At 72.9% G+C, this 57,671-nt stretch carries 41 protein-coding genes (1 of these 41 cut by a window edge); 22 read left to right on the top strand and 19 right to left on the bottom strand.

Features of this window, described 5'->3' with window-relative positions; all coding sequences use genetic code 11:
* The first annotated feature begins 57 nt into the window (after window positions 1-57).
* From WME76_RS11205 to WME76_RS11190, 4 genes are all read left to right on the top strand, one after another.
* Window positions 58-1,857 carry a hypothetical protein gene (locus WME76_RS11205; protein ID WP_437960128.1) on the top strand — a complete coding sequence of 600 codons (1,800 nt, stop codon included), beginning with the start codon at window positions 58-60 and terminating at the stop codon, window positions 1,855-1,857.
* 94 nt (window positions 1,858-1,951) lie between these two features.
* The gene (locus WME76_RS11200; RefSeq protein ID WP_437960127.1) at window positions 1,952-3,568 is read left to right on the top strand and encodes an aldehyde dehydrogenase family protein; all 1,617 of its coding nucleotides are present in this window, start codon (window positions 1,952-1,954) and stop codon (window positions 3,566-3,568) included.
* Between the two features lie 24 nt (window positions 3,569-3,592).
* Entirely contained in the window at window positions 3,593-4,369 is a 777-nt protein-coding gene (gene surE / locus WME76_RS11195) for a 5'/3'-nucleotidase SurE (protein WP_437960126.1), read from the top strand.
* Window positions 4,370-4,434: 65 nt separating this feature from the next.
* A complete protein-coding gene (locus tag WME76_RS11190) occupies window positions 4,435-5,013 on the top strand; it encodes an adenine phosphoribosyltransferase (protein ID WP_437960125.1) in 579 nt (192 codons plus the stop codon).
* A 4-nt stretch (window positions 5,014-5,017) separates the two neighbouring features.
* Here WME76_RS11190 and WME76_RS11185 read toward each other — a convergent pair whose 3' ends face one another.
* Complete coding sequence (locus WME76_RS11185; protein ID WP_437960124.1) at window positions 5,018-6,217, bottom strand: hypothetical protein; 1,200 nt, start codon at window positions 6,215-6,217, stop codon at window positions 5,018-5,020.
* A gap of 142 nt (window positions 6,218-6,359) precedes the next feature.
* Between WME76_RS11185 and WME76_RS11180 the strand changes: the two genes are divergently transcribed.
* The gene (locus WME76_RS11180; RefSeq protein ID WP_437960123.1) at window positions 6,360-7,622 is read left to right on the top strand and encodes an esterase/lipase family protein; all 1,263 of its coding nucleotides are present in this window, start codon (window positions 6,360-6,362) and stop codon (window positions 7,620-7,622) included.
* Window positions 7,619-8,380 carry a uracil-DNA glycosylase gene (locus WME76_RS11175; RefSeq protein WP_437960122.1) on the top strand — a complete coding sequence of 254 codons (762 nt, stop codon included), beginning with the start codon at window positions 7,619-7,621 and terminating at the stop codon, window positions 8,378-8,380. Before WME76_RS11180 ends, WME76_RS11175 begins: the two co-directional genes overlap by 4 nt.
* A gap of 76 nt (window positions 8,381-8,456) precedes the next feature.
* On the opposite strand, the gene grxD is transcribed toward WME76_RS11175, so the two are convergent.
* Complete coding sequence (gene grxD, locus WME76_RS11170) at window positions 8,457-8,771, bottom strand: Grx4 family monothiol glutaredoxin (RefSeq protein ID WP_437960121.1); 315 nt, start codon at window positions 8,769-8,771, stop codon at window positions 8,457-8,459.
* A 712-nt stretch (window positions 8,772-9,483) separates the two neighbouring features.
* Between grxD and WME76_RS11165 the strand changes: the two genes are divergently transcribed.
* Together WME76_RS11165 and WME76_RS11160 are read left to right on the top strand one after the other, a co-directional pair.
* Entirely contained in the window at window positions 9,484-10,164 is a 681-nt protein-coding gene (locus WME76_RS11165) for a hypothetical protein (RefSeq protein WP_437960120.1), read from the top strand.
* A gap of 373 nt (window positions 10,165-10,537) precedes the next feature.
* On the top strand, window positions 10,538-12,043 hold the full coding sequence (locus tag WME76_RS11160) for a hypothetical protein (protein WP_437960119.1): 1,506 nt from the start codon (window positions 10,538-10,540) through the stop codon (window positions 12,041-12,043).
* A 21-nt stretch (window positions 12,044-12,064) separates the two neighbouring features.
* Here WME76_RS11160 and WME76_RS11155 read toward each other — a convergent pair whose 3' ends face one another.
* The 5 genes from WME76_RS11155 to WME76_RS11135 all read right to left on the bottom strand — a co-directional run bounded on the left by WME76_RS11155 (window position 12,065) and on the right by WME76_RS11135 (window position 21,231).
* A complete protein-coding gene (locus WME76_RS11155) occupies window positions 12,065-15,145 on the bottom strand; it encodes a hypothetical protein (protein WP_437960118.1) in 3,081 nt (1,026 codons plus the stop codon).
* Between the two features lie 159 nt (window positions 15,146-15,304).
* Window positions 15,305-16,645, bottom strand: a complete 1,341-nt coding sequence (locus WME76_RS11150) for a zinc-ribbon domain-containing protein (RefSeq protein WP_437960117.1) — start codon at window positions 16,643-16,645, stop codon at window positions 15,305-15,307.
* A gap of 309 nt (window positions 16,646-16,954) precedes the next feature.
* Window positions 16,955-18,703, bottom strand: a complete 1,749-nt coding sequence (locus tag WME76_RS11145) for a sigma-54-dependent transcriptional regulator (RefSeq protein WP_437960116.1) — start codon at window positions 18,701-18,703, stop codon at window positions 16,955-16,957.
* Between the two features lie 297 nt (window positions 18,704-19,000).
* Window positions 19,001-20,647 (bottom strand): GMC family oxidoreductase, encoded by a 1,647-nt coding sequence (locus WME76_RS11140; RefSeq protein ID WP_437960115.1) that lies wholly within the window; start codon window positions 20,645-20,647, stop codon window positions 19,001-19,003.
* Window positions 20,644-21,231: a gluconate 2-dehydrogenase subunit 3 family protein gene (locus tag WME76_RS11135; protein WP_437960114.1), complete on the bottom strand. Its 588-nt coding sequence runs from the start codon at window positions 21,229-21,231 to the stop codon at window positions 20,644-20,646. Before WME76_RS11135 ends, WME76_RS11140 begins: the two co-directional genes overlap by 4 nt.
* Before the next feature lie 328 nt (window positions 21,232-21,559).
* Between WME76_RS11135 and WME76_RS11130 the strand changes: the two genes are divergently transcribed.
* Window positions 21,560-23,206 (top strand): hypothetical protein, encoded by a 1,647-nt coding sequence (locus WME76_RS11130; RefSeq protein ID WP_437960113.1) that lies wholly within the window; start codon window positions 21,560-21,562, stop codon window positions 23,204-23,206.
* A gap of 62 nt (window positions 23,207-23,268) precedes the next feature.
* On the opposite strand, the gene WME76_RS11125 is transcribed toward WME76_RS11130, so the two are convergent.
* From WME76_RS11125 to WME76_RS11110, 4 genes are all read right to left on the bottom strand, one after another.
* On the bottom strand, window positions 23,269-25,365 hold the full coding sequence (locus tag WME76_RS11125) for an ATP-dependent DNA helicase (RefSeq protein ID WP_437960112.1): 2,097 nt from the start codon (window positions 25,363-25,365) through the stop codon (window positions 23,269-23,271).
* Window positions 25,366-25,375: 10 nt separating this feature from the next.
* A complete protein-coding gene (locus tag WME76_RS11120) occupies window positions 25,376-25,801 on the bottom strand; it encodes a hypothetical protein (protein ID WP_437960111.1) in 426 nt (141 codons plus the stop codon).
* 128 nt (window positions 25,802-25,929) lie between these two features.
* Window positions 25,930-26,268, bottom strand: coding sequence for a PilZ domain-containing protein (locus WME76_RS11115; protein WP_437290773.1), 339 nt, complete (start codon window positions 26,266-26,268; stop codon window positions 25,930-25,932).
* An 87-nt stretch (window positions 26,269-26,355) separates the two neighbouring features.
* On the bottom strand, window positions 26,356-26,865 hold the full coding sequence (locus tag WME76_RS11110; protein ID WP_061614945.1) for a hypothetical protein: 510 nt from the start codon (window positions 26,863-26,865) through the stop codon (window positions 26,356-26,358).
* Window positions 26,866-26,992: 127 nt separating this feature from the next.
* Here WME76_RS11110 and WME76_RS11105 point away from each other — a divergent pair, with 127 nt between their 5' ends.
* From WME76_RS11105 to WME76_RS11085, 5 genes are all read left to right on the top strand, one after another.
* Complete coding sequence (locus tag WME76_RS11105) at window positions 26,993-28,804, top strand: peptidylprolyl isomerase (protein ID WP_437960110.1); 1,812 nt, start codon at window positions 26,993-26,995, stop codon at window positions 28,802-28,804.
* On the top strand, window positions 28,801-30,096 hold the full coding sequence (locus tag WME76_RS11100) for a M16 family metallopeptidase (RefSeq protein ID WP_437960109.1): 1,296 nt from the start codon (window positions 28,801-28,803) through the stop codon (window positions 30,094-30,096). The genes WME76_RS11105 and WME76_RS11100 overlap by 4 nt, the downstream gene beginning before the upstream one ends.
* A gap of 375 nt (window positions 30,097-30,471) precedes the next feature.
* A complete protein-coding gene (locus WME76_RS11095) occupies window positions 30,472-31,590 on the top strand; it encodes an ArsR/SmtB family transcription factor (protein WP_437960108.1) in 1,119 nt (372 codons plus the stop codon).
* A gap of 15 nt (window positions 31,591-31,605) precedes the next feature.
* On the top strand, window positions 31,606-32,922 hold the full coding sequence (ahcY, locus tag WME76_RS11090) for an adenosylhomocysteinase (RefSeq protein WP_437960107.1): 1,317 nt from the start codon (window positions 31,606-31,608) through the stop codon (window positions 32,920-32,922).
* A gap of 46 nt (window positions 32,923-32,968) precedes the next feature.
* Entirely contained in the window at window positions 32,969-35,041 is a 2,073-nt protein-coding gene (locus WME76_RS11085) for a bifunctional aldolase/short-chain dehydrogenase (RefSeq protein WP_437960106.1), read from the top strand.
* Window positions 35,042-35,051: 10 nt separating this feature from the next.
* Here the strand turns inward: WME76_RS11085 and WME76_RS11080 are convergent, their stop codons facing one another.
* Window positions 35,052-36,566, bottom strand: coding sequence for an MATE family efflux transporter (locus tag WME76_RS11080; RefSeq protein WP_437960105.1), 1,515 nt, complete (start codon window positions 36,564-36,566; stop codon window positions 35,052-35,054).
* 66 nt (window positions 36,567-36,632) lie between these two features.
* Entirely contained in the window at window positions 36,633-39,512 is a 2,880-nt protein-coding gene (locus tag WME76_RS11075) for a serine/threonine-protein kinase (protein ID WP_437960104.1), read from the bottom strand.
* 400 nt (window positions 39,513-39,912) lie between these two features.
* On the opposite strand from WME76_RS11075, the gene WME76_RS11070 reads away from it, so the two are divergent.
* The gene (locus WME76_RS11070; RefSeq protein ID WP_433936109.1) at window positions 39,913-40,296 is read left to right on the top strand and encodes a hypothetical protein; all 384 of its coding nucleotides are present in this window, start codon (window positions 39,913-39,915) and stop codon (window positions 40,294-40,296) included.
* 413 nt (window positions 40,297-40,709) lie between these two features.
* Window positions 40,710-42,755 (top strand): DsbA family protein, encoded by a 2,046-nt coding sequence (locus WME76_RS11065; protein ID WP_437960103.1) that lies wholly within the window; start codon window positions 40,710-40,712, stop codon window positions 42,753-42,755.
* 202 nt (window positions 42,756-42,957) lie between these two features.
* Here the strand turns inward: WME76_RS11065 and WME76_RS11060 are convergent, their stop codons facing one another.
* Both WME76_RS11060 and WME76_RS11055 read right to left on the bottom strand, forming a co-directional pair.
* Window positions 42,958-47,058, bottom strand: a complete 4,101-nt coding sequence (locus WME76_RS11060; RefSeq protein ID WP_437960102.1) for a hypothetical protein — start codon at window positions 47,056-47,058, stop codon at window positions 42,958-42,960.
* A 209-nt stretch (window positions 47,059-47,267) separates the two neighbouring features.
* Window positions 47,268-48,083 (bottom strand): sensor histidine kinase, encoded by an 816-nt coding sequence (locus WME76_RS11055; RefSeq protein WP_437960101.1) that lies wholly within the window; start codon window positions 48,081-48,083, stop codon window positions 47,268-47,270.
* Between the two features lie 271 nt (window positions 48,084-48,354).
* On the opposite strand from WME76_RS11055, the gene WME76_RS11050 reads away from it, so the two are divergent.
* The 3 genes from WME76_RS11050 (at window position 48,355) to WME76_RS11040 (ending at window position 50,786) form a co-directional block, all read left to right on the top strand.
* Window positions 48,355-48,828 (top strand): response regulator, encoded by a 474-nt coding sequence (locus WME76_RS11050; RefSeq protein ID WP_437960100.1) that lies wholly within the window; start codon window positions 48,355-48,357, stop codon window positions 48,826-48,828.
* A gap of 211 nt (window positions 48,829-49,039) precedes the next feature.
* On the top strand, window positions 49,040-49,483 hold the full coding sequence (locus WME76_RS11045; protein ID WP_433936104.1) for a response regulator: 444 nt from the start codon (window positions 49,040-49,042) through the stop codon (window positions 49,481-49,483).
* A 499-nt stretch (window positions 49,484-49,982) separates the two neighbouring features.
* On the top strand, window positions 49,983-50,786 hold the full coding sequence (locus WME76_RS11040; protein ID WP_437960099.1) for a sensor histidine kinase: 804 nt from the start codon (window positions 49,983-49,985) through the stop codon (window positions 50,784-50,786).
* A gap of 51 nt (window positions 50,787-50,837) precedes the next feature.
* Here the strand turns inward: WME76_RS11040 and dapE are convergent, their stop codons facing one another.
* From dapE to ndk, 4 genes are read right to left on the bottom strand one after another with little or no spacing between them, the layout of a single operon-like run.
* Window positions 50,838-51,941: a succinyl-diaminopimelate desuccinylase gene (dapE, locus tag WME76_RS11035; protein ID WP_437960098.1), complete on the bottom strand. Its 1,104-nt coding sequence runs from the start codon at window positions 51,939-51,941 to the stop codon at window positions 50,838-50,840.
* A complete protein-coding gene (locus WME76_RS11030) occupies window positions 51,938-52,813 on the bottom strand; it encodes a 2,3,4,5-tetrahydropyridine-2,6-dicarboxylate N-succinyltransferase (RefSeq protein ID WP_437960097.1) in 876 nt (291 codons plus the stop codon). Before WME76_RS11030 ends, dapE begins: the two co-directional genes overlap by 4 nt.
* Window positions 52,814-52,854: 41 nt before the next feature.
* Window positions 52,855-53,721 (bottom strand): hypothetical protein, encoded by an 867-nt coding sequence (locus WME76_RS11025; RefSeq protein WP_437960096.1) that lies wholly within the window; start codon window positions 53,719-53,721, stop codon window positions 52,855-52,857.
* Window positions 53,721-54,155: a nucleoside-diphosphate kinase gene (gene ndk / locus WME76_RS11020; RefSeq protein WP_061611865.1), complete on the bottom strand. Its 435-nt coding sequence runs from the start codon at window positions 54,153-54,155 to the stop codon at window positions 53,721-53,723. The genes WME76_RS11025 and ndk overlap by 1 nt, the downstream gene beginning before the upstream one ends.
* Before the next feature lie 304 nt (window positions 54,156-54,459).
* On the opposite strand from ndk, the gene WME76_RS11015 reads away from it, so the two are divergent.
* The 3 genes from WME76_RS11015 to pstS form a co-directional block, all read left to right on the top strand.
* Window positions 54,460-55,155 (top strand): response regulator, encoded by a 696-nt coding sequence (locus tag WME76_RS11015; protein WP_437960095.1) that lies wholly within the window; start codon window positions 54,460-54,462, stop codon window positions 55,153-55,155.
* 8 nt (window positions 55,156-55,163) lie between these two features.
* Entirely contained in the window at window positions 55,164-56,660 is a 1,497-nt protein-coding gene (locus WME76_RS11010) for a HAMP domain-containing sensor histidine kinase (RefSeq protein WP_437960094.1), read from the top strand.
* A gap of 94 nt (window positions 56,661-56,754) precedes the next feature.
* Window positions 56,755-57,671, top strand: partial view of a phosphate ABC transporter substrate-binding protein PstS gene (gene pstS / locus WME76_RS11005; RefSeq protein WP_437960093.1) — the 5' portion only. It continues 193 nt past the right edge of the window; only the first 917 of its 1,110 coding nucleotides appear in the window; its start codon is at window positions 56,755-56,757; its stop codon lies beyond the right edge, outside the window.

Raw genomic sequence — 57,671 nt, 5'->3', positions numbered from 1 at the left:
GCCGCCAGAGCACCGCAGGAGGCTCAGCCGGCAGCGAAGACCCCGCAGCAGCCTCCGGTGAAGACGCCCGCAGCGGGCGCGGCCAGGACGTCGGCCGCCAAGCCGGCCGCCGCGGCGCCGGCGCGCGCCTCGGCGCCGTCCCTCGGCTCACCCGAGAAGCCGGCGGCGGGGCGGCCCGCAGCCTCGCTCGACCTGCCGCGGGCCGATGCCCGCGACGGCGGCCCGATCGCCGGCGGCCAGGAGACCTACCGTCCCCCCGCGGAGCCCGCCGAGCCGAAGCCGAGAGATGCGGCCAGACCTGCCGCGTCCAGGGTCACGGCGCCCGTCGCCGCCAGGTCGGCCGGGCAGCTCTCGGGCGGCGCGGCCGTGCCGCCGGCTCGCGGCTCCAGCCCGCGGGCCGAAGGGAAGCCGTTCTTCCCGCACGAGGACGTCGCCGCGAAGGGAAAGCCGGTCGAGAGCGACAGCGAGCTCTCGTTCGCGGGGCTCCTCCCCGACGAGCCGACCGCCGCGCCGAAGCCCGCCGCGGGGCTGAAGCTCCCCGCCGAGCGCAGGCCGGAGCCCGCGGCGGCCGAGGCGCGCAGGTCGCTGGCCGACCGCGCCGAGGCCCCCGTCGCGGCGCGCGCCGCGACCACGCCGGTCGGGAAGGAGGGCGCCTCCGCGCTGGAGGCGGCCGCCGAGCGCGGTGCGTCCGTCAGCGAACCGGTCACGCCGAAGGCCGCGCCAGCGGAGGCGCTCGCCGCCACTGCGCGGCGCGCGATGGGCGAGCCGGCCGTCGAGCGCGAGCTCAGTCGCGATATGGTCGACGATGAGCCGACCGTGATCCGCGGCATGCTCGAGGACGAGCCCACGGTCATCCGCTCGCGCCCCGAGGGCCTCGAAGACGAGGAGACGGCCGTCCGCTCCGCGCGGTCCGAGGCCCAGGCGATCGCGCGCTCGGTCCAGGATCAAGAGACGGTCGACGCCGCGCCCGGGGTGCTGCCCAGGGAGGCCGTCGACGAAGGGGAACGCAAGTCCAGGCCGAAGCCGCTCGACCGCGACCTGCTCCCGAAGGTCATCACCAAGGATCCTCCCATCGTCCCGGCGGACAGGGCGCCGAAGCAGTCCGATGTCGCCACGACGCGGCCGCCTGCGGACACCAGCGTCAGCGTCACCGAGCGCCCGGCGGCGCCTCGCTCGCGCGTGGGTCTCATCCTCGCGGCGGCGGCGCTCCTCGTGGCCGGCGCAGCCGTCGCGCACCGCCTCGGGTTGTTCGGCTCCGAGCCCGCGCCCCCGGCGAACGTCGGTCCTGACACGAACGCGGGCGCAGCGCAGGATGTCACGGCGCAGCCCCCGGCCACGCAGCCGACGCCGGCCGCCACGCCCGCAGAGACTGCGCCCGCGGCGCCGTCGGCGGTGGAGACCGCGACGCCCGCCGCGACGGCTGAGCCGACCACGACCGCCGCGCCGGCCGAGACCGCCGCGCCGGCCGCGGGCAGCTCGGAAAATCTGCCGTCGAACCGTGGCCACCTGCTGGTCAACTCGCCCGAGCAGGCGTCGGTCTACGTGAACGGCTCGCTCGCCGGAAGCACGGGAGAGACGCTCGAGGTTCCCTGCGGGACGCGCTACGTGCGGCTCGGCAAGCTGACCACGGAGAAGACGTCGACCCCCACGTGGCTCTCCTCCGGCCAGGCGGTCATCGTGGGCTGCCGCAAGCAGACGGTCCTGTCGATCAACCCCACCCCGGCGAGCCCGGCGCCCGAGCGGCCGGCGAAGCGCAAAGGCAGCCCGGCCGCCACCCCTGCCCCCGACCAGGAGGGCGCTGCTCCGGCGCCCGCCGGGGGAGACGCGCCCGCGCCGGCGGGCGAGCCCGCTCCGTAAAAACACCCTGCGCTGGTTCGATGGCAGGCCGCCCTCCGGGGGCGGCCTCCGCTCCTGCGGGTACGCAGGAGCGCGGTGCTAGGCTGCGCCCCTCATGGAATCCAAGACGACCGCCTTCCCCCACGCGGCAGGCGCTGTGGCCGACGAAGCGGCGGCCCTGCGGGCGCCCGGCGCGGCGGCGAGCGCTGGCCCCTTTCCTGTGAGCGGCCCGGCGGGGGGAGAGCCCCTCGACGACGTCGCGGAGACAGCGCCCACCGCTGTCGGGGAGATCGTCGTCCGGGCGCGGGCGGCGCAGCGCGTCTGGGCCGAGGTCCCGATCGGGGAGCGCGCGGAGCTCATCGGGAAGGTCAAGCGGCGCCTGCTCGCGCGGGCCGAGGAGGTCGCGGCGCTCCTGCACCGCGAGTGCGGCAAGCCGATCGAGGAAGCCGCGCTGGCCGAGGTGCTGCCGAACGCCGATCTCATCGACTACTGGACCGTGTCGATCGAGGAGCTGCTCGACGAGCCGGCTGTCGATCTCGACCCGCTCGCCTACCCGGGCAAGGCCGGGCGCATCCGGAGGGAGCCGCGCGGCGTCGTCGCACTCATCACGCCGTGGAACTACCCCGTCGCGATCCCGCTGCGCACGATCGTGCCGGCGCTGCTCGCGGGCAACGCCGTGGTCTTCAAGCCGAGCGAGGTCACACCGCGCTCCGGCGCCCTCGTGGCCTCGCTGTTCGACGGGCTGCTCCCCGACGGCGTCCTCGCCGTCGCGCAGGGCGGCGGCGACGTCGGCGCCGCGCTCATCGACGCCGGCGTCGATCTCGTCGTCTTCACCGGCAGCGTCGCCACCGGCAAGAAGGTCGCGGTCGCGTGCGCCGAGCGCCTCGTCCCGACGTCGCTGGAGCTCGGCGGGAAGGACAGCGCCATCGTGCTCGGCGACTGCGATCTGGAGCGCGCCGCGCGCGGGGTCGTCTGGGGTGCCTTCACGAACGCCGGACAGAACTGCGCCTCGATCGAGCGCGTCTACGTCGAGCAGGCGATCGCGGACCGCTTCATCGAGCGCGTCGTCGCGCTCACCGGGCAGCTCCGGGCGGGGATCGACGTCGGGCTGATGACGACCGCGCGGCAGGCCGAGATCGTCCGGCGTCAGCTCGACGCGGCCGTCGCCGACGGGGCCGAGCTGCTCGCCGGCGGCGCGCCGGAGCCTGGCTCTCTCGCGTTCCCGCCGACGGTCCTCAGGGTCGAGCGCGAGGACACGCCGCTCCTCCGGGAAGAGACCTTCGGCCCCGTCCTCCCTGTCCTCGTGGTCAACAACGCCGAGGAGGCGATCGCCCGCACCAACGCGTCGCGCTTCGCGCTCACGACCAGCCTCTGGACCCGCGGGTACGAGCGGGCCCACGCCCTCGGGCGCCGGCTGAGATCGGGCGTGGTGACGATCAACAACCACGGCTTCACGGGCGCGCTCCCGGCCGCCCCGTGGACGGGGACGGGCGACAGCGGCTTCGGCGTGACGAGCAGCCCTCACGCGCTCGCGGAGCTGACGCGGCCGCGCTTCTACCTCGAAGATCGCAGCAGAGCGAAGAGCGAGCTGTGGTGGTACCCTTATACTCCAGCGCTCCGGACCATCGCCTTCGCGATGGCGCGGGTGCGAGGCGGAGCCGGATGGTTCGGCCGCATCAGCGCCCTTGTCGAGCTCGTCGCCGCGTTCGCCAGGCGCATGCTCGGCCGCTGATCCGGAGGCCCGTCGAGGCAACGCATGCGCCCCCTGATCCTCCTGTCCAACGACGACGGCTACTCGGCCCCGGGTCTGATCGCAGTGCGGGACGAGCTCATCCAGCACGCCGACGTCGTGGTGTGCGCCCCCGCGGTCAACCAGAGCGCCACGAGCCACTCGCTGAGCCTGCACCGCGTCCTCCGGCTGCTGGAAGCCGCGCCCGGCGTGTTCGCGGTCGACGGCACGCCCGCCGACTGCATCTACGTGGCCCTTCACGCCGGCGCGCGCGTGCTGCCGCGCCGCCCCGACCTCGTCGTTTCGGGGATGAACCACGGGCTCAACCTTGGCTCCGACATCTTCTACTCGGGGACCGTGGCCGCAGCGCGCGAAGGAGCGCTGCGCGGCATCCCCTCGATCGCGCTCTCCGCCGACGCCGGCGCCTCGCGCGGCGCCGCGGCGGCGCTCGGCGTGAAGCTCGCCCTCGCCCTCCACCGCGCCGCCGGGCAGGCAGGGCGCCGGCCGGCGCCGCTGCTCAACGTCAACATCCCCGCGGGCAGCAGCTGGCCCGTGCGCGCCACGCGCATCGGCGCGCGCCTGTACACCGAGGAGGTGATCTTCCGCCAGGATCCGCGCGGGCACGAGTACCTCTGGATCGGCGGCGCAGGCGTGCGCCACGACCTCGTCCCCGGCTCGGACACCGAGGCGTACGACGAGGGGGCCGTCAGCGTCACCCCGCTGACCCTCGACCTGTTCGCAGCGCAGCACGAGGGCGTCGCGAGCGGCATCGCCGCGGAGCTCAACGATGGCCGGACGCCCTGAAGCCGCGCGCCGCGGCGCCCTGCTGCGCTTTCCGGCTCGGGGGCGCTCGCCTAGGCTCCGGCGCCATGTTCAACCACGACGACCTGCCCTCCGAGCACGCGCTCCGCTACCTCAAGGCCCACCTCCGCAACGTCCCGGATTTTCCGAAGCCGGGCATCCTCTTCAAGGACATCACGCCGCTCCTCGCCGACCCGCGGGCGCTCCACATCACGCTGGATCTGCTGGCCCAGCGTTACATCGGTGAGCACGTCGACGCCGTGGTCGGCGTCGAGTCGCGTGGCTTCATCTTCGGCGGCGCGCTTTCGGCCCGGCTCAACGCGAGCTTCGTGCCCGTGCGCAAGCCCGGCAAGCTCCCGGCCGCGGCCGATCGCGTGGCGTACGAGCTCGAGTACGGCACGGCCGAGCTCGAGATGCACAAGGGCTCGATCAGGCCCGGAGCCAGGGTCCTCGTGGTGGACGATCTGCTCGCGACCGGCGGCACCGCCTCGGCGGCCGCGGAGCTCGCGCGCAAGCAGGGCGGCGAGGTCGTCGGCTTCGCCTTCGTCGTCGAGCTCGACTTCCTCGGCGGGCGGGCGCTCCTCGCGCAGCACGCCGGCGACGCGGCCCGCGTCTACTCGATCGTGCACTTCGCCGCGGGCGAGTGAGCGGTCAGTCCTGCCCCACGCCGACCTGCAGCTTGCGCGCGACGATGCGGCTCGCGCTGGTCGCCCGGGTCGGCCCGCCGACGGGGAACGTGATGACGACGGCGCCCGCCCCGCCCCTGGTGATGCCGCCGCCGTGCGCCCCCACGAGCTTGCCCAGGCTCGCTCCATCGAGCGAGGCGCCGGCGCTGCGCAGGGCGTCGATCTGCCCCGCTCCCTTCAGCGCGGCCAGCGCCCCGCGATCGACAGCCGGCAGCTCGGCGAAAAGGCCGGAGGCATGGACGAGCGCCGCCGCCGCCGCAGCCGGATCCGATCCGCGGAACCAGGCGCCCGCGTCGTGGTAGGGCAGGTGCGCGCAGCGCGCATACAGGGCGCCGAGCTCGGCGGATGCCCCGTCGGCCATGCGGTCGGCGAGCGCGACGAAGCGCGCCCGGAGCGCGGGATCGAAGTACGCCCGCGCATAGCCGCCGGAGAAGCGCGCCGTGATCGCGCGCCACGACGGCGAGCGCCCCGCCTCCTCCCCGTCGAACCCCGGGACGATCTCCACGAGCCCGTCGGTCACCGCCGCGAGCTCGGCGTCGGCGCTCGCCGTCAATTTGCCCTCGGAGATGAGCCCGCCCAGCCCCACCGCCTCCGCGCTCGTGGCCTCTTGCCCGGCGGCGGCCTGCGTTGAGCCGCGCGGCGTCGCCAGCCAGAGCTCGGCCACCCAGCCCGCGAGCTCGAACGGCCCCATGGATGCGCCGGAGTAGATCCGCTTGCGCGCCGCCTCGCAGGTGCGCGCGTTCCTCGCCGCGTCTTCGGCCGCGGTCGTCTCCGGCGCGACCGGCGAGGCCACCGGGTCCTCCCGCGATCGCAGCGCGCGCGCCGCGACGAGCGCGCCGACGAGCGCGACCGCGACCGCGACGACGGGGATCACGACGTACCGCGCCGGCCGCCCCGGCGCCCTCGCGCCCGGCGGCGCCATCGAGGTCACCGCGCGCTGCGCCTGCGCGAGCCGCCGCGCCAGGTCGGACGCCTTGCGCGCGCGCAGGTCCTGGGGCAGGAGCGGCCACTGCTCGACGAGCTGCTCCAGATCGATGGCGACCGGCGCCCCGCGCCCGCGCAGCGCGATCTGCCGGCCCTGGACGCTCACCGATCCCGATGTTCCGAACAGGCCCAGGGCCTCCTGTACAGCCGCCTCGATCTCCCGCGCGCTGAGGTCGTCCACGATCGCAGAGTAACCGGATTTGAGGTCGGCGTGCCCGCCGCTTCTTTGCGCGGCGCCCGGGGCTCGCGGGGCGGGCCGCGGGGGCGCCAGGTCGACGCGGGAAATGCCGCGCGCGGCCGAGGGAAATGGCACATTCCTGCGCGTGCAGAAGACGCGCGTCTACCTCTCGCCCGGCATGTTCGGGTTCGCCACCCTCGCCTCCCTCGAGTACTTCGAGCATTTCATCCGAGCGATCGAGGAGCGCTTCCGCGATCGCGGCCGGGTCGTCGAGATACGCGTCTGCGAGGTGCACCCGACGGCCTCCCTCCTCCGCCGGGCCGCGAAGCTCGCTCGTCTCGTGGACGAGAGCGCCGGGGATGACGGCGGCCCGATCCACATCATCGGCCACTCGACCGGCGGCCTCGACGCCCGCCTCGTCGCCTCGCCCGCGGTGCGCCTCCCCGGGAACGCTCACCGCCGGCTCGGCTGGACGAGCCGGCTGCGGTCCGTCACCACGATCAACACGCCGCATTTCGGCACCCCGCTCGCCGCCTTCTTCGCCACGGTGAGCGGCCAGCGCCTGCTCTACGCCGTCACGGCGCTCACGGTGGCGGGCCTCAAGCTCGGCGCGCCGCCGCTCGCGGCCGCGTCGGCGCTCGTCGCCGCGTTCGGCCGGGCGCAGCTCGGCTTCCTCGAGATCGAGCTCATCGATCGCGCCGTCGAGAGCTTCATCCGCGTGCTCGACGACGCCTCGAGCCGCGAGCTGCGCGCCTGGTTGAAGCTGCTCCGCGACGACCAGGGCGCCATCGTCCAGCTCATGCCCGAGGCGATGGACCTGCTCCACGCCGGCCTGGAGGACCGGGCCGGCCTGCGCTACCAGAGCGTCGCCACGTACGCGCCGCGCAACGCCGTCCGCGACTGGGTCTCGGCGCTCAGGTCGCCGTGGGGGGCGATGTCGGCCGCCATCTTCACGGCGCTCTCGAACATCACGGCCCGCCTGGACGAGCACTACCCCTGCCGCTCCCATGACGGCTCGATCGAACAGAAGCTCGCGCGCGTGCTCGGCGAGCTGCCGCCGCCGGACGCCAACGACGGCGTGGTCCCGCTCGCCTCGCAGGTCTGGGGAGAGCTCATCTGGGCCGGCAAGGCCGATCACCTGGACATCGTCGGCCACTTTCCGGGCAAGGGCGGGCACATCGACTGGCTGGCGAGCGGCGCGCGCTTCAATCGCCTTCGCTTCGACGCGGTGCTCGATCGCATCGTGACCGGGATGGTGGCCGGCGAGCAGAGCAGCCTGTCGGAGCAGGCCGCGACGCCGCCGCGCCCGGTCATCGAGACGGTCGCGCCGGAGCGCGGGGACGTGGAGCAGACCGCCGCCGCGGCGAGCGCGATCGGCGGCCCCGCCATCGAGGATCCCGGCGGATGAGCGCCGACGGCGCCGGGCGCGCGCTCGAGCAGATCGCGGCGGAGCTCGTCGAGTGCCGTCGCTGCCCGCGGCTCGTGACGTGGCGGGAGGACATCGCGCGCGAGAAGCGGCGCGCCTACCGGGACCAGACCTACTGGGGCCGCCCGGTGCCGGGCTTCGGGGATCCGGACGCGCCGCTCGTGGTCGTCGGGCTGGCGCCGGCGGCGCACGGCGCGAACCGCACCGGTCGGATGTTCACGGGCGATCGCTCGGGCGACTTCCTCTACGCGGCGCTCTTCCGCGCCGGGCTCGCGTCGCAGCCGACGAGCACGTCACGCGACGACGGCCTCGCGCTGCAGGGCGTGTTCATCACGGCCCCTTGCCACTGCGCTCCCCCGGACAACAAGCCCGCGACCGACGAGCTCGCGGCGTGCCGCACCTGGATCGCGCGAGAGCTCGCGGCCCTGCGCCGCGCGCGCGTCTACCTCGCGCTCGGCAAGATCGGCTACGACGCCGTGGGCGCGCTCGCCCGCTCGCAGCGCGCGGCCGCCGCCGGGGAGCGCGCGCGGCGTCGCGCGCAGGAAGATCCGCGCCTGCCGCCGTTCGCGCACGGCGTGGAGGCGACGATCCCCGATCCGCGCGGCGGCGCTGGCGAGGCGCGGCTCTTCGGCAGCTACCACGTGAGCCAGCAGAATACCCAGACCGGGCGCCTCACCGGGGACATGTTCGACGAGGTCCTGCGCCGCGCCATGCGCGCAGCAGGGCTGCGCGCCGCCTGAGGCCCGAGCCATCGGCCCAGCTCGCTCGAAGCGCCGCGCTCTTCATCGCCCGCGCTCGCCAGGCGCGTCCCGCAGCCTACTCCTGCTTCGACAGGAGCTTCTGCAGATCGCCCGACTGGAACATCTCCATCAGGATGTCGGAGCCGCCGATGAACTTCCCGTCCACGTAGACCTGCGGGATCGTCGGCCACTGCGAGTAGTCCTTGATTCCCTGCCGCAGCGAGGGGTCGGTCAGCACGTTGACATCTTTGAACTCCACGCCGCACTTCTTCAGGATGTCGACGGCGCGCGCCGAGAAGCCGCACTGCGGGAAGGTCTTGGAGCCCTTCATGAAGAGGACGACGCGGTTGCTCTCGACGGTATCCTTGATCGCCTGGTGGATGTCGCTCATGGCTCGTTCCTGATCTCCCGCCGCGAGCGGGATCGCCCATCTTTCAACGTACACAGAAGCCAACGTACACAGAAGCCGCGCGGGTCGCCGGACCGCGCGCTGACCCGGCCGGCGGGGGGCTCTCGACGGGATCGCACCCGGCTCGCCAGGCGACCACGTGACCTCCGCGCCCCGGACGCGCAGTTACGAGCACGCTTTCTGGTGTCGCCCGTCGCCCGCGTCAACTGGGCGAACGCCGCGGGGTCCCTCCGCAGGGGTAACCGACCGAGGTGCCTGCGAGCAGATGCCGCGGCAGGGCACGTCCTCGTTGCTCGACGCGCCGCGGTCCCTTTCGGGCCACCGTGAGCCGCAGGCCGCGTGGACCAGGCTCAGCGCACCGTCGCGATGGCTTCGAGCGGCCGCGACCTTGCATGATCGCGGCGCGGGCGCTGGAGGCGGCGCGGTGCTCGTCTTCGTGGAACAGCGCTCGAACGCCGGCGGACGGCGCGCTCTCGGCCCTGGGGCGCCCCGGGATCAGCGCCGCGTTTCGCTCGTTTTTTCGCGCCTCGAGCCCGGGAACCTCAGCGTCTGGCCTCGCGCCGCCAAGTCGTTGTAGAACACGCCCCCACCTGGGCCGTCTTACCGTTCGTGACCAGCGGCCGTGAGCCGCCGCGGGTGCGGCGAGCGTCCCAATGTCGTGGCCTCACCCCGCACAACCCTGAAGGAGCCTCGTATGCGCTTGTACGTCCTCATCCCTGCGGCCCTGCTCGGCCTCGCGCCCCTCGGCTGCGGAGGCAGCGACCCGGAGCCGAACAACCCGTCGCAGATGCAGAACCAGTACGGGGCGTCAAACCAGTACCCCCCCGGCCAGTACCCCCCCGGTCAGTACGGCCAGCCCGCCCCGGCCGGTCAGTATGGCCAGCCCGCCCCGGCCGGTCAGTACGGTCAACCCGCCGGCACCCCGACGACCCCCGCGACGCCGACCACCCCCGCTGCGGGTGCGAGCGGCGGGCAAGCCTCACCGATCGCGCCCACGATGGTGGCCGCGGCGACCCCGGTGCTCACCGCGATGGCGGCCTCCGAGGTCCAGGGCATGCAAGCGGAAGGCGGCGCGTTCGCCGGGCAGTTCCAGGACGGCCAGACGCTCGAGCAGCCGTTCAACATCCAGCCGGGCAAGTGTTACTCGGTCATCGGCGTGGGCGTTGGCCTCCAGGAGCTCGACATCCAGCTCGTCGCGCACACGCCGCCGATGCCGCCCGTGGTGCTCGCCCAGGACAGCACCACCGGTCCGAACGCCACGCTCGGCGGCAAGGGCCAATGCTTCAAGAACCCGCTCCCCATCGGCGGCCCCGCGAAGGCCGTCCTGCGCGCCCGCGGCAGCGGGATGGCCGTCGGCCAGATCTACGTGAAGTAGTCGCCCCCCCGCGCGGCGCCGCGGCGCCGCCTCGCGGGCACTTCGCGTCGCGGGTCGGCGTCGCCATCCGCAGCTCGCGGCGCGCTCCGCCAGGCCGCGCTCCGCCAGGCCGCGCGGCGCCGCCGTCGCGATCGCCCGTCGTCGGAGCGACAGCGTGCGCCCGACAGCAGCCTCGCTCTCGTGTGAGCCCGCTTGCGCCGTAAGCTGCTCCCAGCGGCGCGCTCGGCCGCGGGTCACCGGGAGAGGCCTGGTGCGCTCAGCCCCGCGGCTTCTCGCCGGGGAGGGTGCAAGGTACACTCCCATCGTGAGCTTGCCTTGGAGACACTGGGCGCCGCGCGTCGCCCTGCTCGGTCTGGCGTCCTGCTCGCTTCGCATGCACGAGCAAGCGGAGCCGCCGTGGCCCGGTCCCCCGACCGATGCCGCTTCGCCGGTGATCCTGGCGTTCGAGGAGCAAGGACCGCTGCAGCTCGCGCCGGGGCAGCTGCACACGGTCTGGGTCATCGGCCAGCCGCCGGTGCCCTACGAGGTGACCTTCACCCTCCTCGGCGACGCCGCCGGCGCGTGGGTCGACCGGACGACCGTCATGGCGGACGAGAACGGCAGGGCCTCGGTCCAGCTCCACGCCTCGAGCCTGGGCAGCACGTTCCGACTGCGCGCCGCCACGAAGGACGGCCCGGCCGCCGAGCTCGGCGTGTCGGTGAGCGCGGAGGGCTTCGGGACGCTGCGCGTCCTTCCGCTCTACCAGGGCAGACGCCTCGCGAAGGAGTGGACGGCGAGCGTCATCACAGGGGCGACCTGCGAGGAGCTCGCGACCGCAGCGCCCGAAGCGCCCGCGGGCGCGCTCATGGCGCACGGCGGCCCGGACGAACCGGTCGTCGTCTCGGGCGCCCCTGTGGGGCTGAGCCTCACCGTTGCGCTCCACAGCGGAAAAATCATGTGGGGCTGCACGGGCGAACGAGAGCTGCAGGCCGGCTCGTCGCGCGACGTGTGGGTCCAGGTCAGGGATCTGCCCATCGACATGGCGGCGACGAGCCTCAACACGAAGCTGACGATCGCGTCGGCGGACGGGCTGGACGCGCTGCTCGATGCGGCGGCCGATGAGATGATCGGTGCCTTCTTGCCTGCTGGCGCAGAGGCGGCGTCCCTGCTCGACGCCATGGAGCGCGCCGCTCCCGCGGACCAGGCGTCCGAGTTCGACGCGCGGCGTCGGGAGCACGGCTGGGACACCGCCGCGCAGGCGCACCTCGCCGCGCTCCCGGTCTCGCTGCGCAACCGGTGCCGTGGGTGGGCCCGCGCCGGGCAGGAAGCTGCGCCGCTCACGATCGACGGCAAGCTGAGCGGCGTGAAAGAGATGCCAGGGGGCGCGCTCTTCGAGGTGAGCTGGCTCGGCAGCGCGCCCACCGAGAACACGGGCGAGCGGGCGCCCGAGGTCATGAAGTGGACAGCGGATCCCGGCGACGTACTCCGACTCGCCGGGACCCTCTCCTGGGTGCCGAGCCTCTACGTGGGCGGCGCCGCGGCGCTCGGGGCGACCCTGGAGGCGGAGGCCGAGTCCGTCCCCACCGCGCTCGCCGCTTCAGCGGACTGTGCGACCCTGGGCGAAGTGCTCGTCGGCTACTCCGGCTGCAACAGCGACTGCATGGCGACGCTGTGCGCGCGCGGGCTCAAGATCCTCTGGCACGATGGCCTGGAGGCACAAGCGAAGGCCGGGCGGACTGGCGAGATCGTCGTGAACGCCTCGGGAGAAGCGCAGGTCAACAGCGCCGCCGCGCCGATCTCGTGGACGGCAGACTGGCTGGGGACCCTCCGTTACGAGGGCCTGGAGGCGAGCGTCGAGGGCGACGTGGACGCCGTCTCCACGGACGTCATCGCCAACTGATCGCCCGCGGTCGCCAGCGCCTCATCGGCCAGCGTCCCTGGGCTCGCAGCGCAGCCGCCACCTCCGCCCCGTGGTCCGCTCGGTCGCGGCGAGCGGGATGGCGCTGGCAGCGACGTCGCGCTGCTTCTCGGGCGCCTTCGAGAAGATCCCTTGCAGCCTCACCGACATCGCCTCGACGCACGCTGCGCCGGGATCCAGGCGAAGCCGGAACTCGGCACCATCGACCGACGGGTAACTACCGCCGAGATCGAAGCTCGGCGATCCCTCCAGGCTCGTGTCCAGGAGCCAGCCGTCCTGGCCCGGCTGACAGCGGTCGAGCGGCCTGTCCACGAGATCTTTGCGCCCGAGCGGCACCGCCTCGCCGAGCGCACCGGTGTCGCGGTCGATCGGGAGCACGTGCCAGGAACCGGCGCGCACGCCCGGATCCGGGGCCGTCGAGATGAGCAGGCCGACACCGCCGCCGAGCGCGCGCCGGACCAGGCGCGGCGGGTCGACTCCGTAGCTCGTGCGCGCGGGACGATGATACGTCGCGAGCGGCCGCGCGATGCCGAGGTCGGCGCGCCACAGCGTCACGGACTCGTACGAGCCGCCGGGCGCCACGAAGAACCAGGTCTCGCCGAGCCGCACGGCGCCGTTCGGAAAGGGCCGGAGAAAGTTGCCTGCGCGGCCGCCGCCGTCGCGAAGCGGGAGCACCGGCAGCCCCTCGGACACCGCGAACAGGCTGCATCCCGCGCCCCGACACACGTGGGTCAGGGCAGCCCGTCCGCCCGGGTCGAGGTACGCGCCCCAGGAGGCGGCCCCGTAGTTGACGACCCCGAGCGCCTCTGCCGCGGTGGCCTCGTCCGACCAGGGCGAGGCGCTGACGGCGCTGGAGCGGACCCCGCCATCCGGGTCGAAGCGATCGTCGAACCGGATGAGCCAGCGCCCCGCCCGAGCCCAGTCAGCGCCCCGCTTGCCCCATGCGTAGGCGCGCACGGTCACGATGTCGTACGGGGCCCCGTTGTCGAAGCCGATCTCATCCGCGCCGAGCGTGGGCGGCACGGTGTTGCGGAAAGGGGCCCACGCCGAGCTCGCCGTCTCCTTCGACTGCGGGCGCGCGGCCGGCTGCGGTGGGCGCGCGGCCGGCGCGGCGGACGGCCTGTCGGGCAGCGGCGGGGTCGACGAGCCGAGCGCCTCGCAGCGCATCGCGATCGGGCTGCCCGCGCGCAGCGGCGTCTGGAGCACCGGCGGTGGCTTCGCTTCGGCGAGGTCGTCCGGCAGCGCCGTCTTGCCCCAACCGACGCGTATCCAGCCCTTGAAGACGCAGCCGACAGGGCCGCACGCGCGCGTCCGGGGAGCGGCAGCGTCGTCGTCCCGCTCGGGCAGCTCGATCGAGCGCCAGGTCATGCCGCCGTCCGTCGACTCGGCGGAGCGCTCGCCCTCTCCCAGAGAAAGCGCGAACCGCCCTGACAGGAGCGCGCCCGTGCCGTCCTGGCGCGGCGCGCCGGCGGTCACATTGCCGCTCTTCACGTCGATCCGGACGCCCACGATCGGGCCGCCTGCCTCTACCCAGCCGCCGAGGACCCCGGGCTCGCGCTCCTCGAACCCCTCGAGCCACATCCCGCGCTGCAGATCGCGGACGGTGCTGCGGGGCTTGCCCGGAAGGATCAGCGGGACGGTGGTGACGTCGCTCCCCTTCAGCAGCGTGAGCTGCCCCGCCGCGCCCGGGCGCGGCGGTGAGAGGACGGCGACGCGGCCGTCGGAGAGCGCGACGACGCGCTCGACGCCGACGTCCCGCGCCGGCGCGCGGACGTGGATCTCGCGGGTGCCCCCGTCGGCGGCGACGATGCAGTACGCGCGGCCGTCGTGCGCGCCGCTGCGCTCTCCGCAGGCGCCGCGGATCACCAGCGCGCCGTTGCCGCTCGCGGCCACGAAGCGCGGCTCCTCGAAGCGCATGAGCCGGCGCATGCCGAGCGGCGGCTGGAAGGCGTAGAGCGTCGTCGGCCCGTCGCGCTCGCCGCAGACGAAGCCGAAAGACGTGCCCGCGCGGATCGCGTGGCACGTCGCCTCGCGCTCGGGGTACGCGTCCTGCGCGAGGTCGACGACGGCGCCGTCGCGCAGCGAGACGCGCGACAGGGCGCCGCCGCGGGCCACCACCGCGGTCGAGATCGAGTCGGGCCACCCGTCCTCGATCGCGGCGCGCAGCGGGCGCCTCCCGAAAGGCCCCTGGGCCCGCGCCGGCGCCTCCTGCACGTCCTCGGGCGTCTCCAGGGTGCGGTACGTGACGCCGCCGCGCGCATCGACCGAGTAGAACCCGTTCGCGGTCATCACCGCCGGGTCGCCGCCGATGATCGCGAGCGAGGTCGGCCGCGCGTCGACCTCGACCGGACGCCACGTGGCCCCCGCGTCGAAGGTGACGAGCAGCCCGCGCAGGTCGGCCTCGACCACGGCGCGCCACCCGTCGGCGAACGCGAGCTGGCCGTACGCGCTCGCCGGCGGGAGCGGGCCGAGGGGCATCGCCTCGCCCTTCTGCGCGTCGATCGCCAGGAGCCGGTGGCTGTGCGAGAGCCGGGCGTAGAGGCGATCGAACCCCGCGATGATCTCGTTCGCCTCCGACGGCAACTGGACCAGCGGATCGAGCGGGGCGAGCCACTCCCGGGCCCGCCAGAGCTGCGCGCTCCCGCGGTTCGAGGCGTAGAACAGGTAGCCGCCGCCGAGCCGCGTCGGGAGCCTGAGCGCGGTGACCTGACCGGACGGCAGCAGCTCGGCGGCGCGCTCGAGTGATCCATCGTCGTGCGCGATGAGGCGCATGCGATCGATGAGCACCCGCCGGGACCCCGCCTCGCTGGCCACGACGCCGCGCTCTCCGACGAGGTCAGGGAAGAGCAGCGAGGGCGTGATCATGGGGACGAGCGCCCCCTGCGCGGCTCGCCCACCCGAGGCCGGGAGCGCCGACCGCGCAGCCCCGCCGCGTGACGCCTGCGCCGCGGACGGCGCGCTCGGCGCCCGTCCGCCGCACCCTGCGACGCCCGCGCCGAGGAGCAGCATCATCGCGAAGAGCGGCGCGGCGCCCGGCGCGCGCCGCGCAGTCGGCGCGTGATACCGCCGGTCGGGCTCGCTCATGACGGACGATGCTAGCGCGCCCCCCTGGGCGCCGCACCGTCCTTGCAGTCGCCCGCGGGGCAGACGATGTCGCGGGCGGCGCGGAGCGCGGCCGCCGAGCGAGAGGTTCAAGCGACGGGATCTTGGCTCATCGCGGGGGCCAGGACAGCCCTCGCGCGTTCACTTGCCCTTGGCAGAGCACTGCATCGCGCACATCAGATCGCCGACCGCGCACCCGCAGCCGCCGCGCTTGGCCGGTGCGGGGGCGGCGGCCGGGGCCGGGGAGCCGGAGGCAGGCTGCGCCTTGCCTGCGGAGCCGCCGGAGGTCTGCCGCGCCGGCCGCGCGCCACCGCGGGCAGGCGCAGCCGTCGGCGTGGCGCTCGGCGTCGCGCTCGCGACCGGCTCCGCGCTCGCCGCGGCCGTAGCGCTCGCGGTCGCCGTCGCGGTCGGCATCGGCTCGGGCTCCGGCGGCGTCGTCGTCGCCGGGGCTGCCGCCGTGGTCGCGTTGTCGGCAGCGGCGGGCGCCGGCGTCTCGCCGCCGCCCTTCATCATGAAGAAGACGCCCGCGATCGCGATGCCCGCGATCGCGATGCCGGCGCCGATGATGAGCGGGGCGCGGTTCTTGGGCGCAGCCTCGATGCTCGTCGGCGGCGCGACCGACGGCGCCCGCGCCGTGGTCACGATGGGCGCGCTGAGCTGGAACAGGCCGCCGTCGTTCGCGACGATGCTCGCCACCGGCGACGGCGCCCTGACGCCCGCCCCCGACGCGAGGGCCTTCAGGTCGATGAGGCCGGAGTCCTCCGACGCGCTGGCGCTCGACCGCGCCGGAGGAGGCGCGGCCTTCGCCGTGAGGGCGCTCAGCGAGAACAGCATCGAGTTCTCGTCGCGCTGGCCGGGGGCGGCGCCGCTCTTGAAGAGCGGAGCGCTCGTGGCCACGTCGTCCGAGCTCGGCCGATGCGCCTCGGGCGCCGGGCTCCCGCCGAAGAGGTCCTGCGTCGGGCGCGCCGGATCGCGGCGCACGGCCGCCGCGCGAGGCGCCGGAGCGGACGCCGCGACCGCCTCGATGCCCGAGGAGGCCTGCGATGCGGCCGCGCCAGCGCTCGGCACGGGCTGCGACTGGACGGGCGCCGGCTCCTGCGCGGCCGTCGAGACCGGGGCGCTGCCGGCGTGCAGCGCCGCGACGATCGTGTCGACCTGGCCAAGCGGCTGCCAGTCGGCCATCCCGTCCGCCCAGATGTACGTCTCGGCGTTGATCACCCCCGCCTGATAGCTGGCGACGATCTCCGCCAGCGTCATCGAGCGCTGATCGCCGTCCGCCACGTTGACCAGGTACGTGGTCCCGTCGTTCGGAACGCTCGTGCCCGAGACCGGATCGGCGACCCCGCCGTTGGTCGTCACGCCCGAGCTGTTCACGAGGATCGTCGCGCCGCACTTGCGGCACTTGATCTTGACGGTTCTGCCTTGGACCTTCTCGTCCGAGACCGTGTATTTCGACTGACAGGACTGGCAGGTGATCTTCATTGGGGGCTGGCCCGCAGGGGGGTAATGCCGGCGAGGCGTCGCGTAGAGTTTACCTTGATACCGCGCCGGTGGCCCGCTCTCTGACGTGCCAGTCGCGCGTCTGATCTCGCAGCTCCGCTTTACGATAGCCGAGGTCGTCATCCCTTCGTAAAGCACAAAGGAACGGGGCCGCTGATGGAACCGTTGTCGGGGTGCGTCACACGGGCACGCAGGCCGGCGCCTGGAGTGCGACCGGTCACGTCGCGCCCCGGGCGTCGACCCGCCAAAAAAGGCGCGTCACGCGCGGCGGCGGAGGGCGATGCGCTCCGTTCAGGCGTCGCCGCGCGCGGAGCCGAGCTCTTCCAGGCTGGGTTCGTCGGTCACGACGGGCACATCGTCGACCGGATCGTGGGGCTCGGCGCTCTCGCTCGGCCCCTGGGCCTCGTGGCCCCCGACGTGCTCGCCGTACGCTTGCAGCTTCGAGTACAGGCCGCGGCGGCTGATCCCGAGCACGCGGGCCGCGCGCTGCTTGTTGCCGCGCACGGCCTCGAGGGTCAGCAGGATGAGCTTGCGCTCCGCGTCGGCCAGGCGCGTGCCGACCGGGAGCCGCAGCACGAGCGGGTGCTCGCCCGCCTCGCCGGCGTCCCGCGGCGACTCCGCGTCGGGGATGCTGCCTTCCTGAGGCCTCCGTGGCAGCGAGGCAGGGCCCACGGAGGGCGGCGGCGGCTGCGCGACGACGGCGTGCGACGGCGCAGGGTCGGACGGGACCGCCATGTCCGCCGGGTGGACGAGCGGCACCGAGAGCGGCTCGGTCGGCTCGGGAGGGACGACCGGCGCCGCGGTCCGCTGGGACGCGACGCTGTCATAGGCGCGCCGGCCGGAGCGCCGCTCGATCCGGCCCTGGCCGAGCTGGACGTCGTTGGCCGACACCATCTCGCTCGAGGCGAAGAGCGCGGTCTGCTCGATGACGTTGCGCAGCTCGCGCACATTGCCCGGCCAGTCGTGCTCCGTCAGCCGCTCGACCGCGGCGTCCGTGAGGCGGCGCGCCGGGGTGCCGTAGCGCTTCGCGAACTTGAGCAGGAAGCGCTCGGCGATGGGCAGGATGTCCTCCCGGCGCTCGCGCAGCGGGGGCAGCGTCACCGTGAACACGTTGAGCCGGTAGTAGAGATCCTCGCGGAAGACGCAGTCGTCGACGAGGTCGAGCAGATCCTTGTTCGTGGCGGCGACGACGCGGACGTCGGCCTCGATTTCCTTGCGGCCGCCGACGCGGGTGAAGCGGTAGGTCTCGAGCACGCGGAGCAGGCTGACCTGCACCGCAGCGTCCATCGTGCCCACCTCGTCGAGGAAGACCGTGCCTCCGGCCGCCGCCTCGAACTTGCCCTCCGCGGCCGCGAACGCGCCGGTGAACGAGCCCTTCTCGTGGCCGAAGAGCTCGCTGCCGATGAGCTCGCGCGGGATGGCGCCGGTGTGCACCGGAACGAACGGGCCGGCGCGGCGGCGGCTCCGGTTGTGGATGGCGCGCGCGACGAGCTCCTTGCCGGTGCCGCTCTCGCCCACGATCAGCACGGGCGCCATCGTCGCGGCGACGCGCTCGATGCGGGTGAAGACCTCGCGCATCCGGGCCGAGCCGCCGATCATCCCCTCGAACACGAGCTGCCCGTGGAGGGGATCGTCGTCCTCGCCCTCGACGAACTCGCGGGCCGGACCGTCGAAGAGGAGCTGGCGCACGAGCAGTACGAGGCGCGCCGGGTCGAGCGGCTTCTGGAGGTAGTCGGCGGCGCCGAGCTTTAGCGCGTCGACGGCGCTCGTGATCGACGCGGCGCCGGTGACCATGACGACGGCGGGCGGCGGCGTCTTCGGCTCGGGCCCATCGAGCTCGCCCGGGGAGAGCCGGCGCATGAGATCGACCCCCGTCATGCCTGGCAGGTTGAGGTCCGTGACGAGGACGTCGGCCGGGGTCCGCTGGTGGATCTCGAGCGCCTGCTCGCCGCTCGAGGCGACGACGACGTCGAGCCCTTCATGGCGCAGCACCGCCTCGAGGATGGCCGCCTGGTCGGGCTCGTCCTCGACCAGCAGCACACGGCCGTGCTGGTTGTGGCTCCGATGCGGCGAGCGCGCTTGTCCGCGCGGAATTGCAGCAGATACTGCGTTCGGTCCCAAAGCTTCCCTCCCAGCTCGGCGGACGGACGGCTCGGCCCCGTGCGATGTGAAACGTGCCGCTCAATGTGTACCCTGCGGGGGCTTCACATCAACTCGGGAGTTGCCTACTTCTCGGTGCAACCCCCCCTCACATGCCGTCCGTGACATGCCGTCCATGCGCAACGGATGCGACGCCCCCGGGTCGCTGCCCCCTGTGGTGACACGCCAGCGCGCGCATCACCAGCGCTCGATGATGCCGCATGCGATGCGATCGGCCAGCGCCATGCACGTAAGCATCGGGTTCACGGCGGGACTTCCAGGAAAGACGCTCGTGTCGGCGACGTAAACGTTCTCGAGATCGTGGCAGCGCCCCTCTTCGTCGACGACGCCGTCCCGAGGGTTCCTCGACATTCGCGCCGAGCCGAAGGCGTGGTTCGCCGCGGTGATCGTGTCGCGCCCGTCGAGCCGCTTGCTCTTCAGGATCTCGGCTTCTGCCGGCGACGTCAGCTCGTCGGGGATCCCGTGCAGCCCGGGCAGGATCGACGCAGCGCCCGCCGCCCAGCAGATGTCCGACAGGATGCCCAGGCCGCGCTGGATCTTCTCGACGTCGCGCGGCGCGTAGTCGAACCGCACATCGGGATCCCACGAGCCGCGCTTCGGACGGACCGTCCCCCGCGACTGCTCGGCCGCGATGATCACATCGAAGGGCGCCATGCGGTGATACGTCCGGAGGTGACGCTGGTAGTCGTGTCCGAAGCCGGGGAACCGCGCGGCGAGCACCGCGGGGGGCGACCAGAGGACCTCGAGCTTGATGCCCTGCTCGAGGAAGTGGAGCGAGTGATAGCCCTGGGTGGCGCCCTCCCACGGGTCGATGGGATCGGGGAACACCGCCATGATCGCGAGCCCCGGGTGGAGCTGCAGCTCGTTCCCGACATGGCCGCTGGAGTTGGCGGCGCCGCTGCGGAGCAGGATGAGCGGGGTCGCCATGCAGCCCGCCGCGAGCACGACGAGCTTCGCCCGGATCTCGACCGGCGCCCCCTCGCGCCATGTGAACGGCTCGACGGTGCGGCCGCGCATCCCGACGGCGCGCTTTCCGGAGAGGAGCAGTGTCTCCGCGCGCACGCTGGTGAAGACGCGCGCGCCCGCCCGGATCGCGGCGGGGACGTACGAGATGTCGGTCGACATCTTCGCGCGGTTGCGGCACCCCGTGAAGCACTCGCCCGAGCCGCGGCAGCCGCGCACGTTGCGGTGGGTCGGCTCGCTCGACAGGCCCAGCGCGTCGCAGCCCCGCTTGAAGCGCAGGTTGCGCTCGCCCTGCACCTCCACGGGCGTTGGCGCGACGCCGAGCAGGCGCTCGACGCGCTCGTAGTGGGGCGCCAGCGTCTCCGACGTGAGCGACGCCGTCCCGGTCCGGTCCGCCCACTTGTCGAACACCCACGCGGGCGAGCGCGCGCAGATCGCCGAGTTCACAACGGACCCGCCCCCGAGCGCGATCGCCTGCATGGTCGGGATGAGCATGCGCCCGCGCGCAGCGCGCATCCCGCCCTCGCGCAGCGTGCGCGCCAGCGACTCGCCCGCCTCCTGCCGGAAATCCTCCACCCCGAACGGCGGCCCCTCTTCCACGAGCACCACGTCGCGCCCCGCCTCGGCGAGTTCCTTGGCGACGACCGCCCCGCCCGGCCCCGACCCGACGACGAGCACCTCGCAGGACGCCCGCACCTCGCCGTCGTAGTCGGCGAACACCTTCACCTGGGGGCGCGGCTCGCTGGGCGCGAGCGGCTCGACCGCGGCCCTCGATCGGAGCGCGGCGGCGGAGAGCGGGCGCCGCTCGGCGCGCTCGGGGCTCGCGGGCGGGAGCGCCCCAGGCAGGCCGGGGAGCTTCACGCCGTCACCCCCGGCGCGAGCGACGGCGCGCTCACGGCGACCCCCTCGCCCGCCGGGCGCGCAGCCGCGCGGCGTTCAAAGGGCGTGGCGCAGCAGGCGACGCCGATCGCGCGGGCCACCTTCTCGTTCGCGAGGTAGCCCATCGAGAGCATCGTCCGGAGCGAGAGGAACGTCACCCGCCGGAGGTAGATGCAGCTCTGCGCCATCGACGCGAGCACCGCGATGCGATCGGGCTGCGGGAGCCGCGTGAAGCGGGCGCGACGTGGCCCGAAGATGCAGGGCGAGAGCTCGACGACGTGGAGCAGCAGCCGCAGGTAGGGCCGGAGCGGCCGCGGGGTGCGCGCGACGTAGTGATCCACGTACTCGACCAGCCCGGCCTCGGTGCCCGAGACCGGGATCGGTCCGCCGGCAGGGAACAGCGCGTCCGCGCAGGCAGCCACGATGGCCCGCTCCTTCACGGAGAGCGCGCGGGCGGGCGCGCCCGAGGCCCGGGCCCTGCGCGCGAGGCCGACGGCGGCGAGGGCGAGCGCCGCGAGGGCAACGACGAGAAAGATCACGGGCAGGTGCGCAACGACGTCGCTCATCACTCGACTCCTTTCCTGTCAGCGCGGGCGCCGGGCGCCCGGGCGCCTCACGGACGGCGCTGCGGCCACGCGCGAGCTCGGCGGCGAGCTCGACCTCCCTCGGACGCCGGCGTCCGCTCGAGGACACCGCAGCGATCCGGGAAACGATCGCGCCTGCGGCACCGCTCATCTCGTCCGAGGCCGTCGTCATGGCTGCCTTGAAAGCCTAATCCGACGGGCGGAGTGCGCAATTTCGTTCGCACTGCGTCGGGATGTTCGCACACCATCCTGTCCTGATTTACGCAGCCCGAGGTTACGGCTGTGACAATCGCGGTATGGTCGGCCCCCGATGAGCGACGAGGCCAGAAGCGCAGTGGACACGAGCGACGAGGTAGGACGCGACGAGCCGGCGGAAGGCGAGGAGTCGATGGACGACGAGGAGCGCCCGACAGCGCCGGCGCGCGATCTCCGGACCTGGCTCGCCGGCGCTCCCCTCCCCGCGTGGCTCCAGATCGCGCTCGGGCTGGTCTTGCCGATGCTGGTCACGCTCGTGGGGGCGCTGCGCGTCGCGAGCTTCACGATCGACGACGCGTACATCTCGTTCCGGTACGCGGAGAACCTCGCGAACGGCAACGGGCTCGTCTACAACGTGGGCGAGCGCGTCGAGGGCTACACGAACTTCCTCTGGACCGTGCTCCTCGCCGGCGCGGTGAAGCTCGGGGCGACGCCGCCGGCCGCGGCGAAGGTCCTCGGCGCCGCGTGCGCGTGCGGCGCGCTCGTCCCGACGTACCTCCTCTCGCGGCGGCTGCGCGCGTTCTCGAACCTCCCCTGCCTCGCGACGTGGCTGCTCGCGACGAGCATCCTCTTCTCTGGCTACGCGGTGTTCGGGCTGGAGACGCCGCTCTTCCTCCTGCTCACGCTCGCGGGGACCGAGCTCTTCCTCCGCGAGGAGGACGCCGCCGCGGCCGGCGACGGACCGCGGCCGGCGCTCACCTTGTCCTCGTTCCCCTGGTCCGGCGTGGTGTTCGCGCTCGCCGCGCTCACCCGCCCGGAGGCGCCGCTGTTCCTCGGGTTGCTCGTTATCTGGCACGTGGACCAGGCGTTCTCGCGGCGGAATCTGCTCCGCCTGCTCGCCTTCGCGCTCCCTGTCGCGGCGCACCTGCTCTGGCGGCACAGCTATTACGGCGCGTGGCTCCCGAACACGCTCGCCGCGAAGACCGGCAACTTCGCGCAGCAGCTCCAGGGCGGGAGCGACTACGTCCGCAAGTACGCGCAGCACGCCGGCGCCTTCCTGTGGCTCGGGCTCGTCTCGGTCGCGTCGTCGATCGTCCACCGGCGCCGGAGCGGCCTCGCGATCGCGTCGGTCGCGCTGCTCTTCGGCGTGTACGTCGTCGTGGTGGGCGGCGACTGGATGCCGTACTTCCGGTTCCTCGCGCCCGCCGAGCCGTTCGCGTTCCTGCTCGCCGACGACGCGATCCGCGCCATCGCCGCGCGGCGCGAGCGAGCCGCGTCGCTCGCGCTCGCGGCGTTCGGCGCGATCACGATCGCGACCCGCACCGGCGAGCTCTGGCGGGCGCAGAGCAACCTCCTCGTCAATGACAAGGGGTTCTGGGACGACGCGGCCGGGCGCACCGCCGACTGGCTCGTGCAGAACGGGGAGCCCGGCCCCATCGCGATCGCGGACATCGGCTACGTCGGGTACCGCACGGGCTTCCCGGTCGTCGACATGCTGGGGCTGCTCAGCCCCGAGGTCTCGAGCCTGCCGGGCGGGTACACGCACAAGGTGGGCACCGGCTACACCGACGCGCTCTTCGCCAAGAACCCGCGTTACTTCCTGATCATCGCCTCCGGGGCGGACTGCCGGAACCCCACGGTGCCCTCGTCGCGCGCGTCGTACAACGATCCCCGGTTCAAGAAGGACTACAAGCTCCGCCAGGCCATCGCGCTGAAGAAGGGCGGCGCCTGGTGCATCTACGGCAAGACGTTGTACCCCTGAGGGCCGTCCCGCCGCGCGCTCACGCCCGCCTCACCGCGCCCCCGCCTCACCACACGCTCACCTCACCGCGGCTCGTCGCTGCGCGCCGGCGCTGCTCCTTGCGCCTCCGCCGGCGCGGCGGTCCAGAACGCGCGCACGTCCTCGATGCGCTCCGTCCGGCGCGCGCCGGGCAAGCTGTCGAGCAGCACGCGGCCGTAGCCGCGCGTGCGCACCCGCCGGTCCAGGATCGCGACGATGCCGCGATCGGTGCGCGTGCGGATCAGCCGGCCGAAGCCCTGCTTCAGGGTGATCGCGGCCTGCGGGACGCTGTAGGCGATGAACGGGTTGCCGCCGGACTGCTCGATCGACGCGCACCGCGCGGCGACGACGGGATCGGTCGGCACCGCGAACGGGAGCTTCTCGATGATCACGAGGCGCAGCGCCTCACCGGGGACGTCGACCCCCTCCCAGAAGCTCATCGTCGCGACGAGGACGGCGTGCCGCTCGGCGCGGAAGCGGCGGAGCAGCGCGCCCTTGGGCGCGTCCCCCTGCACGAGCAGCGGGATCGCCTGCCGCGCCGCGCCCCCGGCCGCCCGGGCCTGCGCGGACGCGCGGGCGAGCCGGGCGCGCAGGGCCGCGGCGAGCGCGTTCATGGCGCGGATCGACGTGCACAGGACGAACGCGCCGCCGCCGGTGATGCCGATGAGCTCGGCCATGCGATCGGCCGCGCGATCGACGAACGCCGCGTCGGTCGCCTCGGGGAGGTCGCGCGGCGTGTAGAGCAGCGCGGCGCTCGGGTAATCGAACGGCGACGGGACCTCGAGCTCGTCGACCGGCACCGACACGTCCTCGTCGAGGCCCATCCGCGAGCGGAGGAAGCGGAACCCGGACGCGCCGGAGCCGCCCGTGGTGAGCGTGGCGCTCGTCAGCACCACGGCGCCGATCCGCTCGAAGACGTGCTCGCGCAGCATGTCCCCGAGATCGACCGGCGACGCGCCGAACGAGACGGCGCGCCCGCGCACCTCGACCCACGTGACCTGGTTGGTCGCGGGGTCGACGATCCGCGCGGCGTCGTCGCGCAGCTGCGCGGCGCGGTTGCCGACGAGCTGCACCGCCTCGCTGATCGCGTTCGCGCTCGCGTAGTTCGCGAGCGCCTCGAGGTGGTTGTCCAGGCGATGGTAGGCGTCGAGCAGCTCGCCGGACCACGCGTCCCTGGCGAGCGGGACCCGGGCGTCGCCCCGATCCGCGCTGCCCGCGGCGCCGCCGAGCGCGGCGAGCCGGTCGAACAGGGCGTCCGCGGACTCGCGCACCACGGCCGTGATCGCCGTCCCCTCACCCCGCCCGAGGATGTGGTCGGCGAGGCCCGACGCGATGAAGGCCCGGTCCGCGTCGCGGAGCATCGAGTCGACCCGCGCGCGCGAGACGCGGACGCCGAAGAAGCTCGTCGCGATGTCCTCGAGCTGGTGCGCCTCGTCGAAGATCACCGCGTCGTACGGCGGGAGCGCGCCGGCGCCCGCGAAGCCGCGGCGCGCGCCGGCGATCTTCAGCGCGAGATCCGCGAAGAAGAGGTGGTGGTTGACGATGAGCAGGCGCGCCGCCTCGCTGTCGCGCTTCATCCGCGTGACGAAGCACTCGTCGTAGTAGTCGCACGAGGCCCCGAGCCGCGTCTCGCTGGACGACGCGACCTCCCGCCAGAGCGGATCGCCCTCCGCGAGGTAGGCGAGCTCGGCGACGTCGCCCATCTCGGTCTCCTGCGCCCACGCCTCCAGGAGCGGCAGCGAGCGCCCGGCGGTCCCGGCGCCCGCGCCGGGGCTCTGGCGGAGCTCGTTGTAGCGGCGCAGGCAGAGGTAGTTGCCGAGGCCCTTCACCAGCGCCGCGCGCGGATCCAGGCGGAGGTGCTCGGCAACGAGCGGCAGGTCCTTCGTGTAGATCTGGTCCTCGAGCGCCTTCGTCGCGGTCGAGACGACGACCTTGCGGCCGCTCAGGATCGCGGGGACCAGGTAGGCGAGCGTCTTACCCGTCCCGGTGCCCGCCTCGCAGAGGAGGATGCGGTCCTCGGCGATCGCCCGCTCGACGGCGCTCGCCATCGCGACCTGCCCCTCGCGGTCCTCGTAGCCCGGCAGGCCGCGCGCGAACGGGCCGGAGGGCCCGAGCAGGCTCGCGGCTCGGTCGAACGGCATCGTCTACCGCTTACCGCGGCAGGGCAGTCTTCTCGAGCGAGAGGGCGAACCCCACCTCGCTGACGGCGAGCTCGATCGACGCCACCGGCTTCTCGAACTGGACCTCGCACCACGTGTCCAGCGTCCGCTCCGCGTCGCCGGGGTCGCGGACGTGGCGGACCGCGGCCTCGCCCTCGGTGTAGCCGCGCGCCACGGCGGGCTCGGCCAGGCCGCGCGCCCGCTCGAAGAGCTGCTCGTCCGCCGTGCCCGGGAAATCGTTGCGCTGCGCGCGCACCACGAACCCGACGCGCAGCGGCTCGGCGCCCACGACGATCCCTGAGTCCATGAGGAGGTTCTCCCGCACCCGCTCCGCGACGTGCACGGCGTCGGCGCGGGTACGATAGACCTCGAATCCGGCCTGGAGCAGGGCTTTCTTTATCTCCGCGGGTGTCGGCATCGTCCGCTGGTTCCCGGCTACCCCCATGCCAGCAGGAACATCCATCGCAAAATTGCGGGGGCCTCGTCAAGCTGACAGCGCTGACAGGGGCCTGTGGCGCTTTGGCGCGCCCACGCATTTCTGCGCCGTCACGAGCTCGACCGTGACGGCCTCGGCTCCCCCTCGTCGAGGAAGCAGACGCCCACGATCGACCCGTCCGGCTCATCCTGGACCCACATGATCCGACCGGGGCGCGGGGCCCTGCCGTCGAGCCAGACCGTTAGCTCCGTACCGGGATCGAGTGAATTTTCTATCACCACCCGAAGCCCGCCGACGCTGGCGTTCAGCGTCCAGCCCGAGACCGCTCGATCCTCGGTCTCGAGGCGCACCCGCTCGCTGAGCTCACGGCGAGGGCTTCTGCGGCGGTTCGCCAGGAGCTGAGGTGGAATCTGGAGCGACGGAGGAGTGAGGGTTCTGCGTCGAATCACAGAAGAAAATTACAAGCACGCGCCGTGCCCGGGAATGGATTTCGATGACTCCCGGTAAGTTCACCCTGGACGGGAGCGACGGACTGATCAGTGGGCTTCGGCGTGGTCGGGCTTGTGGCCGGAGCCGTCGCTCGGCTCCTCGAACACGGAGACGGGCTCGAGCAGCGAGAGCTGGTCACGCTTGATGCCGACGCCCTTGTCGGAGAAGAAGAGATCGTTCTCCTGCAGCCGCGATCGCACGCGGGCGATGAACAGGATAGGCATGCCCGCCTGCGTGTAGCCGAGCTGCACCAGCGTGCCCTTCGGCCAGTTGCCCCCGTCGAACGTGAGCTCCTTGCGGAGCGTGTAGAACCCCTCGGCGGGGAGGCGCTGCAGCGAGTCCGCCCACGTCGTGCCCCGGAACGCGACGGCGGGGCCGTGGAAGTGCCAGCGGTTGTGGACGTTGTGATCGGGCGTCGTGACCGTCGGCAGACCGTTGTCCGAGTGGTTGTGGAAGGAGACGATGATGCCGGCAGGCACCTTGTCCTCGTTTCCGGGGAGCGGCTTTGTCGTCAGGTAGAGGCCGCAATCAGGGAGGTGTGACTTCGAGCTTGCCATGGGATGAGCCCCTAACCCCGCTCTCGACCGCCGTAAAGACACGCCGTCGACGCCGTGCTATGCCGCGCCAGGCCAAGGCGAGAGGCTGCTCGAGGAGCGAGCAGCGCGCCCCGGGAGCGAGCCCTTCGTGAACAGACTGAGCCAAATCTTCGGCGCCGCCATCGTCATCGCGATCGCCGTCGTCTTCATCGTCCAGTTTCGCCCGAACACCGGCCCCGTGCAGTCGGCCGCGAGCACCTGCGTCGTCGAGGTCCGAGGGAGCTGCCTCTCCTCGATCGAGTTCAACGCCTCGAGGAACCTGCTCGCGATGCGCAGCGTCGACGAAAACCGCCTCCGGGCGATGGGGCTCCGGCGGATCACGGCCGAGGGTCTCTACGAGCGGTGGCTCCTCAACGAGGACGCGAAGCGCCTCGGGATCAGCGTCTCGGACGACGAGCTGACGGCCGAGCTCGGGACCGGCAGGGTGCGTGTCTCGCTCCCGGCGGACAAGATCCGCCAGATCGGTTACGCGCTCAACCTCCGAGAGGACCTGATTCGCTACCTGGACGTCCGCAACCGCCAGACCAAGAAGTTCGACAACAAGCAGTACGAGCGGCAGATCCGGAACATCACGAAGATGAGCCCGACGGACTTCCGCGATTACCAGCGGAAGGAGCTCATCGCCGCGCGGATGCGCGACTTCATCCGCGCGCGGGTCCGGGTCGGCGAGAACGAGGCGTTCGAGCAGTTCTCCCGCGAGAAATCCACCCGGACGCTCAGCTACGTGCGCTTCGATCGGCGCTTCTACAGCGATCTCGTCGTGGACACCTCGGAGAAGGCGATCCAGGCCTGGGCCGACGCCAACAAGGAGGAGCTCGACAAGACGTGGGAGGGGCGCAAGGCGCAGTACCTGCCCGAGTGCCGGGTCGCCCGGGTCATCACGGCCGAGGTGAAGCCCGATGAGGCCGAGCAGGGGCCGGAGGCGGGCAAGGCCGCCGCGAAGGCGCGGATCGAGCAGGCCGTCCAGCGCCTCAAGAAGGGCGAGAGCTTCGCCGACGTGGCGCGCAGCGCGAGCGACGACCCGAGCGCGGCGCGCGGGGGCGAGCTCGGCTGCGTGACCAAGGGCCGGCTCAGCAAGCCCGTCGAGGACAAGCTCTTCGAGATGAAGGCGGGCGAGGTGTCGGACCTCGTCGAGACCGAGGACGGCTTCCAGGTGATCAAGGTCGAGCAGATCGCGAGGGACGCCGAGGCCGAGAAGATCGGCCGGCTGGAGGCGGCGCGCGATCTCTACGTTGCCCACGAGTCGGAGCGGCTCGCGGCCGAGGCCGCGAAGCAGGTGCTCGCCGCCGCCGCCGGCGGCAAGTCGCTGGAGGACGCGCTCGCCGCCTACATGGCGCAGCTCACGCCCGCGAAGAGCGCGGCCGCCGCGCCGGGCGCGAAGGCGGAGGACAAGGCCGCGAAGCAGGGCGGGACCACGGACGCGAGCGGCGCGGGCGGCACGAAGAGCGACGGCCAGACCGAGCCGGGCGCGGCGCGGGCGCCCTACACGATCGCGAACCACCCGAACCGGCCCACCGTCGAGGCGAGCCTGCCGTTCAACGTGTCGGGGTCGCCCATCGCGGACGCGAAGGACAGCACCGAACCCGCGCGCATCGCCTTCCAGCTCGACAAGCCGGGCGACCTGCCCAAGGACGTCGTGGCGCTGGAGAACGGGTATGCGGTGATCCAGCTCAAGGAGAAGACCTCCCCGAGCCAGGAGCAATGGGACAAGGACCGCGAGTTCTACACATCGGCGATGCGGGCCGCCAAGCAGAACGACGCGCTCGTCGGGTACATGCGCCGGCTGAAGTCGACCATCGGCAGCGAGGTGAAGTACGACCAGAGCCTCCTCAAGGAGACCAGGCCGGCCGAGGACGGCTCCGGCGAGCCGGAGCTCCCGATCGAAGACGAGGGGGAATGACGTCGCTCCCGCTGCGTGACGCTCGGGACATCGTCCTCTCGAACGGCCTCAAGGTCGTGCTCGTCCCGCAACCGCAGGTGCACCGGGCGGTCGCCTCGCTCTACCTGCGCGTGGGCTCGCGGTTCGAGACCCAGCAGAACAACGGGATCTCCCACTTCCTCGAGCACATGGTGTTCCGGGGGACGTCGACGCTGCCGTCGGCGCACGCGCAGGCGCTCGCCTTCGAGCGCCTCGGGGGGACGCTCTACGCGGCGACCCACGTCGACCACGGCGTGATGAGCATCTCCGTGCCGCCGTCGAACCTGGACCCGGTGCTCGCCCTGCTCGGCGAGGTGGCCACGTCGCCCCGCTTCACCGCGATCGAGGTCGAGCGCGGCATCGTGCGCGAGGAGATCCTCGAGGACCTCGATGACGAGGGGCGCGACATCGACGCGGACAACAACGCCCGCGCGCTCATGTACGAGCGGCACCCGCTCGGCTTCACGATCACCGGGGGCATCGACGCGCTCGACCGGTTCGACGAGCCGATGCTGCGCGCGCACCACGCCCGGCACTACACGGCGGCGAACGCGGTGCTCTGCGTGGCGGGGCGGTTCGATCCGGAGGCGTGCGCGCGGGTGATCGAGCGGCACTTCGGCGCGATACCGCGCGGCGAGCAGGTGCCCGCGACGCCGCCGCCGAACGGGCAGAAGAAGCCGAGGTTCCGCTTCATCGAGAACCAGTCGAGCCAGACCGAGCTGCGGGTCGCGTTCCGGGGCGTGAGCGAGCGCGATCCGCGTGAGCCCGCCGTGGAGATGCTGCTCCGCGTGCTCGACGACGGCATGTCGACGCGGCTGTACGAGCGGATCTGCGACCGGCTGGGCCTCTGCTACGACGTGTCGGGGATGTTCGAGGCGTACGAGGACGACGGCGTCGTCGACATCGCCGCGGGCGTGCAGCACGACCGCGCGACCGTTGTGGTCCGGGAGATCTTCGCGCTGCTCCGGGAGCTCGCCGAGACCGGCCCGCGCGAGGACGAGCTGGCCAAGGCGCGGGACCGCCACCTCTGGTCGGTGGAGGCGATGCAGGACGACCCCGAGGCGACCGCCGGATTCTACGGGCTCTCCGCGCTCGCCGACATCGCCCGGACCCCGGAGGCACGGCACGAGGAGCTCGCCCGCGTCACCGTCGACGACGTGCGCGACGCCGCGCGCGCGCTGTTCCGGCCGGACCGGCTGACCGTCGTCGCCGTGGGCCTGCTCCGCTCCTCCGAGGAAGCGAAGCTCGAGAAGGCCGTCCGCTCGTTCGGCTGAGGCGCCCCCCACCGCGCCGGTCATACGGTAGATCCAGGGAGGGTGGAAACGGCCGCCCAGCGCGCGCGTCCGCCGCCTGCCATGTCCGCAACCACGGACAGGACCGCTGCGTCCGCTGTCCTCAACCACGGTCGGCGGACGGCGGCCGCTCGTCCTCAACCACGGTCGACGGCCGCCACGGACAGCGGACGGCAGCCGCTCGTCCTCAACCACGGTCGGCGTGCTGCTCGTCCTCAACCACGGTCGGCGTGCTCGTCGCCGCGAGAGCGGGCCAACCGAGCTTTGCCGAGCGTTGGCCGCCCGATCATCGGCGCGGGCGAACGTGGCTCCCCCACGGCGGAAGGTGACCGGAGCCACGAGTTTATATTTGCATCTATGCGCATCGACGCATATAGATTGTCCGTGGTCACCGTCACGGAGCCCCCGGCCCAGCCTGTCGAGGCGATCGCGCGGTGCGAGCTGTACCGGCTGCTCGCCGATCCGGTGCGGGTGCGGCTCCTCGGCCTGGCTGCGGCGGAGGAGCTCGCCGTCGGCGAGCTGGCCGAGCTGCTCCGTGAGGGTCAGCCGAAGATCTCGCGCCACGCGGCCGCGCTCCGCGAGGCGGGCATCCTGCTCGCGCGGCGTCAGGGCACGTGGACGCTGCTCCGCCTCGACCCGCGCGCCACGACCGACCCGGTGGTCGACGACGCCGTGCGCGCGGGCCAGCGCGCGTGCGCGGCCGACGGCACGCTCGCGCGCATCGAGGAGGTGCTCGCCGCGCGCGACGCCGAGACCCGCGAGTTCTTCGCGCGCGGCGGGCGCCCGCTCCGCTCGGGGCCGCCGTCCGAGCTCGCCGCTTACCTCGCCGCGCTCGCGCCGCTCCTGCCCCACCGCCGTCTGGCGGTCGACGCGGGCACCGGCGACGGGGCGCTGCTCGAGGTGCTGTCCCCCATCTTCGAGCGCGTCGTCGCGCTCGATCGCGCGAGCACCCAGCTCCAGCTCGCGGCGGAGCGCATGCGGCGGCGCAGCCTCGAGAACGTCGAGCTCGTGTGCGGCGAGATCGACGGGCCCGAGGTGATCCGCGCCGTGGCCCGCGCGCTCGGGGGCGATCCGCCCGAGCCCGGCGAGCCCCTCTCCGGCGGCGCCGATGTGGTCTTCGCGGCCCGCGTGCTGCACCACGCGCCGCAGCCGGCGAGGGCCATGCGCGCGCTCGTCGAGCTCGCGCGGCCGGCCGCGCCCGCCCACGCGGACGACGTCCTGCGCGCCCGCGGCGGCGCTGTGTGCGTGCTCGATTACGAGGTGCACAGCGATCCGACGCTGCGGGAGCAGGAGGCAGACATCTGGCTCGGCTTCTCGCCGGCCGACCTCAGGCGCCTCGCCGAGGAGGCCGGGCTCTCGGGCATCGAGATCCGGCGGCTGCCGTCCGCCTGGCAGGGAGAAGGCCCGGATCGACACCTGGTTTGGCAGCTACTCGTCGGCTGGCGCGGCGCGCGCACCGGCGCATTCACCGGATAGAGACAAGAGGACATCATGACTGCTGAGAAGAAGCTCTCGTACAAGGTCGCCGACATCACGCTCGCAGACTGGGGCCGCAAGGAGATCCGCATCGCCGAGAAGGAGATGCCCGGGCTGATGGCGCTCCGCGCCGAGTACGGCCCCACGCAGCCGCTCAAGGGCGCGCGCATCGCCGGCTGCCTCCACATGACCATCCAGACCGCGGTGCTGATCGAGACGCTGGTGGCCCTCGGCGCCGAGGTCACCTGGTCGAGCTGCAACATCTACTCGACGCAGGATCACGCGGCGGCGGCGATCGCGGCGGCCGGCATCCCGGTCTTCGCCTGGAAGGGCGAGACGCTCGAGGAGTACGACTGGTGCATCGAGCAGCAGCTCTACGCCTTCAAGGGCGGCAAGGGGCCCAACATGATCCTCGACGACGGCGGCGATCTCACGATCGTCGCCCACGAGAAGCACCCGGATCTCTTCACCGGCAACGACCCGATCCGCGGGCTGTCGGAGGAGACGACGACGGGCGTGCACCGGCTCTACGAGATGCACCGCGCCGGCAAGCTGAAGGTGCCCGCGATCAACGTCAACGACTCGGTGACGAAGAGCAAGTTCGACAACCTCTACGGTTGCCGCGAGTCGCTGGGCGACGGCATCAAGCGCGCCACGGACGTGATGTTCGCCGGCAAGGTCGCCGTCGTGTGCGGCTACGGCGACGTCGGCAAGGGGTGCGCGCAGTCGCTGCGCGGCCTCGGCGCGCGCGTGATCATCACCGAGATCGACCCGATCTGCGCGCTGCAGGCGGCGATGGAGGGCTACGAGGTGAAGCGCCTCGAGACCGTCGCCTCGGTCGGCGACATCTTCGTCACGGCGACCGGCTGCGCCGACGTGGTCCGGGCCGAGCACATGATCGCGATGAAGGACGAGGCGATCCTCTGCAACATCGGCCACTTCGACTCCGAGATCCAGATCGCGTGGCTCGAGAAGAACCCCGAGATCAAGGAGGAGAACATCAAGCCGCAGGTCGACCACTTCGTCTTCCCGGACGGCAAGCGGCTGATCGTCCTCGCGCGCGGCCGGCTCGTGAATCTCGGTTGCGCCACCGGCCACCCGTCGTTCGTGATGTCGACCTCGTTCTCGAATCAGGTGCTCGCGCAGATCGCCCTGTGGACGGAGAAGTACACGGTCGGCGTCCACCTGCTGCCGAAGAAGCTCGACGAGAAGGTCGCCGCGCTCCACCTGCCGAAGCTCGGGGTCGAGCTGACGCAGCTCTCGCAGGATCAGGCGAAGTACCTGGGCGTCCCCGCCGAGGGCCCCTTCAAGGCCGAGAACTACCGCTACTGAGCGGCAGGCTTTCGGCGCCTCCGCCGCTGGGGTAGGCGGCCGGTCGATGGATCCTCGCCACAGCAAGGAAGAAGCCCAGCGCTACCTCGACACCTACGCCGCCACCTGCGGCGAGGATCTCGCCCTCCGCGTCTACACCTCCCGCCTGCTCGGCGCCGATCCGTCGCTCGTCCTCCACGGCGGGGGCAACACGAGCGTCAAGAGCACGGCCGTCGACCTGCTGGGCGACCGCGTCGACGTGCTCTTCATCAAGGGCAGCGGGTGGGATCTCGCGACGATCGAGCCGCGCGGCTTCCCGGCGTGCCGCCTCGCGCCGCTCCAGCGCGCGTGCGGGCTCGAGGCGATGACCGACGAGCAGATGGTCGCGCTCCTCCGCGGCCAGATGCTGGATCCGTCGAGCCCGACGCCGTCGGTCGAGGCGCTGCTGCACGCCATCATTCCCGCGAAGTTCGTCGATCACACGCACGCGGACGCCGTGCTGTCGGTCATCGATCTGCGCGGATCGGCCGAGGTCGTCCGGGCGATCTACGGCGACGAGGCGCTCTTCGTGCCCTACGTGATGCCGGGCTTCGCGCTCGCCCGCCGCGTCGCCGAGCTCATCCGGGCGCGCCTCGAGCAGGGATCGCTCCCGTCCTTGATGATCCTCGACAAGCACGGCGTCTTCACGTGGGGAGAGACCGCCGAGGAGAGCTACACGCGCATGATCGACGCGGTCGCGCGGGCCGAGCGCTACATCTTCCAGCGCAGCGCGATCGCCTCGCACCCCACCGTGTCGGCGCCGGACCCGGACATCCGCGCCGCCATCGGGCCGGTCGTCCGGGGCGCGCTCGCCCGCGCCTCGGGCCGCCCGTGGGTTTGCACGCTCCGCACCAGCCTGGAGCTGATCGCGTTCTGCGAGCGCGACGACCTCGCCCGGGTCTCGCAGATCGGCTGCGCGACGCCGGATCACGTCATCCGCACCAAGGCGCGGCCGCTCGTGGTCGACGGCCACGCGGTCGCCGACGTGGGGCGCCTCCGCGCGGCCGTCGAGAAGGGGATCGCGAAGTACGTGGCCGAGTACCACGAGTACTTCCGCCGCTCCTGCGCGGCGCGGGGCGTGGCCCGCGACGAGCTCGATCCGTTCCCGCGGGTGCTGCTGTTCCCGGGGGTGGGCGCGCTGTGCGTCGGCGGCTCGCTCGCCGAGGCCGACATTGTCGCGGACGTCTACGAGCACACCGTCTCCGTGATCGACGCCGCCGAGGCGCTCGGGGGGTACGAGCCGGTCCCCGAGCTCGACCTGTTCGACATGGAGTACTGGAGCCTCGAGCAGGCGAAGCTGAAGCTCGGGGCCGGCCAGAAGGGCCCGCTCGATCGGCGGATCGCGCTGATCACGGGCGCCGCGTCGGGGATCGGCCACGCGACCGCGGCGGCGTTCCTGGCCGCGGGGGCGCACGTGGCGCTCGTCGATCGCGACGAGGAGCCGCTCGAGAAGGCCGCCGCCGAGCTCGGCGGGCGCCACCGGGGCCGCTGCATCAAGATCGCGTGCGACGTGCGCAGCGAGGCGAGCGTGAACCGGGCGTTCGCGCAGGCCGCGGCGCACTTCGGCGGCGTCGACGTGGTCGTCTCGAACGCCGGCCGCGCGTTCTCCGGGTCCCTCCACACGTCGGAGGGGCACGAGGCGCTGTGCGCCTCGCTCGAGCTGAACCTGCTCGGCCACCAGAACGTCGCCCGCGCGGCGGCGCGGGTGCTGCTCGCCCAGGACGCGGGCGGCGCGCTGCTGTTCAACGCGTCGAAGAGCGCGTTCAACCAGGGGCCCGACTTCGGCCCGTACGCGGTCGCCAAGGCGGCGCTCGTGGCGCTGATGCGCCAGTACGCCGTCGACCTCGGCCCCCAGCGCATCCGGGCGAACGCCGTGAACGCCGACCGCATCCGCACCGCGCTGTTCGGCGCCGGCCTGCTGGAGGCGCGCGCGCGCGCCCGCAACGTCTCGGTCGACGACTACTTCCGCGACAACCTGCTCCGGCGCGAGACCACCGCGGCCGACGTGGCGCACGGCTTCCTCTGCCTCGCGACCGCCGAGGCCACGACCGGCTGCGTCCTGACCGTCGACGGCGGGAACGCGGCCGCGTTCCCCCGGTGAGCGGGCCGGGTCAGAGCCCCCGCGCGCTCGGGCCGCCGCTGCCCTCGCCGAGCGCGGCCTGGCCGGGCTGATCGTGGGCGTCGAGCCTGATCTTCTTCCAGTCCCCCGAGCGGAACTTCCACACCATGGTCGCGGCGAGGAGGACCACGTAGATCACGCCGGCCCCCCAGATGCCCATCAGGCCGAAGCCGAGCGTGATGCCGAGCAGCCACGCGAGCGGCACCAGGCAGGTGAAGTGGAGGATGAGCTCCACCACCATCACGAACAGCGTGTTGCCCGCGCCGAAGAGCGCCTGCGTCAGGATCATGCCGACCGCGACGAGCGGCGTGCAGATGCCCATCACCTGGAGCGGCCGCAGCGCCGCGGCCTGGACGAGCTCGCTGCTGCTGGCGAACGCGAGGATCTGCGGGGCGAAGATCGCCTCGAGCAGGCCGACGACGCCGAAGATCGCGAGCCCCAGCCGGACGCTCACCCAGCCGAAGCGCGCGGCCTTGTCGCCGTCCCTCTCGCCGAGCGACTGCGCCACCAGGGTGGCCGTCGACGTGCCGAAGGCCAGGCAGGCGGTGAACGTGAGCTTCAGGATCCCGACGATCACCGTGGTCGCCGCGCCGTAGACCGGCTCGGCGCGGCCGCCCGGGCAGAGCGGCGAGATCACGCCCGCCGGCGCGACCTGGTCGAGCTTGCTGGCGATCGCGTAGAACAGGGCGAAGCCGGTCATGATCGCGATGGTGGCGACGGCGCTCGGGATCGACAGCTTGAGGATGGACCAGGTGAGCGGGGCCGAGAGCTTGCTCGCGGCGAACGGGCGGTAGACGCGCCGGTACTGCGGGAGGAGCGCGTACGCGAGCATGATCGCGAGGCCGACGTAGGTCGAGATGAAGCCCGCGATGCCCGCGCCCGCGATGCCGTACTTCGGGATGCCGAGCGCGTCGTTGCCGAAGATGAGCAGGAGGCACAGCACGATGTTCAGCGCGTTCATCGCGAGCGCCGAGACGAGGTGGATGTGCGTCTTGCCGATCCCGTCGAAGAACGCCTTCAGGGCGAACGTCGCCGCCATCGACGTCACCCCGAGGAGGCGCCACCCGAGGTAGTCGAGCGCCGCCTGGCGCGCGTCCGGCACCTTGATGATGACCGACAGGATGTAGGGCATCGTCAGGTACCCGAGCGCCGAGAAGGCGACGCCGGCGACGAGCGCGAAGAACAGGGCGTTCGCGAGGACCGCGCCCGCGTCCTCGGGCCGCTTCTCGGCGAAGCGGCGCGCGGTGAACGCCTGCGTGCCGACCGAGATCGCGCTGAGCGAGCCGCCGAACAGCCAGAGGACGATCAGCGACGGCAGGAGCGCAGCGTGCGCGTTCGAGGACTCCGGGCACGGCAGGTGCGCGAAGAAGACGATGTCGACCTCGTTGACGATGCTCTGGGTGAGCATCGCCGCGACGGTCGGCAGCGCGAGCCTCAGGATGGCGCGATGGGGTGGGCCCGACGTGACGGCGTTCGGACCGGGCGCGGGCAGGGCAATCTGAGCCATCGCAGGCTGCGCGGTATACAACGCCGCAGCGTGCGCGCGAGAGAAATGCGCCGCGTGCAGCGCAGCTTACTCGGCCTTGGCGACCCGCGACCGCCGCTTGTGACGGCGCCGCTTCGCCTCGCTGTGATCCTCGTGGCCTTCCTTGTTCGGCGTGTCAGCCTCGCCACGGGCGGGTGTCGGCGCGGCGGACCCGCGCGCCGAGGATGAGGACGATCGGTCGCGCGCCTTCGCGTCGCGCTTGGCGACCTCGCGCGACGCGCGATCCGCCGCGTCGCGCGCGGCGGGCTTGTCGGCTTTCGCAGCCGCGCCGCGCGTGGCCACGGTCGGACCGCGCGGCGCAGCCTCGCTCCTGGCAGGGGGCTTCGCGGCCTCGCTCTTCGCGACGGCCGCCGGTGCGGGCGGGGCGACCGGCGCGGGCGGCGCGGCGCCCGCCCGGAGCGCGGCCGCGTCGGGCGCGGCGGCGAACGCGGCCGCGAGGGCCGGAGGCGCAGCGGCCCCCTGCCCCGCCGCGCCGGACTCGGCCGCGCCGACTGCCGACGCTTCCGAGGCTGCTGCCGCTGTCTGCGCGACCGTGGGTGTCTCCGCGAGCGCCGCCGCTGCATGCGCGACCGTCGCCGGAGTCTCCGCGCCCGCCGGAGTCTCCGCGCCCGCCGGAGTCTCCGCCGCCGGCGGCGCGCTCGTCACCTGCCCGTCGTTCGCACCGACATCGGGCGCAGCGGCCCGGGCCGCCTCGTGTGGCGAAGAGCCCGCGTCGCCCGCGACGTCGATCAGCCGCGCGACCGCGGGGACGCCGGCCGCGATCTCCCGCCCCTTCCCCACGGCGAGCACGCCCGCGACCGTCATCACGGCGGCGACCGCCGCGAACCCGAACACGCGGCGCCGGGAGCGCGCGCGGGCGGGCGCCTCCAGCGCCTTCAGGACGGTCTGGCGCATCTCGGTCGCGCTCTGGAAGCGGACGCTCGGGTGGCGCGCCAGCGCGCGCATCACCAGCTCGTCGACGAACGGCGGGATCTGCCGGGACGGCGCGCGCTCGCGGAGGCGCTCGGGGCTCCCCTTGATCTTCGCGTCGAGCAGCGAGACGAGGCTCGGCTCGACGAACGGCAGGCGCCCGGTGAGCATCTCGTAGAGGACGCAGCCGAGCGCATACAGATCGGCGCGCCCGTCGATGCGCCCCGACGCCGCCTGCTCGGGGGCCATGTACTCCGGCGTCCCCACGATCGCGATCGCGGCCCGCGCCGGCCCCTCCCCCGCGCCGGTCGCGTCGGCGACGCCGTCGACCTCGCCGCGATCCTCGGAGAGGCACTTCGCGAGCCCGAAGTCGAGCAGCTTCAGGCCGGCGTCGGCCAGGGAGGTCGAGGCCGCGGCGCCGCTCGGGCGCGTCAGGAACAGGTTCTCGGGCTTCACGTCCCGGTGCACGAGGCCCTCCGCGTGCGCGAGCTCGAGCGCGCTCAGCACCTTGACGGACATCGCGAGCGCGTCGCGCCAGTCGATCGCGGCCCCGCGGGCGAGCACGGCGTCGAGCGTCTCGCCCTCGAGCAGGTCCATGCCGCAGAACAGGCGGCCATCCGCCGCCATGCCGAAGTCGTGGACCTTCACGAGGTGCTCGTGGGAGAGGCGCGAGAGCACGCGCGCCTCGCGGCGGAAGCGGCCCGCGACCACGTCGGTCGCCGAGTGCTCGGCGGACACGACCTTCAGCGCCACGCGGCGGCCCAGGTCGACGTGCTCCGCCTCGTAGACGGTGCTGCTCGCGCCGGTCCCGATCTCGCGCAGCAGCCGGTACCGCGTGCCCGGCAGCATGCCCTCGTCGCCGCGCTCGGCGGAGGCCATCGCCTCCGCGCGGGGGCTCACCGGCGTCACGGCCGTGGCGCGGTGCGCCTTGGCGGCGACGACGAGGCTCGCGAACTCGCTGCGCGAGCGCCCCGGCTCGCCCGGGAAGAGCCGCTGCATCAGGTGCGCGGCCCGCGCGCGCACGCCGCGCTCGCCGCCCGGCAAGGCGACCGCCGCCCCGAGGAGCGCGGCGAGATCGCGCGCGGCGGCGCGGCTCGACGGGTACCGCACGTCCCTGTCGAAGGCGGTGAGCCTCGCGATCACGGCGTCGAGCGCCGGCGGCGCCTCGAGCCCCACGGCGATGGGCGGCGGGTCGTTCTGGTTGCGCGCGACCGCGGCCATGTGCGCCTGCGCGTCGCCCTGGAGGAAGCGCCGACCGGCGCAGAGCTCCCAGAGCATGATCCCGAGCGCGTAGAGGTCGACCCGCGCGTCGCCCGGGTCGCCGTTGGCGACCTCCGGCGCGACGTAGCCCGGCTTCGCGAACACGACGCCCGCGACCGTGTGGCAACGCCGGTTCTGCCCGCGCGCAGTGCCGAAATCGATGATCTTCACGTCGCCCGAGAACCCGAGCATCACGTTCTGGGGCGACAGGTCGCGGTGCACGATGCCGAGCGCGCCGCCCGACGGGTCCCTGCGCTCGTGCACGTGCGCGAGCGCCTCCGCGATCATCGTGGCGATCGCCACCGCCTCCGCCCAGTCGAAGCGGTGCCCGAGCTGCACCGCGCGGGCCCGGACCTCGCCGAGGCTCCGGCCCTCGACGTGCTCGACCACGGCGTACGGCTCGCCGGTCGCGGGGTCGACGTCCGCCTCGATGACCTGCGCGACGCCGGAGTGCTGGAGCTGCGCCTGCACCCGCGCCTCGTCCAGGAAGCGCGCGATGTAGCTCGGGTCGGACGCGTGCTCGCGGCGGATGATCTTCACGACCACGGGCCGCTCGGCCCCTTCGAGGCCCGTCGTCGAGGCGAGGAACACCTCGCCCATGCCTCCGCGCGCGATGCGCCGCAGGAGCACGTAGCGGCCGAGCGGCCGCGGAACGTCGTCCGCGGCGAAGCCGCTCCTGCTGGGCTCGTGCGAGGGCGGAAGAACCGGACGAGGCACGGTCACCGAGGAGTTCGCCATGGAGCGAACCTACCGGATGTAGGACAAGGTGGGCCAAGTTCGAGAGGCTCGCTTCGCCAGGCCTCCAAACTCGCCGAGATCGCTGGCGAAGCCGGCTCAGCGCACCATTTCGACACAGGGGCTCTCCAGATTATCCACAGGGTTATCCACACCCTGTCGACAAAGTCGCGCATCGGACACAGCGCGTGGGCGGAACATGGATCCGTCCAGGGAAGCCCAGAAACGCCGCGATCCCCTGCGGATCCGGGCCATTGCTCTTCCTGCGGGCCTCGGCTAATCCTTGCGAGGGATGCCGCGGCACGCTGTCCAGCGCCTGATGACCTTGCTGACGTTCGCGTTGGCGCTGGTCCTCCCGCTGCGTGCCGGCGCGGCGATCGTTCCGGTCTGCGAGGAGGACCGGATGACGCTCGTCGCTCCGCCGGACGAGCCGTCGTGCACCATCCTGACCAGCGTCGACGACGCGACGGGTGAGACGAGGGACGCGCCCATCTGCGATCCCCGCGGCGCCTCCTCGGTCGCCCCGCCCCGCACCCTGCCGATCGCTGACGATCGGATCGACGCGGCCCCCGGGTGCGATGGAGGCGATCCGTCGCCGAGCGTCGGGCCGAACTCGCGCCATCCCGTGCCCGCGAGCGAGCTCTCCAGCGCCGCGCAGCAGGCGCTGCTCGTTCCGGAGTTCGTTCTTCCTGCCCCGTTCGCGCCCGCGGCAAGCTTCTCGTTCATCGGGACGGCCGGGGGTCCGCGCGCCGGTGTCGAGCAGGGCGTCTACCACCCGCCTCGGTGAGGCGCGCTCGCCGGCGGGCCGCGGTCGTTCGCGCCGCGTGGTCTCTCGGAGATCGCGCATCAGGGCGCGAGCTCGGCGCCGCCGCGAGATCCGGAGCGTTGCCGGTCTGACCCGAGCCCGAAGGGCGCTCGTCCGGGACCACGTCGCGCAGGCGCGCCCCTCCACGGGCGGCGCGCCCCGCGCGGCCGGAGCCGGGCGCTGACGCCGGCGTGACGGGTCGAGAGCGGTCCCGGCGCTCCGCCGGGGGCTGACGCCGCGCGCACGCGGCGGCGGCTCCTTCGGCCCTGGGTGGCGAGCCATCCAGGGAGTTCGATTGGCCATCTTGTCGCGGGCGCGCCACCTGGTGTCGCGCCCGCGTTGAAGGAGGGGCCCGCGTGGCGGAGCCCCACCAACGTTGAGAGAGGAAACCATTCATGAACAAGGGAACAGCCATCGTCGGCTTTCTTCTCTGCTTCATCGCAGGGATGGGGCTGATGTGGAGCATCGATCGGAGCGCCGGCTCGCGCGGGCATGAGATCGCGGCGGCCGTGGAGGACGGGCAGCCGTGGAGCGACGAGGACGCGGCGATCCCGGTCTCGTCGAAGGACCCGCTGTGGGGCTCTCGGACGGCGCCGGTCACCATGGTCGTCTTCAGCGACTTCGAGTGTCCGTTCTGCAGCCGGGTCGAGACCACGATCAACCAGCTCAAGGAGAAGTACGGCCCCGAGAAGCTGCGGATCCTCTGGAAGAACAACCCGCTCCCCTTCCACAAGAACGCGCGCCCGGCGGCGCTCGCGGCCGAGACCGTGTTCCGCCTCGGCGGGTCGAAGGCGTTCTGGAAGTTCCACGAGCTCGCCTTCCAGAACCAGAAGGCCCTCACGCCCGCCAACTTCGAGGCGTGGGCCGCCGAGGCCGGCGTCGACAAGGCGAAGTTCAAGGCGGCGTACGATCGGCAGGAGTACATGGCCAAGATCGACGCCGACATGGCCGTCGGCAAGTCGTCCGGCGTCACCGGCACGCCTGCCTCGATCATCAACGGCGTGTTCCTGAGCGGCGCTCAGCCGGTCGACAAGTTCACCGCCGTCATCGACGAGCAGCTCAAGGCCGCGCAGGCGGCGGTCGCCTCGGGCACCAAGCCCGACAAGGTGTACGCCAAGCTCGCCGCGGAGAACAAGGCGAAGGCGCCGCCCAAGCAGGACCGCGAGCGCCCGCAGGAGGACGACAAGACCGTCTGGAAGGTGCCCGTCGGCGACGCGCCCGCCAAGGGCCCGGCGACCGCGCTGGTCACCATCGTCGAGTGGTCCGATTTCCAGTGCCCCTTCTGCAGCAAGGTCGTCCCGACGATCGACGAGCTCCTCACGACCTACGGGGACAAGGTCCGGTTCGTCTGGAAGAACAACCCGCTCCCGTTCCATCAGCGCGCCGAGCCCGCGGCCGAGCTCGCCATGGAGGCCCGCGCTCAGAAGGGCGACAAGGGCTTCTGGGACGCGTACTACCTGCTCTGGAAGAACCAGCAGAAGCTCAACGATGAGGACCTGCTCGGCTACGCCAAGGAGCTCGGGCTCGACGTCGAGAAGGTGAAGGTCGCGATCACGACCAAGAAGTACGGCGCGTCCATCGCCGCCGATCAGGAGCTCGCGGACGACCTGCAGGCGTCGGGGACCCCGCACTTCTTCATCAACGGCCGCAGGCTCGTCGGCGCGCAGCCGATCGACAAGTTCAAGACGATCGTCGACGAGGAGATCAAGAAGGCCGAGGGGCTGCTCGCGAAGGGCGTTCCGGCCAAGGACCTCTACGCCGAGATCATCAAGGACGGCAAGGAGCCGCCGCCGCCCGAGCGCAAGGAGGTCGCCGCGCCGGCGCCGAACAGCCCGTGGAAGGGCGGCGAGCGCGCCAAGGTCGTGATGCAGGTCTTCTCGGACTTCGAGTGCCCGTTCTGCAAGCGCGTCGAGGACACGGTCTCGCAGGTCTCGAAGACCTACGGCGACAAGCTGAAGATCGTGTGGCGCCACCGGCCGCTGCCGATGCACAAGAACGCGCCGCTCGCCTCTGAGGCCGCGCAGGAGGCCTACGCGCAGAAGGGCAACGCCGGGTTCTGGGCGTACCACGAGCTGCTCTTCAAGAACCAGGGGCAGCCGGAGGCCTTCTCGCGCGCCTCGCTCGAGAAGTACGCCGAGGAGGCGGGCCTCGACATGACGAAGTTCAAGAAGGCGCTCGACACGAACACCCACAAGGCGTTCGTCGAGGCCGAGAACTCCGTCGCCGACAAGGCGGGCATCAGCGGCACGCCGGCGTTCGTCGTGAACGGCTACTTCATCAGCGGCGCGCAGCCGTTCTCGAAGTTCAAGAAGCTCATCGACAAGGCCATGAAGGAGGCCGGCGAGACCGCGCCTGCCGCCGCGAAGGTGGAAGCCCCGAAGAAGCCGGCAGGCGCCGTGCAGCCCGCCGCCGCTCCGGCCGCGCCCGCCGCCCCGAAGTGAGCCGCCACCGCGCGGCCTGACTTCCCCTCCCCCAGACCAACCCGCCCCGAGGGCGGCTCCCGTGATCCGGAGAGCCGCCCACCTCCCTGATCGACGCCGCGGTCCGACGGACGCTGCGGCGCGCGCCCGTGTTTCGTGCGGCACGGCCGCCAGCCCCGTCGAGGCGCGGCAGGGCCGCCAGCTCCCGGTCGCGCGGGCAGCGTCAGCTCGTCGAGCGGAACCGCGAGCGCCCCTCGGAGGTCCACCACGCGCGGTAGCGCTGCTGGGCGGCCTCTCGCTCCTGCCGCGGGAGATCCTCGTAGTAGCCGAAGTACTCCCTGGTGATGCCCTTCAGCTCGTCGATCGCCGCGCGGCGGATCGCGGGCTTCTCGTGCGTGAGCGCGTCGATGATCCACTCGACGCGGTGGCGCTCGCCGTTCCTCGACCACCACGACGCCCACCTGCGCGCGTCGCGGCCGAGATCGTCCCGCGTGATCACGACCAGCGCCCGGGCCGCGGCCTCGACGATCGCCTCGTGAGCATCGGTGAGCGCGCTGATCAGCGCGGGCACGGCGGACCCGGCGCGGATCTCCGCCGTCGTGTCGATGGCGGTCAGCCGCCGCGTCGGCGATTCCTCGCGGTCGCGGGCGATGTGCTCGAGGCCCTGCAGGATCGGGCCGCCCGCGGGCGGCGCCACGATCAGCAAGGCGGCCGACCGGACCGCGATCCGGCGGACGGCCAGGTTGTCGTCGAAGAGCCGCGGAAGGAGCGCGTTGGCGGCCTCGGGGTACGGGAGCTCGCCGAGCACGTGCGTGGCCCAGAAGCGCACCTCGGGATCGGGCGAGGCGCTCCGCACGGTCATGAAGGGGAGCGCCGGGCGCCGGATCGCCACGATCAGCTCGAGCAGCGGTCCGCACTGCGAGGCGGGCGGCGCGGCGGCGACGCCCGCGGCGCCGTCCGGGCCGGCGAGCTGCTCACGGAAGCGCTGGCGCTCGACCCGGAGCGGGCCGGGGAAGCGCGCGGCGACGATCGAGACCGCCGTCTCACCGTTGCGCACGAGCTCGGCGAACGCCCGCGCGCCCGCCTCGCCGCCCGCGAGGACGTGCTGCAGGAGCGAGGTGTACTCCGCGCGCAGATCGCCTGCCGGAGAGGGCGAGACCGCGGCGCGCCGCTCGGACGGAGGCCGCGGGTACGCGACGGAGCCCTCGACGGCGACGGGCGTGCGACGGCGCGAGGGCGAGCGACCCGCGGCCGGCGCCGGTCCGGGCTCGCGGTGCTCCTCGCCGCCGGGCATGATCGAGCTGTCGAGCATCCACGGAGGGCGTGAGTACCGCCTCGTCCGCGCGTCCTCAGGCTCGCTGAGATCCTCCGGGGGCGAGGGGGCCGGCGCAGCAGGGATCTCGAGGTCGGGGATCTCGTCGATGGCCGCCGGCGGCGCGGGCGCCGTGACCGCCGGCATCATCGGCGCCGTGACCGCCGGCATCATCGGCGCCGTGACCGCCGTGCCCGACACGACGTCGGCGCCGGCCTCGAAGCCCAGGCGGAACTGCGGCTCGACCGGGCGGCTCGGTGCGCGCGGCATCGGTGCCGGCGGGATGGTCGAGCTGAACGCCATCGCGTGCGCGGGGCCTTCGTCCGGCTGCACGGGCTCGGCCTCCACGCCGGTGCCGCGGAGCCCGAAGGCCCTCGCGACAGCGTCGATCCCCGAGCCGCCGTCCTCCGTGGACCAGCCGCCCTGCGGCGGCGCGCCCTGCGGCGCGACGTCCGCGCTGTCGGCGCGCCGCGGCTCCCCCGGGCCGAGCGCTGCATGCACGTCGGGCCGGGCGGCCCCCGTATCTGCGGCGGGCGAGCCGTGCGTCTCGACGCGGAGCATGTTGCTCAGCTCGAGGAGCGCGGCGCGGGTGCGCATGGAGAGCGGCCCCTCCGCGGCGTGCTCGTCGGTGGGCGCGGCTGCCTCGTGCGGCGGCACGGCGGCAGGCTGCGGCGGCGCCGAGGCCCGGTGCGGCGGTACGGCGGCGGGCTGCGGCGGCGCCGAGGCCCGGTGCGGCGGCACGGCGGAGTCACGGGCCGCCGGGCTGTCGCTCTGCTGGGCTGCGCCGCTCCGGTTCAGCTTCTTCCGCAGGATGAGCCGCTCCAGCACCGTCGCGGCGAGCCCGGCGAGCGCGATGAGATCGCCGATGCTGGAGAGCTCGACCGAGGTGGCGCCGTCGTCGCCGTAGATGAGCGCGACGACGCGGCCGCGCACGACGACAGGAACGACGGCCACGGCGGCCGCGTGGACCTTCCGGCCGAGCTCGCGCTGGAGCTCGACGTCGGGGGCGCTGCCGGCGACGGCGGTGACGAGCGGCGCGCGGAGCGCGCGCGCCCTCGCGAGGACGCTCGGGCGATCGAAGGGCGCCGCGATCTTCGCGACGCGCTCGCGCTCTGCGCCTGGGCCTGCGGCGTTGCGGCCTTCGGCGCGCTCCCCGTGCACCGTGAACAGGACCGTGTACTCGAAGTACTGCTGCGCGAAGTCGAAGAGGACCGCGAGCACCGCCTCGCTCGCGTCGGCCGCGGCGAGCTGCTGCTCGGCCATGGCCAGCGTGAACGGGCCCTTCCGCCGCTGCGCGGCGGGCGCGGACCGACCCGCGGCGCGCATGGGGACCTCCGCCGCGGGCGCGCTGGACGAGCGATCGCGCCGCTCCGCGACGGCCGCCGTGGCGGCGGGCGCTGCAGCAGCGGGCGCCACGGCGGCAGGCGCCAGATCCGCGGACGCCGCGGCCGCAGGAACGAGCGCCGCGGGCGGCACGGCGACGGGCGCAACGGGAGCCGCTCCGCCGGGCTGGCGCTGGAGCGAGGCGGCCGCTTGCGGCACCGTCTCTTGCTGCACGCGGTGCGCGGCCGACGCCCGCTTCAGCCAGCCAGTCAGCAGGTAATTGCCCCGCGTCGGCGGACGCACGCCGGACGGCGCCGGCACATGCGGTGCCGGCGACGCCGCCGGCGTCACGGGCGCTGCCACCGGCGGCTCCGCCACCGCCACGACCGGCGCGGTGTGCACCGCTTCCGACGCGGCGAGCGACGCCAGCCGCGGCGCAAGCTCCTCGGAGCGCGGCGTCGGCTCTGCAGGCTCGATCGCGGGCTCTTCACGCGACGGAGCCGCGTGGTCCGGAGGCTCGGCCTCCTCGCCCGGGCCTCCTGTGGCGCTCTCGTCCCTGGCTGCAGCCGCGCTCTCTCGATGGCGCTGCGGCGCGACCTCGGTCACGCGTGACGCGGGCGCCTCGACGCGAGGCGTGCGTGCCTCGAGATAACGGAACGATGGCAGGTCGAGCGGGTATTCGGCGACGACGGTCGGCTCGTCATCCAGCTCGTGGAGCGGCGGCTTCCTCGGCGTGGGCACGGCCTCGCTGAGCACGACGTCCGCGCTCACCGTCTCCTCGTCATAGATCGAGGTCAGCGCCTCGACGGTCGGTGCATCGTCGATGCTGTGCCGCTTCTGTTCCTGCGTCTCGGCCGCCTCCGCGCGGTCATCGACCGCGGCGGGCGCGGCCGCATCGATGCGTGCGCGCGAGGCTGCACCGACTCCGGAAGGCAGCGTCGCGTCGTCGTCTGCGGCCGGCGCTGCATCGGCTCCGGAGGGCGGCGTCGCGGCGACGTCTGCGGCCGGCGCTGCATCGGCTCCGGAGGGCGGCGTCGCGGCGACGTCTGCGGCCGGCGCTGCCTCCTGCGCACCAGCAGGCGCCGCCGCCTCGCCTCCGGCGGGCGACGCCGCATCGACGCTGACGGCGCTCCCGGCGGGTGAGGCTGGCGGCGGAGGCGCTCTGGGCGGGAGCGCTGCGGCCGCCGCAGCGCTGCTCTCGACCGCCTCCGTGAGGCTCGGCTCGGCGCGCGCGTCGAGCTGCTTCACGAGCCGCGACATGCGCCGATCGAGGGCGATCCCGTGGTGCTCGGCGAGCGCCTGGCGGATGCGCACGAGCGGCGCCGCGAGCTGACGCAGGCTGACCCCCAGCGTGACGCTCAGCTTCTCCGCCACCGCCGGCGCGAGAGGCTCGGCCGTGGCGATGACCAGCGTCGCCTCGGGCTGCGGTGCCCCCATCGCCGCGGCCTCGAGATCCGTGCGCACGTCGAGCGGGAACACGCGGTGCTCGACCGCGAGATCGGCCGGCACGACCCGGAGCACCTCGGGCGACGCGGGGCGCAGGCGGCCCACGGCGGGCGGCAGCCCGAGGCTCTCCGCGAGCAGCGCCGTGAGATCGCGCTCGCGCACCGCGCCCAGCTCCAGCACGTTCGTGGCGAGGTCACCGCCGTGGAGCACCTGGCGAGCGATCGCCTCCTCGACGACTCGCATCGAGGTAACCCCATGCTGCACGAGGAGAGAGCTCAGCGTCGGCATCGAGGCGCATTCATCCGTGTGCGGTGGAAGATGGAGCACGCCCGCGACGTGCGACCCAGTTCATCCTAGACGAAGTCTTCATCGGACACGATCCGCGCGTTGGGGCCCCGAAAGACCTCGGCCTGCCATCATCGCCGCCGACCGCGTGGCAACGGCCCCACGCCTCACGCAGACTCCGGGGGAGCGTTCCCTTCAACGCCGCCGAGGGTACACGTGAAGCGCAGCCCGGTCGCAGCATGGTCCGCGCCCGACGCCGATGCGCCGCCCTCCCGGCGCTCGGACGAGGGCTCCACGGTCAGCCCGCCCCCATGCGCGTCGAGGATGCCTCGCGCGATCGCGAGCCCGAGGCCGAGCCGCTCGCGGCGGCGCGGCGCCACCGGGTCGGCGGGGATCGCCGCCCGCTCGCCGAACGGATCGAGCAACCGAGCGAGCGGCTCCGGAGGGACGGGGCCCGCCTCATCGACGACGGTCACCACCGGCCCGACGTCGGCGATCGCGACGCGGACCCGGATCGGCCGATCGCGCGACCGCAGGATGGCGAAGCCGAGCACGTACTCGAGCGCCACCCTGAGCAGCTCTGGATCCCCCTCCAGCGTGGCGTCGCCCTCGGGCTCAGCTTCGAAGGAGATGCGCACGCCGCGAGCGGCAGCCGCCCCCTCGAGGTGCGCGGCCGCGCGGCGGACGAGCTCGACGGCGTCACACCGGGCGATCGCCATCGGACGGCTCGCGTCCGCGCGGAGCCAGATGGAGTTGTCGAACTCGTCGAGCAGCCGCTTCAGCCGCTCGCCTGCGCCTCGCACGCGCTCCAGCATGTCGCGCGGCCCCGCGCCGAGGTCCTTCTGGTAACGCAAAAGATAATGGACCCCCGCGAGCATGGTCGCCAGCTCGCCCCGCAGGTCGTGGCCCACGCGCGCGAAGAACTCGTCATTCATCCACATAAACGCCTGCTCCGAATATGCAGCAGCGCGGAGCTTGAGCATCAGACGAGCAAGCCAACTGTCGTCGGGCTCACCCCGAAACGGAGGTCGCCGGCCGGCGAGGACGAACGGCGCAGAGCCCCCACCTGCGCTGGACAGTTGATGGTTGCGGATAAGCGACCTGGGCACAAGGTGTACACTGGGTTCAAGTTCCGCCTCCACCATCGTGGGGGGACCTTTCCAGAAACGCCGGCGGAAGTCGTTGCCCTCCCTGCCGCGCATCCAAGCCGGAGCACCTGGGGAGCGCTGTCAGCCGAGCCGCGAGCGGGGGAGCATGTCCGAGGCAGAGCGCAGAGAGTTCACCGAGCGGGACGAAGAGCAGGGCGACGAGGATACCCAGGTGATCGAGCGGCGGCGCCGGGTCCTCATCGTGGATGATGATCCCGACTTCCTCTTCATGGCGGAGGCGGCGCTCGCCGCGCACGGCTTCCTGGTGGAGCGGGCGGCGGGTGGCCTGCGCGGCGTGTTCCTCGCGACCCAGGACGTGCCGGATGTGATCCTGTGCGACCTGCGGATGCCCGGCATCGACGGCTTCGTCGTCGCCGAGGCGCTCCGCGCCGACCCGGCGACCCAGCACGTCGCCATCTTCGCGTGCACCGGACGGCGCGATCTCGAGGCCCGCGCCGCCCTCAACGCGTCGGCCTTCGACGGCGTGCTCGTGAAGCCGGTCGACTGGGATAGCGCCGCTCGTTTGCTCCACGAGATCATCGGACTTCGCCGACCCTACGGGCCTACCCAGGGAGAGTAGGGATTACCCTTAGACCCCCTCAGGGCAAGTGCAGGGCTGTCCCTGCGCGGGAGGGGAAATGCCCGGCGTCAGGCCGGCAATAAGGTATACAAACCTCACGTGACCCGAGCGGATCGCTCCCCTAGGTGGAGTGCGTCAGGCTGGCCGAACGACGCCGGCGCCGCTCGCGATCGATCGGCCGGCGCGCTGACGAATGGAAAGGTTCACTGGGATGGAAGTGAAGTGTGACGACAACGCGTTCTCGCCGCTGGTCCTGGTCGTGGACGACTTCCAGGACAACCGGGAGATGTTCGCGGAGTACCTGTCCTTCTCCGGCTTCCGCGTCGCCGAGGCGGCGACCGGACGCGAAGCGCTCGATCGCGCCTTCGAGCTGATCCCGGACCTCATCCTGATGGATCTGTCGCTCCCGGAGATCGACGGATGGGAGGCCACGCGCCACCTCAAGAACGACCCGCGCACGAAGCGGATCCCGATCGTCGCCCTCACCGGTCATACGCTCGCGGGGCACTCGCGCGAGGCCAAGGACGCGGGCTGCGACGCCTTCCTGACGAAGCCGTGTCTGCCGGACACGCTCGTTCTCGAGATTCGCCGCCTCCTGTCGCGAACCGAAGGCGAGGCGCGCGGAGCGCCGTCGCAGCCCGAGAGGGCGACCTGACGGGTCGATGATCGCTGGCCGAAGCACCGACGAAGTCTGCGCGGCGCACACGAACCTTCGACGCCGACGAAGCTGACGTGACGTGAAGACGGAGCCGACCAGGCAGACGACGCCGACGAGGGGGGCCACACAGACAGGACAGGCAAGAACTGGCGAGATCCACGCGACCGCGTGACCAGCGAGACCGCGAAACACGCACGTGTGCTCCCGCGTTGCCAGGACTTGACTGAGGCACCACCTGACTGTTCCGAGCACAGTCTTTCTGGCTAACTGATCGCTTGAGAGACAAGAGGGAACAAGGATGGCGGGGGTGACCAGAAAAAAAGCCGGGAAGAACGCGACGGACGGCGCGGATTCAGCGCACGGGCGCACGCTCCGCGGGCGCGCCTCGGCGGTGCCCCTCCGCGCGCCGAAGAGGGGCTCGACGTCCGCCGCGGCGAGCGGGCCTCGATCGGCAGGACCGGCTACCCTGCGCGCCAGGGTGCCCAGGCGATCGAAGGTGGACTCGGAGCGACACGCTTCACGGGGCGACGCGGCAGAGCGCGAGCGGATCGAGGAGCAGTGCCAGCGGCTGGAGCGCCGCGCGGAGGCGGCGGAGCGCATGCTCCGCGAGACCGTGTCCACCATCTCTCACGACCTCAGGAACTCGCTGAGCGTCATCGTCGTGAGCGCTCGCATGCTGCTGCGCTCGATCCCTCAGGACGGCCCGGGGCGGAGGCAGCTCGAGGCGATCACCCGCGCGGCGGACGAGATCAACCAGCTCGCGCAGGACCTCGTGGACGCGATGAGCATCGAGAGCGGCTCGCTGAAGATCGGCAAGGGCGCGCACGAGGTCGAGCCCATCCTCGACCGGGCGATCGAGCTCGTCGCGCCGACGGTCGCGCTGAAGCCGCTCGAGATCGCGAAGGAGCTGCCGCACGACGTGCCTCCCATCGCGTGCGACCGCGATCGCATCGTCCAGGTGCTCGCCAACCTGCTCGGCAACGCCCTGCGCTTCACGCCGAAGGGCGGGCGCATCACGGTGCGCGCAGAGATATCGGGCACCGACGCGCGGTTCTCGATCTCCGACACCGGCCCCGGGATCCCGTCGGACCTGCAGCCGCTGCTCTTCGCGCGCCACGCGCCGGCCCGGAGGCCCATGGGTCAGGGGATGGGCCTCGCGGCGTTCGTCACGAAGGGCATCGTGGAGGCCCACGGCGGCACGATCTGGGTCGAGAGCTCGCCCGGCCACGGCAGCACGTTCTTCTTCACCATCCCGGCCGCCGGGCTCTCGGTGCGCTCCGTCGAGGCAGAGCGCGCGTAGCCGCGCGGCGGGCGCTGGAGAGCCGCCCGCGCCGACGAGGGGCGCGCGCCGTCAGGCCGGCTTGAAGGCCGAGAGCCAGCGACGAAGGATCGCGCGACCCTCGTACAGCTTTCGCAGCGACGCCCACTCGTTGCGCTGGTGCGCCTGGGCGTTCTCGCCGGGGCCGAAGTTCACCGCGGGCACGCCGAGCTCCGCGAAGCGCGCCACGTCGGTCCACGCCTGCTTCGGCTCGACCGCGGCGACGCCGGCCTCGCGCAGCGCCACGACGAGCGGGTGCGACGCGTGCGGCGGCGCCGAGGGGCTGAGATCGCGCCAGGCGATCTCGGCGCGGCCGGCCACGAGCGCCTCGATCGTCCGCTGCGCCTCCTGGATCGACGTCCCTGGGGGGAAGCGGTGGTTCAGGTTCATCGTGAACTCGTCGGGCACGACGTTCCGCCCGCGCCCGCCCTGCGCCATCGTCGCCGTCGTCACCTCCCGGTAGACGAAGCCGTCGATCTCGACCTCGCGCGGCGCGAGGGCGGCGAGCTCGACCAGGAACGGGCCCGCCTTGTAGATGGCGTTCTCCCCCTGCCATGGCCGCGCGCTGTGCGCCGTGCGCCCCCGGAACGTCAGCCCCGCGTGGAGCGAGCCGCTCGCGCCGAGGCTCAGCTTGTTGTCGCTCGGCTCGAGGCACACCGCGAGGTCGAGCGCGCGGAGACCCGGCTCGCGCTCGATCACCAGCGCGAGCTCGTTCTCGAGGTACGGGCCCTCCTCCCGGGCGTAGAACACGAGCGTCAGATCGACCCCGGCGATGTCCCGCCGCTCGCCCTCGGCGAGGTCGAGCATCAGCGCGAGGCCCGACTTCATGTCGCTCGCGCCGGGGCCGTAGAGGCGATCCCCCTCGATGCGCGGCGGCCCGTCGTGGGAGGTGCGCACCACGTCGAGGTGCCCGGCCAGCGCGATCTTCGGGCCGCCGGTGCCCTGCGTCACCTGCACCACCAGCGAGTCGCCGTGGCGGCGCACCGGCGCGGCGAGCCGGGCCCGCCCGAGCCGCTCCGCCACCTCCGAGCACAGCGCCTGCTCCTCGCCGATGGGCGACGGGACGGAGCACAGCCAGAGCAGCGTGTCCGCGAGGGCCGCCTCGGCCGCCGCGTCCTGGTCGGGCAGCGTGTTCACACCGGCACCGCGAAGTCGCGCAGCGCCGCGTTCAGCGACACCTTGCGGTCCGTCGCCTCGCTCCGCTTGCCGATGATGAGCGCGCACGGGATCGAGAACTCCCCCGCAGGGAAGCGCTTCGGCCGCGTCCCCGGGATCACCACGCTGCGCGCCGGCACCCGGCCGCGGTGCTCGACGACCTCGGGCCCCGTGACGTCGAGGATCGCCGTCGACGCGGTGAGCACCACGCCGGCGCCGAGCACCGCCTCCTCCTCGACCACGACGCCCTCCACGACGATGACCCGGGAGCCCACGAAGACGCCGTCCTCGATGATCACCGGCCGCGCGCCCGGCGGCTCGAGCACGCCGCCGATGCCGACGCCCCCGGCGAGGTGGACCCCTCGCCCGATCTGCGCGCAGCTCCCGACCGTCGCCCACGTGTCGACCATCGACCCCGAGCCGACCCACGCGCCGATGTTCACGTAGCCGGGCATCACGATCGCGCCCTGCTCGAGGAACGCGCCGTAGCGCACCGCCCCCGGCGGCACCACGCGCACGCCCGCCTTGTCGAGCCCCCGCTTGAGCGGGATCTTATCGTAGAACTCGAGGGGGCCGGCCTCCATCACGCTCATGCCGCGGAGCGCGAAGTAGAGCAGGATCGCCTCCTTGATCCACGCGTGCGTCACCCACCGGTGCGGCGCGTCCCCGCCCGCGGGCGCCGCGCCCTCGCCGCCCGCCTGCGGGCTGGCGTCGCGCTCGGCGACGCGGAGCAGGCCTTGATCGAGGCACTCGATCGTGCGGAGGACCGCGGCCTCGTGCGCGGGCGAGCGCAGGAGCTCGCGGTCGCGGAACGCCGCCTCAACGAGGGACTTCAAGGATTCGTCGGTGACCATGGCGCCGCCTTTAGCACGGCCGCGCCACCACCGGCACCGCGTCAGAACGTCATCGTGACGACGCGGCCGCCGGTCCCCTCGGCGAGCTCGATGCGCGCGCGCCGCGCGACGACGCGGGCCACGGCGACGGCGCGCTCGCCGCCGTCGCGCACCACCACGTCGAGCGCGACTGACGTCGCCGCCTCGCGCGGGCTCCGCTCCGCGATGCGCACCGTCGAGCGGCCGTCCGGGAGGCGAGACACGGCGAGGTGAGGGCTCGCGACGCCGGCGGCGCTGACCATGCCGACGGCGAGCTCCATGAGCCCGCTCACCGCGCGCACGTCGCCCTCCACCTCGTTGGCGCGGCCGTCCGACGAGGCGACCGAGATGGCGATGACGGGCCGCCCTTCGGCCGGCGACGCGCTCCAGTTGCGGAGCACGTCGATGAGATCGAGCGGCGTCGGCCGCAGCTCGAGGGTCGCCATCACGAGCTCGGACAGGCGCAGCGAGCCGCTCAGCTCGCGGGCCGCCCTGCGGACCGACGACTCGAGCGCGAGCCGCTGCCGCGCGTCGATGCCGCCGCGCTCCCCGCGGCCGCGCGCCAGGGCCCGCCCCGGCGCGGCGCCCGCCGAGGCGCGCGACAGCTCGTCGGTGAGGCGCGCGACCTCGACGCTGGCGTGGCCGAGCGCCGCGCACGCGGCGTCGGCCGCCGCGGCGTCGCCCGCCTCGACGAAGCCGTCGCGGACCGCGGCGGAGAGGCTGTCGAGGGCGGCGAGGAGCGCCGCGCACCCCTCGCACACCTCGGTCAGCGCGAGGGCGACCCCGCGCGGCCCGACGCGGCGCGAGCCGAGCAGGTGCGCGAAGCTCTCGATGCCTGCAGCGCCGTCGCGCGCCGCGCCGAGCGCAGCCGCGAGCCGCTCGCCGAGCATCAGGCCGTCGCGCTCGGAGCGACCTCGTAACCCGCGAAGAAGTAGGCGATCTCCCGCGCCGCGGTCGACGTCTTGTCCGAGCCGTGGACCGCGTTCTCGCCCACGCTCGCCCCGAACAGCTTGCGGATCGTCCCCTCCGCCGCCTTCGCCGGGTCGGTCGCGCCGATGACCTCGCGGTACTTCGCGACCGCGTCCTCGCGCTCGAGCGCCATCACCAGGATGGGGCTGCGCGACATGAACTCCACGAGCTCGCCGAAGAAGCCGCGCCCGCGGTGCTCGGCGTAGAAGCCCTCCGCCTCCGCGCGGGTGAGGTGGATCCGCTTCATCGCTTTGACCGTGAAGCCCTCCTGCTCGAGGCGGGCGATGATCGCGCCGGCCGTGTTCTTTTCCATCGCATCAGGCTTGATGATTGAGAGGGTTCGCTCGAGGGCCATGGGCGGCCCAGTTAGGCGAAAACTCTGAGATTTGCAAGCGCCACGCGCGCCGCCGCCAGGGCGGCGGCCGCGTCGCTGCGCTCCCGGCGCGCCGCCGCCATCGCGTCGTTTCCGTTCGTCCGCAGCCGCGCGCCGCCGGCGGCTCCCTCCGTCCGCCCTCGACTCGCCCCCTCTCCTCTCCCGCGCGCCTCTCCTCGCCCTCTCTCTTTGCCTGATGCTCGATGAAATACCGTCTCGCGGGGGCGACGCGCGGCACGCGCGATCGCCATCAAGCTGACACAATGCGCTGCTACACCCATCGGCCATGCCGAGCCACGTGCTCATCGTCGAGGACGAGCGCGACCTTCAGCGCGTCCTTACTTATAACTTTCGTCAGGCTGGGTTTGATGTGGTCTCCGCGGGGAGCGGCGAGACGGCGCTCCGGGCGGTCAAGGAGGAGCGGTTCGATCTCGTCCTGCTCGACCTGATGCTCCCGGACATGTCGGGCACCGAGATCTGCCGCCGCCTCAAGCAGAACCCGCAGACCTCGGCGGTGCCCGTCATCATGGTCACGGCCAAGGGCGAGGAGATCGACCGGATCGTCGGCTTCGAGCTCGGGGCCGACGACTACGTCGTCAAGCCGTTCAGCGTGCGGGAGCTCATCCTGCGCGCCCGGGCGATCCTGAAGCGGTCGGAGAGCCCCACGTCGGCCCCGGAGAAGTTCGACTTCGGGATCCTGCGGGTCGATCGGGCCGCGCACCGGGCCTGGGTGCAGGAGAACGAGATCGCGCTGACGGCGCTCGAGTTCCGCCTGCTCATGATGCTCCACGATCGCCGCGGCCGCGTGCTCTCGCGCGACCTCCTGCTGGACGAGGTGTGGGGGTCGCACGTCGACGTCACCGCGCGCAACGTCGACACCCACGTGAAGCGCGTCCGCGAGAAGCTCGGGGCCGCCGGCGACTACATCGAGACGGTGCGCGGGGTCGGCTACCGGTTCCGCGCCGACCCCGAGGCCGCGTAGAGAGCGCCATGCGCGCGCTGCGGCGGCTCGGCATCGGCGCGAAGCTCGTGGCGGCGACGGTGCTCGTCCTCGTCGTCGCGGGCGTCCCGATCGAGCGCCTCGCCGCGCGCGACATGGAGGCGGCGCTCGTCGCGGAGCACAGCCCGCGCGCCGCCGTGGACGCGGCCGTCTGGCGCTCGCGGCGCACCCTGCTGATCGGCATGGGCGCCGTGATCGTCGTCGCCATCTCGGTGGGCGCCGCCACGACGTTCTTCATCACGCGCCCGATCCGGAGGCTGACCCGCTTCGCGCTCGCCATGTCCGAGGGCGACCTGTCGACGCGCGCGCCCCTGCGCGGCTCGGGCGAGCTCCGCCAGCTCGCGCACGCGCTGAACCACCTCACGAGCGAGCTCTCCCGATCCATCGCCGAGGCCCGGACGGAGCGCGACCTGCTCGCGGGCATCCTCGACGGCATGAGCGAGGGCGTGCTCGTGCTCGATCGCGACGGGCGCATCCTCCTCGCCAACCGGGCGCTGCGCGCGATGGCTCCGCTCGGCGAGGACGCGCTCGGCCGATCGGTGATCGAGGCGATCCGCAGCGCGCGGCTCACCGAGGCGATCCAGCTCGCCGGCAGGCGGGACGAGCCGGTCGACGTCGAGGTGGAGCTCGGGCGGACGCTGCCGAGGCGGCTGCTCGTGCGCGTGTCGCGCCGGAAGAGCCCGGCGGCGCTCGGACGTGACGCGCGCGAAGGGCACGACGCGCGCGGCGCGGACCACGACGGGGGCTCGGCCGAGCCGGGGCTCATCGCCGTGTTCCACGACGTCACCGATCTCCGCCGGCTGGAGACGATCCGGACCGACTTCGTCGCCAACGTGTCCCACGAGCTGCGGACCCCGGTCACCGCGATCAGCACCGCCGCCGAGACGCTGCAGCTCGGCGCGCTCCAGGACCCCCACGAGGCGGCCGAGTTCGTCGACGTGATCGACCGGCACGCGAAGCGCCTCCGCCACCTCGTCGACGACCTGCTCGACCTCTCGAAGATCGAGGCGAAGAACTTCCGCGTCTCGCTGTCGGAGCTCGACGTCGCCCCCGCCATCGAGCACGTGACGCACCTGCTCGGCGAGTCGGCGCGCCGGCGCCGGGTCACCGTGACGGTCGACGCCGCCGCCCTCCCGCCCGCGCGGTGCGACCGCCGCGCGCTCGAGCAGGTGCTCATGAACCTGCTCGACAACGCCATCAAGTACGCCGGCGAGGGCGCCCACGTCCTGGTGAAGGCCCGGTCGGTCGACCAGCAGGTGACGATCGCGGTGGCCGACGACGGCCCCGGCATCCCCCCCCACCACCTGGGCCGCATCTTCGAGCGGTTCTACCGCGTGGACGCCGGCCGCTCGCGCGACCTCGGCGGCACGGGGCTCGGCCTCGCCATCGTCAAGCACCTGGTCGAGCTGATGAACGGCTCGATCGAGGTCGAGAGCGCCATCGGCCGCGGCACCCAGTTCACCGTCCGCCTCGCGCGCGCTGCGTGACCTTGCAACCTTGCAAAGACGGGAAAGAGCGGTGCTCTCTGTTCCACCTTGCTGTCACGCGGCTGTCACAGAGCTCGACTACGCCTGAGGCTGCATGACTCGAACTCTGCTCACCCTCGCGATGTTGACCGTGACCGCGGCGTGCGGTCGCTCCGATGCCCCGCAGGACACCGGCGCGCTCCCCGGCTCGAACAAGAGCGCCGGAACGCAGCCGACCGCCGACGGGGAGATCACGCTGACGGGCGCGGGCGCGACGTTCCCGTACCCGCTTTACACGAAGTGGATCTCCGAGTTCCAGAAGGCCAACTCGAAGGTCAAGATCAACTACCAGTCGATCGGCTCCGGGGGCGGGATCCGGCAGATCACCGAGCGGACCGTCGACTTCGGCGCCACCGACGCGCCGATGACCGAGGAGCAGCTCGCGAAGGCGGCCGGCATCCTCCACCTGCCGACGTGCCTCGGCGCGGTCGTGCTGACCTACAACCTCGAGGGCATCCCGTCGGGCCTGAAGCTCACGCCGGACGCCGCCGCGCACATCTTCCTCGGCAAGATCAAGAAGTGGAACGACCCGGCCATCCAGAAGGAGAACCCGGACGTGAAGCTCCCCGAGAAGGACATCGCGACGGTCCACCGCTCGGACGGCAGCGGCACCACCAAGATCTTCGTCGACTACCTGAGCGCGGTCAGCCCGGAGTGGAAGAGCGGCCCCGGGACCGGGACCAGCGTCAACTGGCCGGGTGGCCTCGGCGCGAAGGGCAACGACGGGGTCTCCGCCCTCATCTCCAGCACGCCCGCCTCCATCGGCTACATCGAGCTCGCGTACGCGATGCAGAACAAGCTCACGTTCGCGTCGCTCAGGAACAAGAGCGGGAAGTTCGTCGCCCCGTCGCTCGAGAGCACGACCGCCGCGGGCGCCAGCGCCGCCGCCAGGATGCCCGACGATCTGCGGATCTCGCTCGTGGACGCCGAAGGCGAGGACGCGTATCCCATCGCCGGCTTCACCTACCTCCT

The organism is Sorangium sp. So ce119 (assembly GCF_051524405.1).
In the GTDB taxonomy this organism is placed as follows: domain Bacteria; phylum Myxococcota_A; class Polyangia; order Polyangiales; family Polyangiaceae; genus Sorangium; species Sorangium cellulosum_G.
Note: the sequence above shows the minus strand (reverse complement) of the source record. Positions and strands in the feature narration are given on the sequence as shown.

What these genes read in the sequence shown, in the direction of transcription:
- WME76_RS11200 (WP_437960127.1), top strand. Translation starts at nt 1,952, where the DNA reads ATGGAATCCAAGACGACCGCCTTCCCCCACGCGGCAGGCGCTGTGGCC.
- surE (WP_437960126.1), top strand. Translation starts at nt 3,593, where the DNA reads ATGCGCCCCCTGATCCTCCTGTCCAACGACGACGGCTACTCGGCCCCG.
- WME76_RS11190 (WP_437960125.1), top strand. Translation starts at nt 4,435, where the DNA reads ATGTTCAACCACGACGACCTGCCCTCCGAGCACGCGCTCCGCTACCTC.
- WME76_RS11175 (WP_437960122.1), top strand. Translation starts at nt 7,619, where the DNA reads ATGAGCGCCGACGGCGCCGGGCGCGCGCTCGAGCAGATCGCGGCGGAG.
- grxD (WP_437960121.1), bottom strand. Translation starts at nt 8,771, where the DNA reads ATGAGCGACATCCACCAGGCGATCAAGGATACCGTCGAGAGCAACCGC.
- WME76_RS11165 (WP_437960120.1), top strand. Translation starts at nt 9,484, where the DNA reads ATGCGCTTGTACGTCCTCATCCCTGCGGCCCTGCTCGGCCTCGCGCCC.
- WME76_RS11160 (WP_437960119.1), top strand. Translation starts at nt 10,538, where the DNA reads ATGCACGAGCAAGCGGAGCCGCCGTGGCCCGGTCCCCCGACCGATGCC.
- WME76_RS11155 (WP_437960118.1), bottom strand. Translation starts at nt 15,145, where the DNA reads ATGAGCGAGCCCGACCGGCGGTATCACGCGCCGACTGCGCGGCGCGCG.
- WME76_RS11150 (WP_437960117.1), bottom strand. Translation starts at nt 16,645, where the DNA reads ATGAAGATCACCTGCCAGTCCTGTCAGTCGAAATACACGGTCTCGGAC.
- WME76_RS11135 (WP_437960114.1), bottom strand. Translation starts at nt 21,231, where the DNA reads ATGAGCGACGTCGTTGCGCACCTGCCCGTGATCTTTCTCGTCGTTGCC.
- WME76_RS11130 (WP_437960113.1), top strand. Translation starts at nt 21,560, where the DNA reads ATGAGCGACGAGGCCAGAAGCGCAGTGGACACGAGCGACGAGGTAGGA.
- WME76_RS11125 (WP_437960112.1), bottom strand. Translation starts at nt 25,365, where the DNA reads ATGCCGTTCGACCGAGCCGCGAGCCTGCTCGGGCCCTCCGGCCCGTTC.
- WME76_RS11120 (WP_437960111.1), bottom strand. Translation starts at nt 25,801, where the DNA reads ATGCCGACACCCGCGGAGATAAAGAAAGCCCTGCTCCAGGCCGGATTC.
- WME76_RS11110 (WP_061614945.1), bottom strand. Translation starts at nt 26,865, where the DNA reads ATGGCAAGCTCGAAGTCACACCTCCCTGATTGCGGCCTCTACCTGACG.
- WME76_RS11100 (WP_437960109.1), top strand. Translation starts at nt 28,801, where the DNA reads ATGACGTCGCTCCCGCTGCGTGACGCTCGGGACATCGTCCTCTCGAAC.
- WME76_RS11095 (WP_437960108.1), top strand. Translation starts at nt 30,472, where the DNA reads ATGCGCATCGACGCATATAGATTGTCCGTGGTCACCGTCACGGAGCCC.
- ahcY (WP_437960107.1), top strand. Translation starts at nt 31,606, where the DNA reads ATGACTGCTGAGAAGAAGCTCTCGTACAAGGTCGCCGACATCACGCTC.
- WME76_RS11085 (WP_437960106.1), top strand. Translation starts at nt 32,969, where the DNA reads ATGGATCCTCGCCACAGCAAGGAAGAAGCCCAGCGCTACCTCGACACC.
- WME76_RS11080 (WP_437960105.1), bottom strand. Translation starts at nt 36,566, where the DNA reads ATGGCTCAGATTGCCCTGCCCGCGCCCGGTCCGAACGCCGTCACGTCG.
- WME76_RS11075 (WP_437960104.1), bottom strand. Translation starts at nt 39,512, where the DNA reads ATGGCGAACTCCTCGGTGACCGTGCCTCGTCCGGTTCTTCCGCCCTCG.
- WME76_RS11070 (WP_433936109.1), top strand. Translation starts at nt 39,913, where the DNA reads ATGACGCTCGTCGCTCCGCCGGACGAGCCGTCGTGCACCATCCTGACC.
- WME76_RS11065 (WP_437960103.1), top strand. Translation starts at nt 40,710, where the DNA reads ATGAACAAGGGAACAGCCATCGTCGGCTTTCTTCTCTGCTTCATCGCA.
- WME76_RS11060 (WP_437960102.1), bottom strand. Translation starts at nt 47,058, where the DNA reads ATGCGAGTCGTCGAGGAGGCGATCGCTCGCCAGGTGCTCCACGGCGGT.
- WME76_RS11055 (WP_437960101.1), bottom strand. Translation starts at nt 48,083, where the DNA reads ATGCTCAAGCTCCGCGCTGCTGCATATTCGGAGCAGGCGTTTATGTGG.
- WME76_RS11050 (WP_437960100.1), top strand. Translation starts at nt 48,355, where the DNA reads ATGTCCGAGGCAGAGCGCAGAGAGTTCACCGAGCGGGACGAAGAGCAG.
- WME76_RS11045 (WP_433936104.1), top strand. Translation starts at nt 49,040, where the DNA reads ATGGAAGTGAAGTGTGACGACAACGCGTTCTCGCCGCTGGTCCTGGTC.
- WME76_RS11030 (WP_437960097.1), bottom strand. Translation starts at nt 52,813, where the DNA reads ATGGTCACCGACGAATCCTTGAAGTCCCTCGTTGAGGCGGCGTTCCGC.
- WME76_RS11025 (WP_437960096.1), bottom strand. Translation starts at nt 53,721, where the DNA reads ATGCTCGGCGAGCGGCTCGCGGCTGCGCTCGGCGCGGCGCGCGACGGC.
- ndk (WP_061611865.1), bottom strand. Translation starts at nt 54,155, where the DNA reads ATGGCCCTCGAGCGAACCCTCTCAATCATCAAGCCTGATGCGATGGAA.
- WME76_RS11015 (WP_437960095.1), top strand. Translation starts at nt 54,460, where the DNA reads ATGCCGAGCCACGTGCTCATCGTCGAGGACGAGCGCGACCTTCAGCGC.
- WME76_RS11010 (WP_437960094.1), top strand. Translation starts at nt 55,164, where the DNA reads ATGCGCGCGCTGCGGCGGCTCGGCATCGGCGCGAAGCTCGTGGCGGCG.